General features: G+C 36.8%; 58 protein-coding genes and 3 pseudogenes (2 of these 61 only partly in view). 14 read left to right on the forward strand and 47 right to left on the reverse strand.

Translation table 11 applies throughout. The features are described 5' to 3' along the window. A protein-coding gene (locus tag BkAM31D_RS12810) for a bile acid:sodium symporter family protein (protein ID WP_066149862.1) crosses the window boundary here: on the forward strand, positions 1 to 208 show its final stretch. The gene continues 761 nt to the left of window position 1, outside the view; 208 of the gene's 969 nt are visible here — the last part of the coding sequence; its start codon lies off the left edge, out of view; the stop codon is at positions 206 to 208. A 116-nt stretch (positions 209 to 324) separates the two neighbouring features. On the opposite strand, the gene BkAM31D_RS12815 is transcribed toward BkAM31D_RS12810, so the two are convergent. The 12 genes from BkAM31D_RS12815 to BkAM31D_RS12865 all read right to left on the reverse strand — a co-directional run bounded on the left by BkAM31D_RS12815 (position 325) and on the right by BkAM31D_RS12865 (position 10,812). Then, on the reverse strand, positions 325 to 888 hold the full coding sequence (locus BkAM31D_RS12815; protein ID WP_066149865.1) for a peptidoglycan-binding domain-containing protein: 564 nt from the start codon (positions 886 to 888) through the stop codon (positions 325 to 327). A 146-nt stretch (positions 889 to 1,034) separates the two neighbouring features. Then, positions 1,035 to 2,078, reverse strand: a complete 1,044-nt coding sequence (locus BkAM31D_RS12820) for an aldose epimerase family protein (RefSeq protein WP_066149868.1) — start codon at positions 2,076 to 2,078, stop codon at positions 1,035 to 1,037. A gap of 265 nt (positions 2,079 to 2,343) precedes the next feature. Continuing rightward, a complete protein-coding gene (locus BkAM31D_RS24720) occupies positions 2,344 to 2,754 on the reverse strand; it encodes a hypothetical protein (protein ID WP_306807392.1) in 411 nt (136 codons plus the stop codon). A 211-nt stretch (positions 2,755 to 2,965) separates the two neighbouring features. Next, the gene (locus BkAM31D_RS12830) at positions 2,966 to 3,469 is read right to left on the reverse strand and encodes an MATE family efflux transporter (RefSeq protein WP_257391568.1); all 504 of its coding nucleotides are present in this window, start codon (positions 3,467 to 3,469) and stop codon (positions 2,966 to 2,968) included. 479 nt (positions 3,470 to 3,948) lie between these two features. Beyond that, positions 3,949 to 4,719 carry an ABC transporter ATP-binding protein gene (locus BkAM31D_RS12835; protein WP_066149871.1) on the reverse strand — a complete coding sequence of 257 codons (771 nt, stop codon included), beginning with the start codon at positions 4,717 to 4,719 and terminating at the stop codon, positions 3,949 to 3,951. Further along, a complete protein-coding gene (locus BkAM31D_RS12840) occupies positions 4,716 to 5,534 on the reverse strand; it encodes an ABC transporter ATP-binding protein (protein WP_066149874.1) in 819 nt (272 codons plus the stop codon). The genes BkAM31D_RS12835 and BkAM31D_RS12840 overlap by 4 nt, the downstream gene beginning before the upstream one ends. Positions 5,535 to 5,545: 11 nt before the next feature. Continuing rightward, on the reverse strand, positions 5,546 to 6,379 hold the full coding sequence (nikC, locus tag BkAM31D_RS12845) for a nickel transporter permease (RefSeq protein WP_066149877.1): 834 nt from the start codon (positions 6,377 to 6,379) through the stop codon (positions 5,546 to 5,548). Beyond that, complete coding sequence (gene nikB / locus BkAM31D_RS12850; RefSeq protein ID WP_066149880.1) at positions 6,379 to 7,329, reverse strand: nickel ABC transporter permease; 951 nt, start codon at positions 7,327 to 7,329, stop codon at positions 6,379 to 6,381. The genes nikC and nikB overlap by 1 nt, the downstream gene beginning before the upstream one ends. Positions 7,330 to 7,452: 123 nt before the next feature. Further along, positions 7,453 to 7,635: a hypothetical protein gene (locus tag BkAM31D_RS24395; protein ID WP_257391569.1), complete on the reverse strand. Its 183-nt coding sequence runs from the start codon at positions 7,633 to 7,635 to the stop codon at positions 7,453 to 7,455. 95 nt (positions 7,636 to 7,730) lie between these two features. Then, a complete protein-coding gene (locus BkAM31D_RS12855) occupies positions 7,731 to 9,002 on the reverse strand; it encodes an ABC transporter substrate-binding protein (protein WP_257391570.1) in 1,272 nt (423 codons plus the stop codon). Positions 9,003 to 9,589: 587 nt separating this feature from the next. Continuing rightward, positions 9,590 to 9,934: a YhjD family protein gene (locus BkAM31D_RS12860; protein ID WP_066149886.1), complete on the reverse strand. Its 345-nt coding sequence runs from the start codon at positions 9,932 to 9,934 to the stop codon at positions 9,590 to 9,592. A 254-nt stretch (positions 9,935 to 10,188) separates the two neighbouring features. Then, entirely contained in the window at positions 10,189 to 10,812 is a 624-nt protein-coding gene (locus BkAM31D_RS12865) for a TetR/AcrR family transcriptional regulator (RefSeq protein ID WP_066149889.1), read from the reverse strand. A gap of 165 nt (positions 10,813 to 10,977) precedes the next feature. On the opposite strand from BkAM31D_RS12865, the gene BkAM31D_RS12870 reads away from it, so the two are divergent. The 3 genes from BkAM31D_RS12870 (at position 10,978) to BkAM31D_RS12880 (ending at position 13,897) form a co-directional block, all read left to right on the forward strand. Further along, positions 10,978 to 12,438: an MDR family MFS transporter gene (locus BkAM31D_RS12870; protein WP_066149892.1), complete on the forward strand. Its 1,461-nt coding sequence runs from the start codon at positions 10,978 to 10,980 to the stop codon at positions 12,436 to 12,438. A 248-nt stretch (positions 12,439 to 12,686) separates the two neighbouring features. Then, the gene (locus tag BkAM31D_RS12875; RefSeq protein WP_085449798.1) at positions 12,687 to 13,121 is read left to right on the forward strand and encodes a S8 family serine peptidase; all 435 of its coding nucleotides are present in this window, start codon (positions 12,687 to 12,689) and stop codon (positions 13,119 to 13,121) included. Positions 13,122 to 13,183: 62 nt separating this feature from the next. Further along, on the forward strand, positions 13,184 to 13,897 hold the full coding sequence (locus BkAM31D_RS12880) for a S8 family serine peptidase (protein ID WP_180319877.1): 714 nt from the start codon (positions 13,184 to 13,186) through the stop codon (positions 13,895 to 13,897). A 335-nt stretch (positions 13,898 to 14,232) separates the two neighbouring features. Here BkAM31D_RS12880 and BkAM31D_RS12885 read toward each other — a convergent pair whose 3' ends face one another. From BkAM31D_RS12885 to BkAM31D_RS12895, 3 genes are all read right to left on the reverse strand, one after another. Beyond that, positions 14,233 to 14,901, reverse strand: a complete 669-nt coding sequence (locus BkAM31D_RS12885) for a CAP domain-containing protein (RefSeq protein WP_066149897.1) — start codon at positions 14,899 to 14,901, stop codon at positions 14,233 to 14,235. Between the two features lie 330 nt (positions 14,902 to 15,231). After that, positions 15,232 to 15,798, reverse strand: a complete 567-nt coding sequence (locus tag BkAM31D_RS12890; RefSeq protein ID WP_306807393.1) for a peroxiredoxin family protein — start codon at positions 15,796 to 15,798, stop codon at positions 15,232 to 15,234. Positions 15,799 to 15,848: 50 nt separating this feature from the next. Continuing rightward, complete coding sequence (locus BkAM31D_RS12895) at positions 15,849 to 16,502, reverse strand: prolipoprotein diacylglyceryl transferase (protein WP_066149900.1); 654 nt, start codon at positions 16,500 to 16,502, stop codon at positions 15,849 to 15,851. 466 nt (positions 16,503 to 16,968) lie between these two features. Here BkAM31D_RS12895 and BkAM31D_RS12900 point away from each other — a divergent pair, with 466 nt between their 5' ends. Both BkAM31D_RS12900 and BkAM31D_RS12905 read left to right on the forward strand, forming a co-directional pair. Further along, positions 16,969 to 17,883 (forward strand): 3'-5' exonuclease, encoded by a 915-nt coding sequence (locus BkAM31D_RS12900; RefSeq protein ID WP_066149904.1) that lies wholly within the window; start codon positions 16,969 to 16,971, stop codon positions 17,881 to 17,883. Between the two features lie 420 nt (positions 17,884 to 18,303). Further along, positions 18,304 to 18,726: a hypothetical protein gene (locus tag BkAM31D_RS12905; RefSeq protein ID WP_066149907.1), complete on the forward strand. Its 423-nt coding sequence runs from the start codon at positions 18,304 to 18,306 to the stop codon at positions 18,724 to 18,726. Positions 18,727 to 18,745: 19 nt separating this feature from the next. On the opposite strand, the gene megL is transcribed toward BkAM31D_RS12905, so the two are convergent. Next, a complete protein-coding gene (gene megL, locus BkAM31D_RS12910; RefSeq protein ID WP_066149910.1) occupies positions 18,746 to 19,936 on the reverse strand; it encodes a methionine gamma-lyase in 1,191 nt (396 codons plus the stop codon). A gap of 361 nt (positions 19,937 to 20,297) precedes the next feature. On the opposite strand from megL, the gene BkAM31D_RS12915 reads away from it, so the two are divergent. After that, on the forward strand, positions 20,298 to 20,663 hold the full coding sequence (locus BkAM31D_RS12915; protein ID WP_066149913.1) for a hypothetical protein: 366 nt from the start codon (positions 20,298 to 20,300) through the stop codon (positions 20,661 to 20,663). 135 nt (positions 20,664 to 20,798) lie between these two features. After that, positions 20,799 to 21,017: a hypothetical protein gene (locus BkAM31D_RS12920; protein ID WP_066149915.1), complete on the forward strand. Its 219-nt coding sequence runs from the start codon at positions 20,799 to 20,801 to the stop codon at positions 21,015 to 21,017. Between the two features lie 90 nt (positions 21,018 to 21,107). On the opposite strand, the gene BkAM31D_RS12925 is transcribed toward BkAM31D_RS12920, so the two are convergent. The 3 genes from BkAM31D_RS12925 to BkAM31D_RS12935 all read right to left on the reverse strand — a co-directional run bounded on the left by BkAM31D_RS12925 (position 21,108) and on the right by BkAM31D_RS12935 (position 23,262). Further along, on the reverse strand, positions 21,108 to 21,314 hold the full coding sequence (locus BkAM31D_RS12925; protein WP_066149918.1) for a CDGSH iron-sulfur domain-containing protein: 207 nt from the start codon (positions 21,312 to 21,314) through the stop codon (positions 21,108 to 21,110). 20 nt (positions 21,315 to 21,334) lie between these two features. Then, complete coding sequence (locus BkAM31D_RS12930; RefSeq protein ID WP_066149921.1) at positions 21,335 to 22,279, reverse strand: alpha/beta hydrolase; 945 nt, start codon at positions 22,277 to 22,279, stop codon at positions 21,335 to 21,337. A 77-nt stretch (positions 22,280 to 22,356) separates the two neighbouring features. Continuing rightward, positions 22,357 to 23,262, reverse strand: a complete 906-nt coding sequence (locus tag BkAM31D_RS12935) for a phosphatase PAP2 family protein (RefSeq protein ID WP_066149924.1) — start codon at positions 23,260 to 23,262, stop codon at positions 22,357 to 22,359. A gap of 178 nt (positions 23,263 to 23,440) precedes the next feature. Between BkAM31D_RS12935 and BkAM31D_RS12940 the strand changes: the two genes are divergently transcribed. Continuing rightward, a complete protein-coding gene (locus BkAM31D_RS12940) occupies positions 23,441 to 23,530 on the forward strand; it encodes a YjcZ family sporulation protein (protein WP_066149926.1) in 90 nt (29 codons plus the stop codon). Positions 23,531 to 23,686: 156 nt separating this feature from the next. Here the strand turns inward: BkAM31D_RS12940 and ykzS are convergent, their stop codons facing one another. Then, entirely contained in the window at positions 23,687 to 23,881 is a 195-nt protein-coding gene (gene ykzS / locus BkAM31D_RS12945) for a protein YkzS (RefSeq protein WP_066149930.1), read from the reverse strand. Between the two features lie 106 nt (positions 23,882 to 23,987). On the opposite strand from ykzS, the gene BkAM31D_RS12950 reads away from it, so the two are divergent. Beyond that, on the forward strand, positions 23,988 to 24,383 hold the full coding sequence (locus tag BkAM31D_RS12950; protein ID WP_066149933.1) for a GNAT family N-acetyltransferase: 396 nt from the start codon (positions 23,988 to 23,990) through the stop codon (positions 24,381 to 24,383). A 78-nt stretch (positions 24,384 to 24,461) separates the two neighbouring features. On the opposite strand, the pseudogene ald reads toward BkAM31D_RS12950, so the two are convergent. Continuing rightward, positions 24,462 to 25,582 (reverse strand): annotated as a pseudogene (gene ald / locus BkAM31D_RS12955) (alanine dehydrogenase). Positions 25,583 to 25,726: 144 nt separating this feature from the next. Beyond that, a complete protein-coding gene (locus tag BkAM31D_RS12960) occupies positions 25,727 to 26,146 on the reverse strand; it encodes a hypothetical protein (protein WP_066149939.1) in 420 nt (139 codons plus the stop codon). A 123-nt stretch (positions 26,147 to 26,269) separates the two neighbouring features. On the opposite strand from BkAM31D_RS12960, the gene BkAM31D_RS12965 reads away from it, so the two are divergent. Further along, complete coding sequence (locus BkAM31D_RS12965) at positions 26,270 to 26,701, forward strand: DUF2621 family protein (RefSeq protein WP_371807160.1); 432 nt, start codon at positions 26,270 to 26,272, stop codon at positions 26,699 to 26,701. Positions 26,702 to 26,781: 80 nt separating this feature from the next. Here BkAM31D_RS12965 and BkAM31D_RS12970 read toward each other — a convergent pair whose 3' ends face one another. The 9 genes from BkAM31D_RS12970 to BkAM31D_RS13010 all read right to left on the reverse strand — a co-directional run bounded on the left by BkAM31D_RS12970 (position 26,782) and on the right by BkAM31D_RS13010 (position 35,791). Beyond that, positions 26,782 to 27,288 (reverse strand): CcdC family protein, encoded by a 507-nt coding sequence (locus BkAM31D_RS12970; RefSeq protein WP_084371978.1) that lies wholly within the window; start codon positions 27,286 to 27,288, stop codon positions 26,782 to 26,784. A 304-nt stretch (positions 27,289 to 27,592) separates the two neighbouring features. After that, positions 27,593 to 29,383 carry an ABC transporter ATP-binding protein gene (locus BkAM31D_RS12975; protein ID WP_066149941.1) on the reverse strand — a complete coding sequence of 597 codons (1,791 nt, stop codon included), beginning with the start codon at positions 29,381 to 29,383 and terminating at the stop codon, positions 27,593 to 27,595. Beyond that, a complete protein-coding gene (locus BkAM31D_RS12980) occupies positions 29,373 to 31,136 on the reverse strand; it encodes an ABC transporter transmembrane domain-containing protein (protein WP_066151088.1) in 1,764 nt (587 codons plus the stop codon). Before BkAM31D_RS12980 ends, BkAM31D_RS12975 begins: the two co-directional genes overlap by 11 nt. 355 nt (positions 31,137 to 31,491) lie before the next feature. Next, positions 31,492 to 31,707 (reverse strand): YneF family protein, encoded by a 216-nt coding sequence (locus tag BkAM31D_RS12985; protein ID WP_066149944.1) that lies wholly within the window; start codon positions 31,705 to 31,707, stop codon positions 31,492 to 31,494. A 123-nt stretch (positions 31,708 to 31,830) separates the two neighbouring features. Beyond that, positions 31,831 to 32,286 carry a sporulation inhibitor of replication protein SirA gene (gene sirA, locus BkAM31D_RS12990; protein ID WP_066149947.1) on the reverse strand — a complete coding sequence of 152 codons (456 nt, stop codon included), beginning with the start codon at positions 32,284 to 32,286 and terminating at the stop codon, positions 31,831 to 31,833. 176 nt (positions 32,287 to 32,462) lie between these two features. Then, positions 32,463 to 34,460 (reverse strand): transketolase, encoded by a 1,998-nt coding sequence (gene tkt / locus BkAM31D_RS12995; protein WP_066149950.1) that lies wholly within the window; start codon positions 34,458 to 34,460, stop codon positions 32,463 to 32,465. Between the two features lie 162 nt (positions 34,461 to 34,622). After that, positions 34,623 to 34,862 carry a DUF896 domain-containing protein gene (locus tag BkAM31D_RS13000; RefSeq protein WP_066149954.1) on the reverse strand — a complete coding sequence of 80 codons (240 nt, stop codon included), beginning with the start codon at positions 34,860 to 34,862 and terminating at the stop codon, positions 34,623 to 34,625. Between the two features lie 67 nt (positions 34,863 to 34,929). Continuing rightward, on the reverse strand, positions 34,930 to 35,583 hold the full coding sequence (locus BkAM31D_RS13005) for a YneB family resolvase-like protein (protein WP_066149957.1): 654 nt from the start codon (positions 35,581 to 35,583) through the stop codon (positions 34,930 to 34,932). After that, complete coding sequence (locus tag BkAM31D_RS13010) at positions 35,576 to 35,791, reverse strand: hypothetical protein (protein ID WP_066149960.1); 216 nt, start codon at positions 35,789 to 35,791, stop codon at positions 35,576 to 35,578. Before BkAM31D_RS13010 ends, BkAM31D_RS13005 begins: the two co-directional genes overlap by 8 nt. Before the next feature lie 152 nt (positions 35,792 to 35,943). Here BkAM31D_RS13010 and lexA point away from each other — a divergent pair, with 152 nt between their 5' ends. After that, on the forward strand, positions 35,944 to 36,567 hold the full coding sequence (gene lexA / locus BkAM31D_RS13015) for a transcriptional repressor LexA (RefSeq protein WP_066149963.1): 624 nt from the start codon (positions 35,944 to 35,946) through the stop codon (positions 36,565 to 36,567). Between the two features lie 414 nt (positions 36,568 to 36,981). Here lexA and BkAM31D_RS13020 read toward each other — a convergent pair whose 3' ends face one another. Then, positions 36,982 to 37,209 (reverse strand): phage holin, encoded by a 228-nt coding sequence (locus BkAM31D_RS13020; protein ID WP_066149965.1) that lies wholly within the window; start codon positions 37,207 to 37,209, stop codon positions 36,982 to 36,984. A gap of 768 nt (positions 37,210 to 37,977) precedes the next feature. Here BkAM31D_RS13020 and BkAM31D_RS13025 point away from each other — a divergent pair. Then, positions 37,978 to 38,466: an Ltp family lipoprotein gene (locus BkAM31D_RS13025; protein ID WP_066149968.1), complete on the forward strand. Its 489-nt coding sequence runs from the start codon at positions 37,978 to 37,980 to the stop codon at positions 38,464 to 38,466. A gap of 433 nt (positions 38,467 to 38,899) precedes the next feature. Here the strand turns inward: BkAM31D_RS13025 and glnA are convergent, their stop codons facing one another. The 5 genes and pseudogenes from glnA to BkAM31D_RS13050 all read right to left on the reverse strand — a co-directional run bounded on the left by glnA (position 38,900) and on the right by BkAM31D_RS13050 (position 44,661). Beyond that, on the reverse strand, positions 38,900 to 40,249 hold the full coding sequence (glnA, locus tag BkAM31D_RS13030; protein ID WP_066149971.1) for a type I glutamate--ammonia ligase: 1,350 nt from the start codon (positions 40,247 to 40,249) through the stop codon (positions 38,900 to 38,902). A 265-nt stretch (positions 40,250 to 40,514) separates the two neighbouring features. Further along, positions 40,515 to 41,768, reverse strand: a complete 1,254-nt coding sequence (locus tag BkAM31D_RS13035; RefSeq protein ID WP_066149976.1) for a methionine gamma-lyase family protein — start codon at positions 41,766 to 41,768, stop codon at positions 40,515 to 40,517. 10 nt (positions 41,769 to 41,778) lie between these two features. Further along, positions 41,779 to 43,053 carry a GTPase HflX gene (hflX, locus tag BkAM31D_RS13040; RefSeq protein ID WP_066149979.1) on the reverse strand — a complete coding sequence of 425 codons (1,275 nt, stop codon included), beginning with the start codon at positions 43,051 to 43,053 and terminating at the stop codon, positions 41,779 to 41,781. A 126-nt stretch (positions 43,054 to 43,179) separates the two neighbouring features. Then, positions 43,180 to 44,132, reverse strand: a pseudogene (gene spoVK, locus BkAM31D_RS13045) (stage V sporulation protein K). 301 nt (positions 44,133 to 44,433) lie between these two features. Then, a complete protein-coding gene (locus BkAM31D_RS13050; protein WP_066149986.1) occupies positions 44,434 to 44,661 on the reverse strand; it encodes a hypothetical protein in 228 nt (75 codons plus the stop codon). Positions 44,662 to 44,917: 256 nt separating this feature from the next. On the opposite strand from BkAM31D_RS13050, the gene BkAM31D_RS13055 reads away from it, so the two are divergent. Then, positions 44,918 to 45,946 (forward strand): tyrosine-type recombinase/integrase, encoded by a 1,029-nt coding sequence (locus tag BkAM31D_RS13055; protein WP_066149989.1) that lies wholly within the window; start codon positions 44,918 to 44,920, stop codon positions 45,944 to 45,946. Between the two features lie 14 nt (positions 45,947 to 45,960). Here BkAM31D_RS13055 and hfq read toward each other — a convergent pair whose 3' ends face one another. The 10 genes and pseudogenes from hfq to BkAM31D_RS13105 all read right to left on the reverse strand — a co-directional run. Then, complete coding sequence (gene hfq, locus BkAM31D_RS13060) at positions 45,961 to 46,194, reverse strand: RNA chaperone Hfq (protein ID WP_066149992.1); 234 nt, start codon at positions 46,192 to 46,194, stop codon at positions 45,961 to 45,963. A 30-nt stretch (positions 46,195 to 46,224) separates the two neighbouring features. Beyond that, positions 46,225 to 47,166, reverse strand: coding sequence for a tRNA (adenosine(37)-N6)-dimethylallyltransferase MiaA (gene miaA / locus BkAM31D_RS13065; RefSeq protein ID WP_066149995.1), 942 nt, complete (start codon positions 47,164 to 47,166; stop codon positions 46,225 to 46,227). Between the two features lie 36 nt (positions 47,167 to 47,202). Further along, positions 47,203 to 47,982: a class I SAM-dependent methyltransferase gene (locus tag BkAM31D_RS13070; RefSeq protein ID WP_066149998.1), complete on the reverse strand. Its 780-nt coding sequence runs from the start codon at positions 47,980 to 47,982 to the stop codon at positions 47,203 to 47,205. 28 nt (positions 47,983 to 48,010) lie between these two features. Further along, a complete protein-coding gene (gene mutL / locus BkAM31D_RS13075) occupies positions 48,011 to 49,939 on the reverse strand; it encodes a DNA mismatch repair endonuclease MutL (RefSeq protein WP_066150001.1) in 1,929 nt (642 codons plus the stop codon). 24 nt (positions 49,940 to 49,963) lie between these two features. Beyond that, positions 49,964 to 52,576 carry a DNA mismatch repair protein MutS gene (gene mutS / locus BkAM31D_RS13080; RefSeq protein ID WP_066150004.1) on the reverse strand — a complete coding sequence of 871 codons (2,613 nt, stop codon included), beginning with the start codon at positions 52,574 to 52,576 and terminating at the stop codon, positions 49,964 to 49,966. A 169-nt stretch (positions 52,577 to 52,745) separates the two neighbouring features. Continuing rightward, the gene (locus tag BkAM31D_RS13085) at positions 52,746 to 53,309 is read right to left on the reverse strand and encodes an outer spore coat protein CotE (RefSeq protein ID WP_066150007.1); all 564 of its coding nucleotides are present in this window, start codon (positions 53,307 to 53,309) and stop codon (positions 52,746 to 52,748) included. 424 nt (positions 53,310 to 53,733) lie between these two features. Beyond that, positions 53,734 to 54,159, reverse strand: a complete 426-nt coding sequence (locus BkAM31D_RS13090) for a YlbF/YmcA family competence regulator (protein ID WP_066150009.1) — start codon at positions 54,157 to 54,159, stop codon at positions 53,734 to 53,736. After that, the gene (gene miaB / locus BkAM31D_RS13095) at positions 54,156 to 55,781 is read right to left on the reverse strand and encodes a tRNA (N6-isopentenyl adenosine(37)-C2)-methylthiotransferase MiaB (protein ID WP_066150011.1); all 1,626 of its coding nucleotides are present in this window, start codon (positions 55,779 to 55,781) and stop codon (positions 54,156 to 54,158) included. Before miaB ends, BkAM31D_RS13090 begins: the two co-directional genes overlap by 4 nt. 211 nt (positions 55,782 to 55,992) lie before the next feature. Then, positions 55,993 to 56,859, reverse strand: a complete 867-nt coding sequence (locus BkAM31D_RS13100; protein WP_066150014.1) for a 2-oxoacid:ferredoxin oxidoreductase subunit beta — start codon at positions 56,857 to 56,859, stop codon at positions 55,993 to 55,995. Then, positions 56,860 to 57,671: pseudogene (locus BkAM31D_RS13105) on the reverse strand (2-oxoacid:acceptor oxidoreductase subunit alpha) (it continues 947 nt past the right edge of the window).

The raw sequence follows: 57,671 nt of genomic DNA on the forward strand, positions 1-57,671 counted from the left end.
AAGAGCAATCTCTATTGAAGTTGGTATGCAAAACTCTGGATTAGGTGCATCACTTGCTACCGTTCATTTTTCACCGTTAGCTGCTTTGCCAAGTGCATTATTCTCTGTATGGCACAACATTTCTGGACCGCTTCTTGTAACCCTTTGGGGCTGGATTGACAGTAAAAAAGGTAAGGTAGATGTCGATACGAAGACAACTTCTCTCTAGGAAAAAAATGTAAAAACCCAACAAAGCTGTCATTTGATATGCTCTGTTGGGTTTTATCATTCAAAGTATTTCAAACTAGAAAATGAGATAAATCATTCAATAATGATCACAAATACTTAATCATTCAATACTTTATCCATCACCGATTTCGTTTTTGGTCCGAAAATTCCATCATTCGCTAAATCAGGAAAGCGTTGTTGAAACTTAATTACTGCCGCTCTCGTTTGCGGTCCATAAACACCATCAACAGAAAGATTATAGCTCATATCGCTTAAGCCTTTTTGTAGTGCTTTAACCGCCTCCCCGCGACTCCCCATTTTTAAAGTACCTTCTGCAAATCCAAATGAATTAACCTCTTTCGAAAGTGCGGCATGAGTTTTAGAACCATATACTCCGTCATTTGCTAGCTCACTTTTTGATTTCTGAAAGGCGAGAACGGCTGTTTTTGTATTAGGTCCAAAGATTCCATCCTCTGTTAGCTCCGCCCCCATTGCTTTATTTAAAGCACGTTGCATAATTTTTACATTTTCTCCCTTTGCCCCTTCTTTAAGAACGACTGAGGTCGAAAGGTCAAAAATTGAATAATTTATACTTTCTTGCGCTCCTACTCCTGCAGGTATACCGACTAATAAAACTGACGCCGTAAGAACTGTTGCCGTTAACATTTTCCATTTATTCATTTTATCCATCTCCCTAGTTTTTATAATTCGATAATAAAACGAGAGATTGGTTTTGATCGTTACAAATAAATAAAATATTTTCTTCAACCTAAAGAAATTGAATTAGCGAGCAAGGAAAGTCCCTTCTCACTACTTTCCATCATTTCTCAAGACAGAAACATATAGCTTGTCGTTCGACGATAGCCTTCACCTTTAGGAAGAATGCAAGATGTGAAATGAGGATGATGAATAGAATCAGGTGGCTCTTGCGTTTCTAAACAGAGCCCTAAATACTTTTGTGCGGGAACTCCTCTTATTTCAAAATCAGTCGCCATTTGATTACTCGAATATAATACAACACACTCATTATCTGTCTTCACTGTTAGTATACGACCACTAATCTCATCCTTTAATTCAATTTCCTTTTGTTTATCTCCTTTTAAAAGGAAGGGATGATCGTATCCATTTCCTACCAATTGAATTTGCTCATGAGAAGAACCAATTCCACTTTCTATCAATCGTCCATCGCGAAAATCAAACGGAGTGTTTTCAACAGACAACACTTCACCAGTTGGCAACAAATCTTCTCCAAGTTCTAAAAATTCTTCACTTTTTAACGTTAAATGATGATTTAAAATATTCCTTTTTAAATTTCCACTTAAATTAAAGTAAGTATGATTTGTTAAATTTACTAATGTTGTTTGGTCGCTTTCAGCAAAATAACTAATTGTTAATTCATTGGTATTAGTTAGTGTGTACTTCACTTTCACGTCTAAATTTCCTGGATACCCTCCCTCTCCGTCTATACTTCGATATGAAAACTCAACTCCTACTTCATGTTCTGTTTCAAAAGGAGTGGATGACCAAATTTGATGGCTAAACCCATCTCCTCCTCCATGAAGATGGTTATCTCCCTCATTTTTTTCTAAATCAAAGCTTCTTCCCTCTAATTCAAAATGACCACCTTTAATTCGGCCAGCAACTCTTCCGACAACTGTTCCAAAATAAGGAGAATGATTCTCATAATCTTCAATCGTATCGAAACCTAAAACAATATTTTCTAACACTCCGTTTTGATCAGGAGTTATTATTTTTGTGATGATACATCCATAATTAATACAAGAGACTTCCAATCCATTTTCGCCTTTCATTGTATAAGACGTGATGGTATTTCCATGTAGTTCACCAAATTTTTCTTGAGTAATTTTCATCATACAGCTCCTTTTATGTAGTAAATAATCCTATAAAGATGGTAGCATGTTCATTGTAATATACATAAGTAGAAAATGGTAAATACCATTAGATTATTTTATTAATAAACCTTATTAAACTCTCTTTACTACAAAACTTTTTGAACCTACCAGTTTTTAAAAAGACCATCAGAATATTAAAAACACCTTAATCTCTATTGACAATGAGATTAAGGCTTTATACTTCGCTTTTAAGAGCATGTAAACGATTCGATTTGACGTAAGCTCACACCGAAATATACCCATCTAAAACCATTCCATCTAAAACCCGAGATAGATCTACGTCCAACAAATGTTGGATAGTACCAAAATTGCTGACGATTTCGTAGCCAAACATAAGTAAATCGGAACAAACATCTTCTAATACTCCCTGGATCAATTGCGAAAGCTTGAGCTTGTTGTGACTGCGCCGGAACAAAAGCTGGTGGTGGTGCACTTGGCGGACCTGCTCCTGGACCTTGACCTGGCGGTGAACCTTGAGGGGGCCTGGTGGCTGAATACCTGCTCCTGCTCCTGGTGGCGGGAACATCGGACCAAACTGTCTTTCATAATAAGGTAAGTAACTATCGTTCTCTTCTTGGAATGGAATAGAGTAAAAGTTACCGAATTGACTAGAATTATCATAATTTGAATACATACAAACACTCCTTTTCATTTTTATATACCACCATATTCACAACCCTTGGGCACATCAACTTGTACATGTAAATTAGACATTTTTAGAATGCAAAAAAACAATCGTCTTAAGTAACGATTGCTCCGTTGTAGGAAATTGAAATAAAAGCTAAATAAAAAAAGATAAAAATAAGGCTGTGTTTTCTTAAGTCAATTGCCAAACTTTCTCTTCGTTAACTTCGGCACATACATAAATTAAAAAACGATCTCGCTAAACTAAATAATACAAAAGATAGCCAAACTCCATGGTTTTGACAAACATTCAAAGTGCTAGTACAGACACAACAAGCGCTAACACAACGGAGTCCCTGATCGGACCAGCCTCTGTTGCACCTGAGAGAATGCCTTCTAAATTGAAGCGCCCAAAAACCAAAGAAAGGAAATATCATCATCCAGAAAATAAAGGCTAAAGCTGTTACCTTTACTTCTGAAATGTTTGTAAAGAAAGAAACAATTATCTCTCCAAAAAGTACCATGCATAATAACAATACTATAGCTGAAACAAATCCCCATTGTGCTGATAAAATAAATGACCGTTTATATAAAGATAATTGGTTTCCACCCACAGCTCTCCCAACAAGAATACTTGGTGCATTGGCAAAGCCACCTAACAAGTAGGCCATGATATAGTGAATCTGCAATAATATCGTAGTTACTGCAAGCGTAACTTCTCCCATACTGTCACCCGTTGCAGTGAACATAACAGTCATTGTAAGTAAACAAATAGTCCGCAAGAATAAGTCTCGGTTAACTTTCCACATTTTTTAGTGACACAGGATCAATCAACACCTGTACGCTTAAGATCTTTATAATAATTACTCTTAGTACGAAAAATAACCCATCCACCGAAAATTACAGCCGAAAGGCATAAGCTACTCCACTTACCCAAACCCAAAACCTATAACAATAACGATATCTAACACGTAGGAAGCCTAGCAACCAGTACAGCGTATTAAATATCACCGTACCTATCGCTACTCCACCAATTGTTGCAGGATCAGGCATCCTTCCGACAACAGCCGTATCAACTGCATCTAAAATGGGGGTGGAAACGCCCGAAATATGAGCGGAATAGCTAGTAATAAATATTTTCGATGGCTATCTTTTGTATCTTGATCGATGCTGCCTCTGCCTTCATAACTTTTCCCTTCTCAACTTATTCAGTTTGAGCTGCTTGAATTAATGCCTTTGTATAAGGGTGGCGCTCCTTTTGGTAAAGGTCTTTTATGTTGAATTGATCAACCATTACACCTTTTTTTAAGACAATCACTCTTTGACATATAAACGTGACCGCTCTTAAATCATGCGAAATAAACAATATCGCCATATTCGATCGTTTCTGAAGGTCTTTCAGCAAATGTAAAATCTGAACTTGAAGCATAACATCTAAACTTGCAGTAGGCTCATCACAAATTAACAGTTCTGGTTCAATACTGATAGCTCTAGCAATATTGACTCTCTGCTTTTGTCCACCACTTAAGCTTCCTGGATTCCGATAGGCCAGCTGCTTTTCTAACCCAACGCTTTGTAGTAACTTTTCTGCAACGTTTTTTTTTGAAAGTCCTTTTAATTGGATGAAAGAAGGTGTAACTTCCTTATAATTATCTAGAGGTTCTGTTACGCTTTTCCAAATCGGGAGTTTAGGATTTAAAGTATTTGAAGAATCTTGGAAAATCATCTGAACCTTCTTTCTAAATTGACGTAATTGAGTCGGTTTCTTTGGAGGGATTACGTTACCATTGAAAGTAATCAGACCTTGTTGATAAGGCTCTAAGCCAAGCAAGACTCTCGCTAATGTACTTTTGCCACTGCCACTTTCTCCGACAATTCCTACACACTCTCCTTTCTCCAATTGAAAAGAGAGGTCTTTTAATACTTTCATGTTCTTAAAAAATTGTTTAGATACATTTTGTACGAGTAAAGTCATATCGTAACCAACCTCTCCTTTTTAATTGATGGATCTTCAGGCAAAGCAAGTAAACAAGAACAAAGCTTTTTTGTATAAGGATGCTTATGATGACAACGAATTTCTTCTGGTAAACCTTCTTCTACGATCTCACCCTGCTGCATGACATACATACGATCAGTCCATTTATACGCCTTGGTCAAATCATGTGTAATCATTAGCACAGAACAGCCAGTTTCATTTCGAAGTTGATCAAGATAATGTAACACTTTTTCACCATTAAGTACGTCCAATGCCGTCGTTATTTCGTCACAAATGAGTAAAGCTGGTTTTAATGCTAACGCCATTGCAATAGCAGCACGTTGAACCTGTCCACCACTAAGTTGGAATGAATAACTTTGATAAACCCGTTTTGAATCTAATCCCATTATATGAAGAGACTGTATAGCTAGATCTTGTGCCTCTTTTTTTCTGATTTTTTGATGCGCACATATTGTTTCTACAATTTGCTTCCCGATTTTTATATAAGGAGTAAAGCTACTTCGATAGTCTTGAAAGATATAACCAATTTCATTTCCAAGTTTCTTTCGATGTGTCCTTGAAGTCCATTTTGATATATCTTCATTTTTGAATAAGATTTGACCTTTTGCCTTCAAATCTTGTGAGAGAAGCCTCATTATCGCTTTCGCTGTCAAACTTTTGCCACTGCCACTTTCTCCAATTAGCCCGACGATTTCTCCTTTCTTTATTTCTAAATGAACCTTTTTCAAAAGGTGGCTTTCTTCTGAACGATTTATAATCTTTAAATCTTGAATTGATAGTAATAGTTCATTCACAGACCTTCCTCCTAATTACGGATGTCAAAGTAGCTCTTCAACCCATCGCCAAGCAGGTTACAACATAGAACTGTAATCATAATTGCCAACCCTGGGTAAATCATTAAAGTAGGTTCAACTTGAAAATAGGTACGACCATCATTTAGCATTGCTCCCCATTCTGGAAGGGGTGGCTGCGCACCTAGACCAATATAAGATAATGCAGAAATAAGCAGAATAACTTTACCAACATCAATTGTAGCCATGACAATTATATCTGGTATTATTTGCGGCACTATGTGCATTCGAATGGTTTTAAGTGAGCTCGAATAGGAAATCTTTGATACTTGTACATACTCTTTTTCTTTTTCAGCAAGAACTAACCCGCGGACAACACGTGCATAAACGATCCACCTTACCAAAACAATTGCAATGACAATATTCGTTAAGCTTGGCCCCAAGATGCCAGCTATGGCAATCGCCAAAATAAAATCTGGAAAAGCAAGAACACCATCAATCACCCGCATAAAAAAAGCATCTATTCTACCGCCTAAATAACCTGAAAAAAGACCTATTGGAATACCTATCATAACGGCCATTACTATCGCAACTATCCCCAGTCCTATCGTGAGCTTTGCACCGTAAACGATTCGAGAAAAGACATCCCGTCCTAATTGATCGGTACCGAGCCAATGAATCAATGATGCACCTTGGAGCCGATTATTCATATCGATTTGGAAGGGATCATGACGTATAAGCGATTCACCAAAGAACATTATGCATACAAGTACGATTGCCAATATGAGTCCTATACTCATGTTTGGATTAGTAATGAAACGCCTACTTTTTATTATCGTTGTATCCATTAGCTTACTTCCTTTCCTTGATGAATTTGGGGATTTATAATGCTATATAGTAAATCCACAATAAGATTACAAGTAATTACTAATAGACCAACAACCATAATGTACCCTTGGATAACGGGATAATCTCGCTGCATAACTGCATCTACAATCAACTCTCCCATGCCTGGCCATGAAAACAGAATCTCAATAACAGTAACCCCACCTAGCAAACTACTAATACTCAACCCAAACATCGTTACGAATGGTATAAGACTTCCTCTTAGGGCATGAAAAACAAGAATTCTTCCAGGCCTTAACCCCCTTGCTTTTGCCGCTTCTATGTAAGAACTTTGTAATGTTGCGACTAAGCGTTCACGAAGTAACTTAATATACATAGGAGCCATTGCAACACCAAGTGTAATGGAAGGCAATACAAAATGGGCCCATGTTCCTTTTCCCATAACCGGTAGCCAATTGAATTTTAATGAAAAAACATAAATCAACAACAATCCAAGCCAAAAACTAGGAATGGAGGCCCCTAACATCGCCACCCATCTGCTTAAATAGTCTGGCCATCGCCCTTCAAAAACAGCTCCCAGTATTCCAAGTGGAACGGAAATGATTAATAGAACGACTAAACCTCCTACCGCTAAGGAAATGGTTGCTGGCAATCTGTTCATAATCATTTCGAACACGGGTTTTTTCGCAACGATGGATTCCCCGAGATCCATTTGAACAGCCCTCAATAACCAATCTTTATATTGGGAGATGATCGGTTGATCAAAGCCATATTCCCCAAGCAACCTTTCTTCTTCCGTAGTTGTCGAAATAATATCGTCTACTTTTAAAATTGATCTTATTGGGTCACCAGGAGTCACCTTCATTAACAAAAAGGTTAGAAAAGAAAGAACCAAAATCATGATTATTAATTGAATCATTCTCGACCCTATAATAGACAAAATACTTCTCATGTTTGTTTGATCACCTGCCCCCTTAAAAAAATCACAAGAAAATGAAAGTATCAAAGACACTTTCATCTCTTTATATTTGAATTTGAAATTCAATCTATCTATTTATTCATTCACCTAGTTCAATCAATTGTCTGCACTCACATCCATCTCATTAGTAATGAGATAATATTCTTCAGGTCCTGGACTCCAGTTTTTTACACGTTCATTCACTCCTACAATAATGTGAGGGTATAAAATAAATGATTGAGGTAACTCCTTTTGAATAATAGATACTGCTTGTTTTTGTAAAGCAATTCTCTCCTTCATGTCTGATGTAACATTTAACTGTCCTGTTATTTCATTTAATTCGGGTATATTAATTCCCCCTGGATTTAATGAACCGTCAGGTAAATATGCAACATTTAGAAAATACCCGCCGTCTCCCTAGGGGCTGTTAAGTTTGAGTATGTGACTATATCCCATTGATCTTGTTGATCCCACAAATAACTATCAATATTTTCAACTGTCACAATATTGATCGTAACCCCTATTGCGGCAGCTTCTGCTTGTAAGTATTGTGCCATTAACGGTAGTTCTGGACGCCCTTGAAAAGTCGCTAACGTTAACTCGAGAATCTTTCCGTCTTTTTCAAGCTTGCCATTTTCGTTTTGTTTATAGCCAGCTTCATGTAACAATTGCTCTGCTTGAGCTGGATCATAAAGTTGCGGCTCTTCATTACTTGAAAATTCAAAATTCAAATTGAATGGTCCATTCGCGGCAGTTGCATGACCATTCATGATTTCACTCACTGCAACAGGACGATTCACTAGTAAATCAATTGCTTTACGAACATTTTTATCCTGTAGAGTAGGTTTTAGAGCATTATAAAGAATAAAGTGAACACGTAAACTAGGAACTGATTCAACTCGTAGTTGATCGCTTTCTTCAATAGGTGCTAACGTTTCTGGAGGTAAATGATAAGCAATATCCGCTTCACCTGATTGCAAGGCTAGAGCTCGAACATTTCCATCAGAGTTGAATTTCACTGTTACTTCATCAATATTGGCAACACCATCCCAATAATCATCATAGCTTTCAAGCTGTATTTCAGCTTCTGTTTTAAAGTCCACAACTTTAAATGGACCAGTTGCAATAGGTCTTTCACTACTATTTTCTGTATCAGCTTTAATAATAGACGTATTTGTATGTACAAGTTCAGATAGAAAAGAGGGATACTCTTCTGTTGTAACAAATGTAATCTCTTGCCCTTCGGCTTCCATCGATTCAATTTTTAAATTTGACGAAATGGCATTGTTAACTTTGATCAGTCGTTCGAACGAAGCTTTTACAGCTTTCCCATCAACCTTTGTTCCATCGTGAAAAGTAACTCCTTCCCTTATCGTAAACGTCCAGGTTTTCTCATCTATTTGCTTCCACGATTCTGCGACCCATGGCTTGATCGCTAAATCCTCATCCACCTTTACGAGCGTTTCTGCAATCCCTGCTCGTACTCCCATCCAATCTTGATGAGGATCAATGGTTGCAGATGCAAAACTAAACAATAGAGTGATAGACTTAACGTCCGAAGAAGTAGATTCAGGATGTGAGACTGTTTCATTTTTATTATTGCAACCTACCATCATCATTAGAATAGTCGCAACAAGTAAATATAAAATTACATGCTTATTGAACATCCATTTAGCTCCTTTTTTATAATGAGTAAGCCTTTTGTAATGTATGGCCAATGGCTTATCATTAGAAAAGTCTTACAAGTACAAAAGTCGTAATAATTACGATTTACAAACGCTACCTACCTCCTTGCCTATAAATATCGTACGACGCCAATTTCGTAATGATTACTATTTGCATTCATTTAATATAATAGATGTTTTATTGTCCGTCAATACACTTTTGTTGCCTTTCTGGAAAATTGACATTTAATAAAAGTCAACACAAACTTTGTCATCTCTTATATTACACGCTTTCCCTTTCATATTGATTATTTCTTTCGCTCTATACAAATATTTACTAACCTCTCAAAAGCAAGTAAGGCTTAAACACCTTCTTCTCGGGATGTTAATATTGTTAAAATGCACCCCTATTCATCAATAGAGGTGCATGAAGACATAGTAACCGTAATTAACCTATCTTCACTCCTCTTTCTATGACCTGTAGGTTTTAATTAGAGGTAGATATCTTCTGACTTAGGTTCATTACTTCATTTACTTTTTTTCATCGTTTCTTTATCAATCAATTGAAGTTATCATTTTCCCGCTCTTTCTTACTTATTAAGATAACTCATCACATACTTCTGCACATCGTTTTTCATTAGGTGGGGAAACAAGTGAATTTCTCTCTCATATCCACGACAGTATAAAAGGTAAAGGCATGTATTATTTTGCTTTCCTTTATCTATGACTTTCATTCCTTTCCTATGCATTTCTAACTTCAATCGTCCAATATCCATTCCTACTTTATTAATAGCCCCTTCAACCAACAATAAATATGGTTCTTTAAATTTCAAACCTGCGTTACTAATTCGTCTTAAATCACTTTCTAGAACTTTGCGGGCTAAAGGCAAGTAGATAAAGCGAAATGCTAAGGCAGTATCTTCATTCGTAATCAATTGGATCACCTTCTGTATATTTTCTTACATTATATAGGAACATTTGTTCTGTTTTCAAGTTTATAACACATTTTTATGTAAGAAAGAAGTAAGAAAGCAGTCACACTATCTTTTTTATTTACCTTCATTGTTTGACTCGATTGATTCTGCGGTTTATTTAGAATTGCCCTTGACCATCCATCAAGCTTTTTCAAAAAAAAAGAAGTCTTACCCTATTTTATTTAAGGGCTAGACTCCTCTTTTTCATCACTGTTTTACTTAATTACTGTTTCAAGCATAGGTAACATTAATTTATCAATAATTTGTTCGATATATTCTTTATTAAACGGTTTATGAACACCAAAAGAACGATAAATGAACAAAGCAGGTCCTAAATCGGAAAGCAATTCTAAATCTTTCGTATTAAGATGGTGGCCTTCTTTTAAAAAAGGTGAAATGATCGTTTTAATCGCTTTTTGATGACGACGGTTTATATCAATATGCAGCTTCTCCTCCAACTCTTTGTTATGAGCCATCGCTGCTCCAATAGCTGAAAGCGCATGCTGATGAACCTTTTGTTCATGTTGAAAACTAATACAAATCAGTTGAATCAATTGTTCTCGTAGACCTTGGCTTCTATCTACTCTTTCTAACAATGTTTCATTTGGATTGATTAACGATGCAGCATCAATAACTAGATCTACTTTCGAAGACCATCTACGATAGATCGTAGCTTTTCCTACTTTCGCATAGTTAGCTACCGCTTCAATCGTCAAAGCGTCATAGCCTGTTTGTGCTAGCAAATCCAAAGTGGCTTCTAAGATTACTTTGTTGCGTGACAAGTCTAGAGGCCTACCACGTTTTGATTGATCTTTCTTTACAGATTTCTCTACCTGCACATAAATCCCTCCATACTTACTTCCGTTCACGTCTACACTTTAATAATAACATAACATTCTAATTTTTTCTTTTTAAATACGATACCGTTGCGTTTCGTTAATGCAAGTGATAATATAAATTGCACGACATCGTACCGAAATTATTTAGAACAAGGGGGAAGTTAAATGGCTCTTACAGCAATAGAACAGCCAACTAATTCCAATCACAAATCAGATATAAAAGTACTGCCACTACTTGCAGTCCTATTATCTGGTGCTTTTGTCGCTATATTAAGCGAAACTATATTAAACGTTGCCTTGAATGCGATAATGGTAGATTATGCGGTTGCTTCAAGTACTGCCCAATGGCTTGTCACTGGATATATGCTTGTCATAGGGACACTGATTCCAATCTCCGCTTATTTTATGCAACGATTTACAACACGCCAACTGTTTATAACTGCTATGTCGTTATTCACAATTGGAACAATCATTTCTGGAGTTAGCCCAGTATTTTCTATCCTACTTGTTGGTAGATTAACGCAAGCGGTCGGAACAGCGATCATGATTCCACTTTTAACAAACATCATCCTAACAGTGATTCCAATTGAGCGACGTGGTGCGGCAATGGGCATGTTAGGATTAGTAATTATGTTTGCGCCAGCGATTGGTCCTACTGTATCTGGATTGATTGTAGAAAACCTAACATGGCGTTGGTTATTCTATTTAATTACACCAATCTCTTTATTATCATTATTATTTGGCATAAAAGTCTTACAAAATGTGTCTGAAACAACTCGACCGAAACTCGATCTTTTATCTTTTCTCTTCTCTACAGTCGGTTTTGGAGGAATCGTCTTTGGCTTTAGTGCTGCCGGAAAGGGAGATGCATCTTTTTCTGATCCACTAGTTGCTTCAGCATTAATCATCGGTTTTAGCTCTCTACTTCTTTTCAGTTGGCGCCAATTGAAGCTTGAGACACCATTACTTGATATCCGCGTATTCCGTTATCCGATGTTCTTAATCGGACTGCTAATGGTGATGCTAGTAATGATGACGATGTTCGCAATGATGCTCGTCATGCCAATCTATATGCAAGGGGCCTTATTATTTAGTGCTGTTACAGCTGGCCTTATTATGCTTCCAGGAGGTCTTTTAAATGGTGCAATGTCTCCTTTTATGGGACGTCTGTTTGACAAACTAGGCCCTCGTCCTTTATTAATTCCTGGAACGATCATCCTTGCAATCATTGTCTTCACCTATCGATTCACCACTCCAGGGATCGCCGTTGAATTTGTCGTTATACAGCAAATGATTCTAATGGCAGCTGTTGCGATGATTATGATGCCTGCACAAACGAATGGATTAAATCAACTACCTGTTCAGCTCTATCCACATGGAACAGCGATTATGAATACACTCATGCAGGTCTCAGGTGCTATCGGAGCGGCACTATTCATTTCCGTAATGGAAAATGGACAACAGAAATATCTCTCCAATTTAGGAATTGACAATCCGACAGCCGAACAAGCAATTGAAGCGTTAACTTATGGCTCTCAACAGTCATTTTCCACTGGCTTCATCCTTGCCTGTGTTGCCATTGTTCTTTCTCTATTTGTATATCGAAGTACTCAAGTTGCGAAGTAATATGATTGAAAAAGCAAAGCTAAATAAAGTGAATCCTTTGTAAGTACACTTTATAAAACGATGCCATTTTTCAGTTGCATTTATTCCTTTCATATATGAATGTAATTCGTTAGAAAAACTTTTTTGTACAAGCTACTAACATTCAATATATATAACTCATTTTTAAGGTTTCTAGTACAGCTACCGCACCGATCATCTCCTCACTTGAATAGATTAATATAAACTTATTAATAAAGGAGATGAGCTTCATGGCTACAATGAAGCAACTAATCGTTGGCTTTAAGCCCAGGACAAGAAGGTCTGATTGTTTGAAGTTACACAAGAAGATGAAGACTAGACTTATTAATGAAATTAAAGAAATGGGGATACATGTTGTCACAGTACCAAATAACGAGTTGAGATCGTGCCTTTCCAATTATGCCTCCTCTCGAGATGTCCTATTTGTAGAGGAAGATCACCTGATCCAAGTTGAACCGGTTACGAATACGACAGCATTATCTTCATTGGAAAAAGTAAGAAGCACTGTTGCTACGAACGATCCATTATTAGAAAGCCAATGGGGATTAGCAATTGTTAACGCACAAGGAGCATGGGAGTTGGCACGTGTTTCTCCTATCTCAGCTAGGATTGCTATTCTTGATACAGGTGTTAATCATGATCATCCAGACTTGAGGGAAAGATAGTTCATGAAGCTAACTTCTCAAACTCGCAAACAGCGCGAGATGTTTATGGACATGGCACTCATGTGGCAGGCATTGCTGCAACCGTAACGAACAACGAAAACGGAATCGCAGGGATGAGTTATAATTCGGCTGCTATTATGAATATAAAAGTTTTAGGAGACTCAGGAGGCGGGACGCTCAGTAATGTCGCCGAGGGAATCATTTACGCCACAAATCAAGGAGCTCATGTCATCAACCTGAGTCTAGGTTCACAGACTAGTAACGAAACGCTTAGAAGTGCGATTAATTATGCATATAATAATGGAGTATTACTTGTAGGGGCAGCAGGCAATAACGGTGCAGACACCCCACATTTTCCAGCAGCATTTGAACAAGTACTCGCGGTAGCCGCCGTAAACCAAAGCAATGAAATTGCACCATTCTCTAACTATGGGCCCTGGGTGGAAGTGGCTGCACCAGGGAATGAGATTCTATCAACCTTTCCTCAACAGACAGGAGAACCTATGACGGGCTATAGAGTGGCATCAGGTACGTCACAAGCCGCTCCTTTTATTAGTGGGCTAGCAGGTTTAATTAAAGCGACGAACCCCGTCTTAACGAATGGGCAAATCAGATCGATCATTCAGCGCTCTGCAATTAGAACCATTTCAGGAGGAACAATTCGTTTTGGAAGAATCGATGCTATGAGAGCCATTCAGCTCACTCGAGATGCTATAAGTCAACGGCAAATACACAACTTTCCACCTGTATGGTTGAATACTAAAAACGCTAACTGAAGAAACAATCTTAAACAATTAGGAGATTTCCATATAAATGGAAGTCTTCTGTTTTAAATGGAACCATCGAACGTCAACTCCTAACACTCGAATAAAAAATGGTATATGTTAACGGATGAACAGATTTTTTTCACTTCACACTCGTTACAACAATTCTCCTTATTCGACGGTTTAGGATCCGAGCATTTTTAGGAAAGAGCACAATGCTCTAGAGACTTTCTTTTAAGATTAAAAAGATACTTAAAAAAAGGCCATTACGTTGACGTAAGGCCTTAAGAAATAAACGACTTCTTTAGTTTAAAGTTTTTTCTATAAGTAATCTTTCAACACTTTAATTAATCTTTAAATAGCTGGACAAACATTTTTCCGTATGGTCCACCTTCAACGATACCGATCCCTACTTCACCAAACTCCGAACTGAGAATATTCGCTCTATGGCCATCAGAATTCATTAATGCTTGATGTGCTGCTTCCACTGTCTGATTTCCTGCTAGATTTTCTCCAGCTGTGCGATAGCTTACATTAAATTGAGTTAACATATCAAAAGGTGATCCGTATGTTGGCGATTGATGGGAAAAGTATTGATTATCAATCATATCTTGTGCTTTCACTCTAGCAACTTCCGTTAATTGTTCATTAACTTCTAAAGGAGATAAGCCCTGCTCAACTCTTTCTTGATTAACTAGATCAATCATTTGCTGTTCTTCTTGTGTTACATCTGTTTGCTGCTCTTCATCTGTTACAGGCTTCTCTATCTGGCTCGTAGAACCAGCTTCAGATTCAGCTTCCTCAACAACAACCTCACCTTGTTTGTTTTTCAGTTCATTAAATTGGTTTACATATGATTGAAATAATTCGTTATACCATTTTTCTACTTTCTCTTGATCAAAATCACTCACATGAAATGTTTTAACTTGAATTTTTTCACTTGCTTCAACTTGTCCACTGAAATTTACAGCAACTAAAGAAGAAACAAGAAAAGCTGTTACGACTAATTTTTTCATTTTTTTCCCTCCTAAGGAATGTTTTGTTGATGACACTTCTCTTAAAATGTAACATGTATGCATCATCATCTCATTGGAAAAAAATTCATTAAGAGGAAATAAAGAAACTGTTCCTTTTCACTATTTATCTTGTCCGAAACTGCTATTAGTACTGGAATAACTACCTTATAAACCATTCACTTCTACTAGTTTATCATTTCCAATTTTGATAAATAGTCGTTAATCTTATAGATTTATTGACAGTTCGTAATAATCTTGTAAAAAGAGGTCGTAAGCACTGGTATAATCAAGAAAACTCAATTGATTCTATTTAGTTACATAACAAGTTCTTCAATTCATATCATTAATCATTGATTCAATCATTTCGTATGACATAGGTCCAATCATTTTATTTTGAATGATTCCTTGAGTATCAATCATGTAAGTTGTTGGAATTGAATAAGCTTGATACATTGCTCCAATGTCACCATCTACATCTAAAAATACTGGAAAGGTTAACTTAAACTCATCATATACAAATGGTGTAACGTCTTTCGAATTTCTCTCTTGAGTTGTTAGATTTACAGCTAATATTGTCACTCCCTCATCTTTATAGCGCTCATAAAAATCTTGCATGTGCGGCATTTCTGCACGACAAGGCGGGCACCACGTTGCCCACAAGTTTAGAATGACCTTCTCTCCTTTGAAGTCAGAAAGTTTTAATGATTGACCCTCTATCGTCTCTAATTCAAAGTCCGGGGCCAGATTACCTTGCTTAATTCCTACTTCTAGGCCTTCTATCGTTATTTCGGTAATAAAATCTTTTGAAGGTTCTCGTCTTTGATCTATAATTCCCCATCCAATTAAGCCAATTAGAAATAAGATCACAATAAAATTCTTCTTATTTTTCAACTTCAATCGCCCTTCCTTTTAAAATAAAATAAAAAACCTTGCTCCAATAACAGAAATTAATGCTTCTCATTAATTTTGAATTGCAAAACCAATAGAAAAAGTGCCACTAAGATAAAGAAAATTTGAATAGAATTAAAGCCGAAATAAATAGCTGTAGAATGAGCAAAAAACTGTAAAAAGAGTTGTCCTAAACTGTAAATGAACATGACTGTTAAGATCTTCTCTGATTGAAACTCCTTGCTCTTAAGCAAGAGAACGATCAATAGAGTCGACAAAAAAACTTGTCCAGAATAATAGAAGACATTATCTGCCAATAAAGGAATAACATAAACGTTCACAGTCGCTAGCCATCCAATCAGCAAGAGCTCGGCATAGTATTGAAATTTAACGTTTTGCTTAGAGGATTGAACGTAAATATAGATTAGTCCAATAACAATTCCAAGCAAGATTCCCCTAAAACCACCATCAAAATAGATAATTCCAACTGGATAAGAAAGGGCATATGATGGATAAAACAGAACATAACTTATCTTCCAAACAATAAATCCGTAAAATACTCCATTAAAAATCACTTCTAACAATAATTTTCTATGAAAATTTGTTTTCCTCAAACGAACACTTATTAATACATATGCAGCTAAAAGTGATAATCCAATAACAATCCACCTTATCGGGATACGAAAAGGTCCTAACATAACAAAATCTTCCATACCTATCCCCCTTCTAAAAATTTTGAACACCACAAAAATAAAAGACGAAAACCGGTAATTTTCGTCTCATGATTCTCATCTTACTAAAAGTCATGTACGATAACTCACATTTAGAAAATTGAAAGGACAACACCCGTTATCGTATAAAGAATAAAAATAGCTCCTACCAGGAACCAAAGGTATACAGCAGGTCATATAGGCGAACTTGTTTTTCCTATTTTACCTTCTGTATCTTCCTTGACACTTCACTGGTTATTTGTACAGTTTTTTTCATTTTCATTAATCATTTAAATAACCTCCTTTCTTCTATACTCTATTAGGTATATTTTATACATATAAGGGTATATAGTCAATCGACACTCATTTCGTAATCATAATGTTCAAACTTATAATTGGAATCCATTACCTCTTTTCAATACGTTTTGTTTGTCTTATAATTGCCTGTTGAAAGGAGGAAAAAAATACAATGACTAGACAAGTCAAACAATATATTTTTTTCGATTTTGAGATGCTCTGTTCAAAAGATGGAATGAGTTTTGAATCAATGGAAGCAATTCGCTTAGGAGCAGTGAAATACGATTTAGCCACAGAAGAAATTACTACTTTTGACCGATATATTAAACCAGTTTCAACTAAGCCTTTAAGTAATTTCTGTAAAGAGCTAACTGGAATTCGTGACGAGGATTTAGTTACAGAAGCTTCTTTCGATATAGTTTTCCAAGAATTTCTCACTTGGATAGGTGGTGTAAAAAAATCCCGCTTTTTTTCTTGGTCACCAAGTGATTTATCTCGTTTAAAGATAGATGCAAAAGCACACAACATTTCATGTAAAACGATAAAGAAAATTGAAATGAGATATGTTGATTTTCAAGAAATCTTTACGAAACGCGTATCAAAAACGAATGCATCTGTTGAATCTGCCTTGCAATTATACGGTTTACATTTCATCGGAGCAAAGCATAATCCGATGTACGATGCCTTCAATACATTGCGAATCTATTTAACTTTCTTACATCAACCTCTAGCAACCGATTTAATTATGCTTAGAACTTTCATTTTTGAAGATGGTGATTTGTTAATAGAACGAATCAATACAGAGCTTCATCAAAAGCTTAGCGAAGACCTTTCTTCTCTTTTTTCACAAGGTGATGTTTACAAAATGAAAGACGCTACTAAACTAGTTAAAAAGGCAAGAAATCTTGTAAAGAAATACAATAATATCTTAATTAACCGTTCAAAATTATTTAATAAAGAAAACTTAACATTAGTCGAACATTTAATCGAATTCTATCAAGAACTCGTACATGTTTATGAAGAGCACAGAAAATACTCTTCTAAAATTATCATTCTTGATCAATCATTTTCACATTCAATAAGTTAAAAAACTCGAAGCGAGGATGAAAATCTTCCTTCATACATAAAAAAAGTAAATAAAAAAACACCGCTTCAATACGGCGTCTTAATGAACTAGTAAGTGACGATATTCTATACAACATTGGGCGCAACCATTCCATGAATATACCTCTATTTGTTTTTCCAGGCATTTGGAACATATTGTACTTTCACAGTAAGGACATTCTTTTTGAACACTTCCTTCTTTACAACTTCCACAGTCAGCACAACGATTCACCGCCATACAATCCCTCCCTATCTAATGAAATATATGGGAAAGTGCAACATAAAAGACCTAAGCGCTAGTCGAAATATTTTAATTGATCCATCTCTATTTCTCTTTTTAATCTTATGTTTAGTTAATTATTCACCTGTCAAAGCTACTAAGAAAAAGGTTTAAGGAGGTTATATGTTTTCTTTAAGAGGAGATGCACATAAATTTTACTTAAAACTGAAAAAAGAAGCTGAACGCGGTATTGATATAAGCAAAAAGAAAGAAATACAAGAATTAGACCAGATTCGCCGTTTTTATAAAGGCATTGATACAACACTATTAATAAATATTAACTATTGGATTAGGAAAGAGAAAAGTGGATCAGGATTAATCCCTATTCTTATTACAGCTATACCTTGGATTCTCTTTATATTTAGTAAACAAGTTCAGGCTATCTTTCATCATGATGATCATTACTTATGGTTAGTTGTTGTCCTCCTATACATTTTTGCCGTCACTCTTAGTGTCGTTATTCATTTTAAAGAGCGTGCATGGGCAACTCTACACGCTCAAATCATTGAAGATATATTGACAATCAGAAAGCAACTAGAAAAGTGAAAGTCCAACTCTAAAGCATTCATGTAATATCATTTAATGCTTGCTCTAAATCAGCCCATATATCTTCCCATGCCTCTAAGCCAACAGATAAGCGGAGCAATTGATCAGAGATGTCCATTTCTTCTCGAACACTCTTAGGAACAACCGCATGTGTCATAGATGCCGGGTGTTGAATTAAGCTTTCAGGATCACCTAAACTAACAGCAATTTTGATTAACTGCAAACGATTAACCACTTTTACAGTGTCTTCAAACGTTCCTTTGACTTCAAAAGAAATTAGGCCTCCTCCTTTTTTCATTTGTCTTTGCATAATCGCATAATCGCTTTGTTGCTTTTGCCCAGGATAATATACGGCTTTGATTTTGGGATGAAACCTTAATTTATCGGCAAGTTGCTCTGCGGAATCACAATGGCGGTCCATTCGTATAGCTAATGTTTTTAATCCTCGTATTAAAAGCCACGCATCAAAAGGAGAAAGAATTCCACCTAAATCCTTTTGAGTCGATTTCCTAATTTCATTAACAGTCTCTTCTTTTCCTACAATGACTCCAGCGACTACATCACCATGCCCCCCAATATACTTCGTAGCACTATGAACAACCAAATCACAGCCAATTGATAGAGGTTGTTGCAAATAAGGTGTAGAGAAAGTGTTGTCGACAATGACAGTTATACCTTTTTCTTTTGCAATGCTCGTAACTAATTGCAAATCGATTAATTTCATCGTCGGATTGATTGGTGTTTCGATATAAATGCATGTTGTTTCATCTTGGATATTAGCTATAATTTCTTCTTTTGTTTGCAGCGTAGAAAACGTGTAATTAATACTATATTTTTCCTTTAACATATCAAGCAGACCGAATGTACAGCCATATACTCCTTTTGAACACAATATATGATCATTTGCTTTTGTCGTACTCATAATAGAGGCTGATACAGCTGCCATACCAGAAGAAAAGGCCAAAGCTCTTTCACCCTCTTCTAGATTTGCCATTTTTTCCTCCAATATCGAAACAGTAGGATTAGCCAGTCTAGAATAGATATAACCATCTTCTTGACCAGCAAATCGACCGGCTCCTTGTTCAATTGAAGAAAACGTAAATGTTGATGTTTGGTAAATGGGTGGACTTAAACTATCAAAATGTTGCTTAGGATTATAGCCAGAGTGAATAACCTTCGTTTCAAAACGTGTTTTATGATCCATTTTCATCCTTCACTCCCTTCAGGTAAGCGCTTTCTATATTGTTTCCATTTTAACTGCAATAAAGAAGACTTCCAATCAAATTGCTTCAAGAATTAAGATAATGATTGCAGCAATTGCAGAGCCAATGACACCTGCTGTTAATAAAGGCTTCAACAAATTGAATCTAGTCATATTTGCCCTTCCCCCTTATGCTCCATATATTGCTTCCTATTAATTTATATGTACAACTCTCATGTATTAAAACAACTATTGAATGATTTCGGAAAAGTCGATCCGACCGTATCTCCTATTACCAATTTTTAAAATTGATTGAGGTTCTTTTAATCTGTTAAAATAGATAGATATTTCTAGTTAAGGAGGACTCTTATTGTTTAAAGGGAAAGCGTTTTGCGAAGCGCATATACAATTATTTTCTAAAAAAGGTGATCCGGAAGATCGCTTGTTGCAGCGAGTTAAGGCAATTTCTACTTACATGAGCCCAACGGTGAGAGTAACACACGTAACAACTCTGCAATCGAAACTAGATGAATATGGTAATCCAATGAAATCATTATCGGTTCGAGCAGAAGTGCTTGTTAAGTATGATCCATATATTACTCATTTAAATGATTATAGAGTAAAAGCATGCACAATTTTACGTGATCAACTTCCACGAGCAGGTGCAATTATGGCTCATTCCATTGATACATATAGCCCTTTAAGAGAACATGGATTCACTAGTGGAAGCCGTTAATATTATATAACGGTTCTTTTAAGAATTGAGTGCCTATTATCTCTTTATTCTTTTCATATATTTCCTTGGCACTGCGCACTCATACTCCGCATTCGCATAAGATATAGCATCTTTACATGAACGGAGAGATGAGTTATGGCGAAAAAAACAAACAAGAAAAAAGCAACTCCTAAAATTTCAGCGAATGAAAAGTATCAATTTACAATGAGAATGGTTACTTCTGACACATGCTTCTCTTGTAAGAGCCAATGCGCCAGAGGACTCGATTATTTAGAAAAAATGAGCACACCTGGTGCAATCGGAAAAGGAGTACCGTGTATTCTAACAAAGGGGCGGGCAGTCGGAAAAAGATAAGCTTCAACATACAGGCGTTGCATACAGCAACGCCTGTTTCTGTTTCAGTTTCTTGCTGCTCTCTCCATCAAAGGATCCTTTATTCTTCATCTAGGCTCTTGGTGCGCTTTCAAATCCAATTGCTTTATGTGTGCCATCACAGAATGGCTTATTTTTTGATGCACCACATCGACACAAAGAGAAAGTAGGTTTTGTTGTAAATACATTTCCTTCTCCATCAACAAGCTCAATATCTCCTTTAACTCGAAACGAACCATTGTCATTAACTTTAATAACGACTTTTTGCTTTTCATTCATTTAGGTCACCCCTATATATATTATTCATTTTTTGCCACTTTATATAACTGTTTATTAATCCATTCACAAAGATGTTTGATTACCTCATGATTGTTCATTTCATTTAGCATTTCGTGTCGTCCCTTATGATAAAATCGGTAATCAACGTGATTAAGATGATGCCTTTTCAATTGATCTATTACCTTTTTTATTCCTTTTGTATGTTCTCCAACAGGATCATCTGCTCCACTAAAAAAGTAAAATGGCAATGTTTTATTTATTTTTTCTACTTCAGAATCTAGATGAATTAAATCAAGCCCTTTTAATACATCATAAAACAAGCCAATTGTCGGGATAAAGCCGCATTTAGGATCATCGATGTATTTTCTAACTTCATTTTGATTAGTTGACAACCAATCAAAATCGGTCATTTTAGGTGAGATTTTTTTATTGTAATTCTGAAAGATTAAACGATTGATTAAGTGTCCCTCTGACTTTTTACTTCGTTTTTTCATTTGCTTTTCAGCGATTTTCACTAACGTTTTCCCTTTATAACCAGGATGTCCACCTGTCCCTGATAACAAAACTCCATCAACACACCCATCATATCGTTGGACAAAACGCCGGACAAAAAAGGATCCCATGCTGTGACCTAATAAAAATACAGGGAGGTCCGGATGGTTAAGGTGAATAAATTCATTAATTTCTTTTAAATCTGTAACAGCTCTTTCAAACCCGTTTTCATCTGACAAATGACCAAGTAGTCCGTTTCTCTCCACTGTTCTTCCATGACCGCGGTGATCATGTGCGTACACAATCATTTTGCAAGCTGCTAATTGCTCAGCAGTGCGTTGATAACGTTCACTATGCTCTGCCATCCCATGCGCTAGCTGGATAATTGCTTTTGGTGCAATCGTTTCATCTTGCCAACTCCAAAGATACACTTCATGCCCATCTGATAGCGGAATCCAACTTTCTCGTTTCATAACATGCCCCCTTTCGAAGAAAAAGAGATCACTTATTAAGTGATCTCTTTGATGTCTCATTCTATTCATATCTTCACTTACACAGAAACATTCCCTTTCATCAACTGAATATCTTTATTGGTTTCATATATTCCTAACTTTACAAACATATAAGGCGCACCGAGCAGCCCCCACAAACCTATACAACTATAGCGAATAAAGTCAAAAACAATGTGTTCAGGGAATATAAATTTCAATCCAATCTGAAGTGCAAATAAACCAATGATTCCAATAGCGTAAGCACTTATTTTCTTTACTGTCCGATTACTAATTAGCATATTGACCTTCTGCCCTTCAATCAAATAACCAATTCCTGCCCCTAATAAAAAGCCTGCATATTTTGCTCCTTCCTCTTCTGGGAAAAAGGCTACAAAGAATAAAGGTATAAGTATAGCTAATGACCATTGTGCTTTTGCAGGGATAGTGGAAAGAAAATGCTGAATGCGAATAGCCACTATTAAAATAAAAACAGCTATCATGATTCCTGCGATAACATCCGTTGGCCAGTGTAGGCCCGTATATATCCTCGAAAACGAGATGAGAAGAATTAAACAGACGGCAAAGACCCAAAAAGTTGGACGCGATATTAAATAAGCCAAATATCCCCACAAAGTGGTTGAGCCTTGTGCGTGTCCGCTTGGAAAGGAATCATTCGGGTAATGACTCCCTACTTCAGCAGAGGAAATAAAAAGCGAATGAACACCTTCGACTCCAATCGGACGCTGAATCGCATATGTAATTTTTAAGAAAGCATTAATTGTTACAGAAACTAAAAAGATATAAAATAGTCGAAAACCAGCTTGCTTTTGTACACACCAGTAGATAATGGGAACAATTAAAAAATAAAATTCCTCATTGCCCAAAAAGGTTAAGATTGCTGCAATGCTGTCTAACATAGGGTGTTGATTCTCGGTAAGCGTTCTTAGAAACTCTGCTTGATTCATATAAATCCTCCAAAAAAAATAAAATAAGATCCATTATTAGTTCTATATAAAAAAGAAGAACCCTTCCTCCCTACAAAATTGGTCGAATTTTGTATCATAACTAATTAAATTAACAATCACCATTTCTTTCTTCAAGCATACGTATAAGGTGTAGCAATTTAGCAGAGGAGGAATTTCAATGTCTCACTTTACAGGAGCTAATAGCTTTATTCTGATTGTCGTGTTATTCATTTTGCTAGTAATTGTAGGGTCTGCCTATATTGCATAGAGGTTCAAAACGCCCACTCCTAAAAATCACAATAGGAGCGGGCGTTTCCCCTTATTACATTTCATTAAAAAACAAGTACCCATTTACCAAGAACAGGTACTTGCCTTAAAAAATATATACCCTATCTGTATGAACAAACCTTCATTATTATCACTATTATTTTGTCCATCCTGGCTCATATGTATAAATTGTTTGTCCTCCATGCTGTGCATTCCCTCGAAAGTCGATGGCATCTTCCTGTTGTAAAAGTATGACACGAAATGTATGGAAGTCTGCTTTTGATACGAGATATGATTCAATTTCTTTATTCCGTAGCTGTTGCAAGAGTAGAGATACTTCTTCTTTTTCCATTTTTTTCTTCCTTTCAATAAAATAAGTAGAGATGATTGATCATTAAGACAACTCATAGTACGATCAATGTATTAATTTATTTTAACAAAGAGTTGGAGGGCTTCCTATGGTTACATACAAAGTAAATGAACGAATTACAGCAGAACAAATGGCTGATCTGTTCAAGGACTCTGGAATAAAGCGGCCTATAGATGACTTACCAAGGCTAGAAAAGATGATAGACCAAGCAGATTTATTAATCACAGCATGGGAAAATGATGAATTAATAGGTCTTGCTCGCTCTCTCACAGATTTTTCTTATTGCTGTTATTTGTCTGATCTTGCTGTTCGCTTTAACTATCAAAAGCAAGGAGTCGGAAAGACACTTTTTGAACAAACTCACATTGCTATTGGCGAACAATGTAATCTTGTTCTCCTCTCAGCACCAGATGCGATCGATTATTACCCTAAAATAGGGATGGATCAAGCAAATAACGCCTTTTTAATTAAAAGGAGCCAATAATGAAGTGAAAAGAAACAGCCAAGAAAAAGGGGTGTGAAATCTCCTCACCCCCGATCATTAAGCACGTTTATAGCACTGTTACATCTGTTCCAATACATTTTTCGCTGGTACATATGGATAACTAAGATCAGTAGCGACTGCTTCATATGTGACTAAGCCAGCTCCTGTATTTAAACCAAGTTGTAAAGATTGATTTTCTAAAAGTGCCTGCTTCAACCCTTTATTAGCTATTTGCAAAGCATAAGGGATTGTAACATTCGTTAGAGCAATCGTTGAAGTCCGTGGAACAGCTCCAGGCATGTTTGCGACAGCATAGTGAAAAACATCGTGCTTTCTGTATGTTGGCTCATCATGGGTTGTAATCCTGTCAACTGTTTCAAAAATACCACCTTGATCAATCGCAACATCGACTACAACAGAACCTGGTTTCATTGATTGGATCATTTCCTCTGTAACAAGTTTTGGTGCTTTGGCACCCGGGATCAATACAGCCCCAATGACTAAATCAGATTCTGCAACTGCATCTGCAATATTGAGGGGTTAGACATTAATGTTTGAATATCTGTTCCATAAAGATCATCTAATTGGCGCAAACGATCCGGACTCAAGTCAATAATTGTCACATCTGCTCCAAGCCCCATGGCAACTTTAGCAGCATTCGTCCCAACTACCCCACCACCAATTACCGTTACTTTTCCACGCTTAACACCCGGAACCCCTGATAAGAGAATCCCCTTACCACCTTTTGTCTTTTCTAGGAATTGTGCACCAATTTGTGCTGCCATTCTACCCGCAACTTCACTCATCGGTGTCAGCAATGGAAGTGTTCTTCCAACTTGAACAGTTTCATAAGCAATTGCGTTCACTTTTTTATCTACTAACGCTTTAGTTAACTCAGGTTCTGCCGCTAAATGCAAATAGGTGAATAAGATTAACCCTTCACGGAAATGCCGATATTCAGATGGAAGTGGCTCCTTTACTTTCATAACCATATCAGCTTTTTGCCATATAACAGAAGGATCAACTTCTATTTCTGCTCCCGCTTGAATATAGGCAATATCATCGAATCCGCTACCTAATCCGGCATCTTGTTCCATTATTACTTGGTGTCCAGCTTGCACTAATGTCATGACACTAGCAGGAGTCATTGCGACACGATTCTCATTGTTTTTAATTTCTTTTGGTACTCCAATTAACATGTCAAATCCTCCTTATTTATCCATCCTATTATTAATAGTATAGACACTTTATCTTCACTTGACATTGTTAACAAAACAAAACCTCATTAAAAACATTTGTGTATTTTCACAATAGCACCTGATTTTTTTCAACTATAAGCTGCGTTATATGTACATGACGATCTTCATTAAAAACATTGATAAAATAGAAATCATTAATAGGAAGCTATACAGACGTAATTTTGCTATTTCATCCTTTGCATCTTGATTTCCACCTAATCTCTCTAAAATAACTCGAACCATCTTAGCAGTCATTCCTAAAAATGCACTTAAAGCAAGCCAAATGAGGACAACAATCATAAACCAGATCGTAAACCATTGCGTTGTCATAAGAAAACCTGAGACAATCGCAATCACTACACCACCATGAGCAGCCCATATGACCTTTTTATAGATTTTCAATAAAAGTTGAAATCTACCAGGCTCGTCCAATAAACTCCCTTTGATTAAGAACGGAAAAGGAATTAATAAAAAGAATAAGACAGAGACAAGCATATGAAACGCATAACTAATTAAATAACTCATTTTTTATTCACCTCAACTATTAATCATACCATTCTATGACTTTTAATGGAATCTAGTTGTTCTGTTAGCGAGTTGAATACTTTTATGGTAGGATAATAAGGAAGAAAAGCAGAGGTGAGGATTATGCCTACTTGGTTTATGTGGTTCATTGTCTTATGGACTATTTTTTTAATAACGGTGATGTTCATTGGTGGCTATTTTATGTTTAGAAAGTTTCTAAAGCGGCTCCCTAAAGAAGACGGCAAATCAATTCTTGATTGGCAAGACTATTATATTGAAAAGACACTACACCTTTGGAAAGATGAACAGCGCGAATTATTAAATGATCTCGTAGAACCCGTTCCTGAACTATTTCGTGATGTAGCAAAAGGGAAAATAGCAGGCAAAATAGGTGAACTAGCTTATAATGACAAAATTGAGGAATTAACACTTGATTATATTATCCGCGGCTATATATTAGCTACGCCCAAGCGTGACCATAAATTCCTTAAGAAAAAGCTGAAAGAAAAAAACATTGACATGAGCCCGTATCAAGATTTACTAGAAACATCATAGGCAATACAAAGAAAAGAGGTTGTAAAAAAGGGTTAATAAGGCCTTTTCTACAACCTCTTTTCTGCTAAATCCTTCTATACTTAAGGATTTAGCGTTACAGCATTGGATTTCACCTTTGTTTGAAGTTCTTTTTCTATTTTTTTGAAACTGACATACATAGATATCCGCCATGGAATAATCATGCCATATGCAAGTAAAAAGAACATACCCGCTAGCTCTTCAATGTTAATAGCATCTCCAATGATTAATTTAAATAAAATTCTCGCAAGCAGTAAGCCAACTAATATAAAGGCAAATGCTTTTGATCTTTTTAAATATATTTGCTGCTCTTTAATTTCAAATTTGGATGTTTTAATTAATAGAACAGAAAATATGATTCCGACCGCAACAGCTTCGATTACTTGTATGAACGCCGGTCTTGCTGGCTCGTATAAAAACATTAAAAACCCAGTAGACATCGCGATTGGTGGAATAATAATCTTTCGTACAGAAGCTGGTTTCTTTGTTGCCCTTAATCGAAGGATAAGCGCAAAGGTTGCCATCACAACAGCTCCAATTGACGTGATCCAGACATAGATGTCGTTCAAGCTGTTCACCCCTTTCTCTTTTACGCGGTGAAGGTGTTTTCTCTATTAAAGATACAGGAAAGCTTATCCTCTTTCAATTAAATTACATTATAACTGTTTTATTTGAAATTCGAATCATGACATCTTAGTGGAGGAACTATATGTAGATCATGCTAGATCAAAAGACAAGGGTAAGGCTCCACAGTGCATTAGCACGAGGAGCCTCACCAGCTGTTCGCGGAAAGCGAATTGTATTCCGAAAGCGATACTAACACCTATTACGTTCAGTTTCTTTAATAAAAAAACTCATTTGTCCCAGCTTCTTTTACAGTTGAGCCTGTTCTAACTCAGCCCCTTTTTGAAGCAAATACATCTTATGATACAAACCTTTAAGTTGAAGGAGTTCCATATGAGTTCCCTTTTCCATAATCTCTCCTTTATGAAGCACTATAATTTGATCGGCATCTTTGATCGTTGATAAACGATGAGCAATCGCAATCGTCGTACGACCATTAGCCATCCTTTTTAATGTATCTTGTATCGCTTCTTCCGTCTCTGTATCGACATTCGCTGTTGCTTCATCTAGAATTAATACTTTGGGATTTGAAACAATCGTTCGAGCAAATGAAAGTAGTTGTCTTTGACCACTAGAAAAAGTCGATCCTCTTTCTGTCACCTCAGCTTGATAGGTATTAGGTAATTTTTCAATAAACTCATTCGCCCTGACAAATTGTGCCGCATCTTTTAACTGTTGATCCGTTAAATGATCTCGGTTTAATCGAATATTACTAGAAATAGTACCGGTATAAAGAAAGGGATCTTGCAAAACGAGACCGATGTTCTCTCTTAATTCCTTATTAGAAAATGTTTCAAGTGGCTGACCATCGATCGTAATCTGTCCACGGTCGAGCTCGTAAAACCTCATTAATACATTAATAATTGAACTTTTTCCACTACCAGTGTGACCAACTAACGCAACAGTCTCACCGTTTTTCACCGTGAATGAGATATTTCTCAAGACATCGCTCTTACCATCATAAGAAAAAGAAACATCCTTAAATTCAATCTCGCCGTTATGAATAGAAGGTGAGTACTCACCCTGCTGCAAAGGAGCATATTCTTTATAATCCATTAGTTTGAATACACGTCCTCCTGAAACAATCGCCTGCTGAAACAATGACAAACGCATCATCATTTGATTGACCGGTTCAAAGAAACGATCTATATAATTGACAAAAGCATATAATACACCGATTTCAACTGGACCAATAAAAGATGTGATCCCAAAAAAGCTTAAAATTAAAATGAGTGCCATAATTGAGATTAAATCAACTGCTGGTCTTAAAAGCAAACCATCGAGCTTCATCGTTTTCATACCAGCTTGTAAATGCTCTTCGTTTACCTCACTAAATTCTTTACGTAACCTACGCTCCTGACGAAACATTTGTACAATGGACATTCCTTGAATTGTTTCATTCATCTTTGAATTTAACACACTTAATTTCTCACTCATATCCGCATACAAGCGCGAGCTAATTTTTCGATACCATTGCATCAGCCCAAAGATTAGCGGTAATAACACAATACAGAAAAGAGCCAGCGTTGGGTTCAAATAAAACATTGCAATAAAAATCCCAATTAAAAACAAGATATTTTGAACAAAATTCGCTAGTACTGTAAGGTAGAATTCCTTAATGGACTCTGTATCATTGGTGATTCTAGAAATTAATGCTCCAGCTGGTGTTTGATCAAAGAATTTTAATCCTTGACGTTCCACATTAGTAAACACATCCACCCGTAATTCTTGAACAAGTTTCAAGGAGATTTTTTGAAACATATAGGCTTGAAAGTAATTAATGACGACAGAGCTCAAATGCAAACCAATGTAAAAGATCGCTAACCATAATAACGGTTCGAATGGAAATTGACGTGGCGTTAAATAATCATCAATAAAGATCTTAATTAAAATTGGACCTACCAGTTCAGCTGCTGTTGCAACAATTAGGAGAAAAAAGGCAACGAGTAATGATTTAATATGATTTTTTGTATAACTAAGCAAACGTTTAAGTATCGTACGCTGCTCCTTATTCGTTAAAACTTGATCCTTATGTTGCATTACGCCGCCCTCCTTGTTCCACTAACTCTTCTAACTGTTGATGTTCATACATTCTTTGATACCATCCTTCATTTTCCATTAAATCAGAATGTGTACCACGCTCAACAATTTTACCTTGATCAAGTACGAGAATAAGATCTGCATGCTTTATTGCACTTAAACGATGAGCTGTAATAATTGTCGTTTTGCCTGATCTATTTTGACGGAGAGCATCTAATATCGTCTCCTCAGTTTTCGCATCAACAGCCGAGAGAGAATCATCCAAAATTAAAATATTCGGATTAGGCAGAAGCGCTCGTGCAATCGAAATTCTTTGCTTTTGACCGCCTGATAAAGTAACTCCACGTTCTCCTACAATCGTTGCATAACCTTCTGGAAAGCCAATAATATCATCATGGATGGAAGCTAGTTTACAACTATCAATAACTTCATTCATGGACGCTTCCGGTTTTGCAAATGCTACATTATCGGCTATTGTAGCTGAAAACAAAAAGTGGTCTTGCGGCACATGTCCAAATGTCTTTTTTAAATCATCGAGTCGATACTCATGCACCTGTTTAGCTCCTATTTTGATAACGCCATTAGAAAGGTCATATTCACGTTGAAGTATTCGAATTAAGGTTGATTTCCCACTTCCGGTTTTCCCAACAATTCCAAGCGTCTTTCCTTGTTCTAATTTAAAAGCAATATCGGTAAGTGTAGCTTTTTCACTGCCTGGATACGTAAAATGATCAATTTCCACTGTTACATCACCGGTTACGTTCTCGTTTGTTGCTACCTCATGATCTGTTATGTCCTGCTTTTCAGATAATAAAGCAGATATACGATCATTTGAAGCCCTCCCCCGTTCGACAATATTAAATAACCACCCAAAGGCCAACATAGGCCAAATTAACAATCCTAAATAGATGGTAAAGCTAGTCAGCTGACCAATCGTTAATTCACCACCAATGACAAACCTTGCGCCAAATACGATCGCTAAAAAGTATGAAACTCCAACAATTAAGGAAATCGTAGGATCAAACAGTGCATCAATCTTCGCGACTGCTACATTCTTATCTACAACTTCTTGAGATTTTGCTTTAAATCGTTTGATCTCATCCTGTTCCTGTCCGAATGTTTTGGCTACTCTAACCCCTGTTATACTTTCCTGCACATTATCATTCAATTGAGAAAACGCTGACTGTGCATGATGAAAACGCTTGTGTAATAAAGTTCCATAATAACTAGTTAAATACGCCATAAATGGCATGGGAATTAAACAAATAAGAGTCAGTTTCCAACTAATTGTCGTTGCCATCGTAATAATCACAAAGCTCCCCATTGTTAAAGAATCAACTAATGTCAAAACACCTTGACCAGCTGTCATTTGGACGGCCCGAATATCATTCGTCGCATGAGCCATTAAGTCTCCTGTACGGTGACGCTGATAAAAACGTTGAGACATCTTAGTAAAGTGCACATATAAACGATTACGTAACAGCCTTGCTAACCTAATGGAAGCACCAAAAATCATTATCCTCCATACATAGCGGAGAACATACGTTAGTAACCCAACTACTAACAACACAACGATCCACATTAACAATATACTTCCTGTTAGAGTTTCAAGTACAATGTGATCGACAATGACACCTACAATTAATGGTGGGACAAGAGTAAAAAGAGAAACAAATGCTAAAATAACGATTCCAATTCCATATGCCTTTTTTTCCTGAGAAAAGAACCACCAAAGATCTTTAAATACACTCACAAACTCTTCACCTTTCTTAAGCTCGCAACCAACCATTGTAACCTCTGCCCAGCAATGAAAATGAACTTTTAGTACTACTGGGTTATTTCAATTGATTCTAGTACAGTTGCACTTAATTTATATTTTTACCATGATTAAATAAATGGGACCAACTACTTATCAAATAGCTTTTTATCTAGAGTTATACACTTTCTAAATCTATGCACACACCACACCGTTCGACAACAGTTAATGGCCATACGGTAATTCGGCATTTCCCTTTGTAAACCCTTTAATCTCCTGAAAAAATTTCGATTCCCGGAACATAAGCCACAGAAAAAACACCTCAACTGACTGAGGTGCTTATCCGTCTAAATTATTTAGATTGTTGCTTTTGCATAGCTTTCATCATTTGATTAATTTTCTTTTGAGATGGGTTTTGTCCCATTTGCATCATCATGACGCGTAGCATTTGTTCATTAAACGGTGGGTTCTTCTTCAAATAAGACATCATCGTCTTACGTGCTATAAAGAAGCCAATTGCGACACCGGCTAAAACAGCTATTGTATACCCAAGAATATGAATCCACATAAGTCCAACGTCCTCCTTCGTGCTAACTAAACCTGACCCGTATAATCCGAATCAACCTTATCTATTATATCTTAATGACAAGCGATTTAAAAGCACTTAAGAAAAATATCATTTTATTTGGAATTAGACTTGATTGGTTTTAAGGATATCTTCTTGTTTTAGCGGTTTTAACCAACCAAAACGATGATCTTCTAATGAACAAGCAAAAAAGGAAGGTTCGCACTTTCTTAAAATTTCAAAAAAGATTGTTTCTACATCAAAAGAACCCTCCGCCGTTACATAAAGCGCATCAGAACTAATTACAAGCTCTGCTTTGGAATCTCTTTCTTGTATTTCAATAACATGTGTATTTTTCTTTCTTCGATATCCATCATTCTTGGTCAAATCTTGCTTTACTTTTTGTTGTAAGAGCAGAGTTGGAATAGGCTTAGTGATGTATTCAATTTGTTTTCGGATGATTTGCTTCTGTGGTCCCTTCGCCTTCTCATGTTCAAGAAATAAATAAAACAGCTTTGATTCCTGTCCGTAATATTGACGAGCAACATCTTCTTCAATAATATAGATTTCATAATGCCTCATCAAGGACACCCTCTCATACTTTATATTTTCTCTATTATACGAAAAGTCTATTAAAATGATTGTCTTAAAAAGGAGCAGATTCCCACTAGTTTTGTCGAACAACAAAATTGATAGACGAAACGAATAAAAAATGACTCAATCCAACACTTGTGGTAGTTGGATTGAGTCATTTGAATTTATTTTTGTAATAGTACTTTTACTTTGGCAACAATGTTGTCAACTGTAAATCCGTACTCTTCCATAATTTTTTCACCAGGTGCAGAAGCTCCGAATTGATCGATTGCTACTACGTCCCCGTGATCTCCTACATATTTCGCCCATCCTAAAGAAGAACCCATTTCAATACCTAGACGAACTTTGACATTAGGCGAGATCACTTCGTCTTTATAAGATTGTGGTTGTTTCTCAAAAAGATCCCAGCTTGGCATACTGATAACATTTGTATGAATGCCCTCTTTCTCTAATACAGCTTGTGCTTCAACTGCTAGAGGGACCTCTGAACCAGAAGCAAGTAATAATGCATCTACTTCTCCACTTGATTTCGAAGCAATATAAGCACCATTCTTCACGCCTTCATATGCTAATTCTTTTGTTTGCTCTAATGTTTTTAAGTTTTGACGAGTTAAAACAAGAGCTGTTGGTGTATCCTTGCTTTCAATTGCTACTTTCCAAGCAGCTGCTGTCTCGTTACTATCTCCAGGACGAATAACAGATAATCCTGGCATTGCTCGCAATGCAGCCAGTTGCTCGACAGGTTCATGAGTAGGTCCATCTTCTCCAACAGCAATACTATCATGAGTGAAAACATAAATGACAGGTAATTTCATTAATGCCGCTAGACGAATAGCTGGGCGTAAGTAATCAGAGAAAACAAAGAATGTTGCTCCAAAGACTTTTAAGCCTCCATGAAGAGCCATTCCATTAATAGCAGCTCCCATAGCGAACTCACGAACACCAAACCAAATGTTACGTCCTTCATAATGGTCACGTGAAAAATCTCCAAGTCCTTTCATGTACGTTTTATTTGAGCCAGCTAAATCAGCTGAACCACCAAATACTTCTGGTACTGAATTAGCAAGAGCATTCAACACTTCACCAGAAGAAGAGCGAGTCGCAACACTTGAACCTGCTTCATAAACAGGAACTTCTGAGTCCCAACCTTCAGGTAACTCACCAGCAGTCGCTCTTTCAAATTGCGCTGCAAGCTCTGGATACTCTTCTTTATATTGTGCAAATAATTGATTCCATTCTTGTTCTTTTTTCTCGCCCTCTGCTTTTACTGCAGCGAAAAACTCACGTACCTCAGCCGGAATATGGAAATCTTCTTCATGAGCCCATTCATAAGCTGATTTAGTTAGCTTTACTTCATCTTTGCCAAGTGGAGCACCGTGAGATGCAGACTTTCCAGATTTATTTGGAGAACCAAAGCCAATAACCGTTTTCACTTCAATTAACGTTGGACGTTCGTCCTGCTTTGCTGCTGCAATTGCTTGTCCTATTTCTTCAAGGTTATTACCATCTTCTACACGAATAACCTGCCAACCATAAGCTTTATAACGCTCTTCTACATTCTCAGAGAACGAAAGATGCAAATCACCATCAAGAGAAATATCGTTTGAATCATATAAAACAATTAGGCGACCTAGTTTCAGATGCGCTGCTAATGAAGCGGCCTCTGCGGATACACCTTCCATTAAGTCACCGTCTCCACAAATAGAATATGTATAATGATCTACTACTTCATAATTTTCTTTATTATATGTAGACGCTAAATGACGTTCTGCCATAGCCATCCCAACAGCCATCGCTACACCTTGACCAAGCGGGCCAGTAGTTGCTTCTACACCTGGTGTATGGCCGTACTCTGGGTGTCCTGGTGTTTTGCTTCCCCATTGACGGAATGATTGTAAGTCATTAATTGATAAATCGTATCCTGTTAAATGTAGCAAACTATATAGAAGCATTGAGCCATGACCTGCTGATAAAACAAAACGATCACGGTTAGCCCAATCAGGGTTGGATGGATTATGATTCATAAATTTAGTCCATAAGCTGAGGGCCATAGGAGCAGCACCCATTGGCATACCCGGATGTCCAGAATTTGCTTTTTCAATACTATCAATTGATAGTGTTCTTATCGTGTTTACAGCTAACTGTTCTACTTGATTCGTCATACTTTCTTCTACCTACCTTCCAAATTAGCTTAATCTAAATGCTATGTTTATATCTTATACTTTATCCTTTTTTCTTACAAGCATTCAGAAAGAACTTGAAGAAAAAATGGCTCAAGTTGATGTACACTTGAGCCATTAATGATTATTCTATAAACGTATTGTCTAATGCATATGCTTATTTTTGTTTTTCTTGCTTTCCTTAAGTGCATCTGGCGTAACATCGTTTCCATTTTCATCAACGACTGTAACATTATGGAGCTGATTTTTGAAAGAATTTCGAAAAGTGTCCAAATACTCTTTTCTTAATGTCTGTTGCTCTTTCTCTTCTTGCTTCGTTAGTCCAGTTGATTTGGCACGCTTAGATAACTCATTAATTCTATTTATTTTCTCTTTTGATAGCATACATTGCACCTACTTTCAACAACATTCATTTTCCTACTTTACAGCAATGATCTATCGTTTTCAACTATTATGTCTCACGTTCCATTCGTTTTCTATGATCTAAATAACGCCTATGCACTGTTGCTTTTGAAACTTCATAACCAAAACCTCTTAAAGTGGCAGCAATATCGTGAAATGTTAATTCCATTTTTCTAAGTCTTACGATTTCTTCAATTGGTACTTCCTTCTTTGTCCGTCCTGCCCCTGCCTTGTTCGATAAGTTTTTCTCAGGGCGAAAACCGTTTTGAACAGCCGTTTTCATGCCTCTTTTTATTTTACTATTATGTATTTTACGCTGAAACTCTTCTACGATTGAAACAATATTAAGGACCATCTCATCTGCCTCTGAAAGAGTCAATTCACCACCATCTTGCACCGTTAAAACCTTTGTACCATTTTTCCTTAACTGGTGTAGCAATGCAGTCTTTGCATGTCCTCTTCCTAGTCTTGTATCATCTTGAACTAACAAAAAATCAACATCTTCTTTGGATGATATTGTTAAAATCTCAAGCATTCCTTCTCGATCAACGTCATACCCACTTGCTTTTTCCTCTATAATATCGACAATATTAATTTCAAATTGTTCCGCTAATGCAGTTAATTCAGTTGCCTGCCTTTTAAGAGAGGATTCTTGGTCGCTTTTTTCTGTACTAACTCGACAATAAATTATGCCTTTATTCATGTTCATCCTCCACTGTCTCTACTACAGCATAAAAGGGTTCTGTTATTTCTTCTTGCTCAGCAACTACGTCTTGTATAATTGGTTCTTCTATATTATCAATCACTTCCTGCATAGGAGCAGAAATGATAATCGTTACGTACATAAACATTAACACACAAAGAGCAGAAAAAATAATAAAAATTTCTTGACCTGTAAATCGTCTAATCACTGTAATTCACCTCGACAGAATGTTTGTTCGTTTTTTTATTTTAATGCGAACACTCGTTTGTGTCAACACTAATTTTAGAACTAACGTTTGCGTTACATATGTTCGCATGATACAATTTAAATAATTAGAAAAGTAAAAGTGAGGTGAGGGAAGTGTCAAAACTATCAAAGCGTCAGCTCGAAATACTAGATTTTATAAAAATTGAAGTAAAGAAGAAAGGGTACCCGCCCTCTGTACGAGAAATTGGAGAGGCAGTTGGACTTGCTTCAAGTTCAACCGTTCATGGACACCTCTCACGTTTAGAGAAAAAAGGCTACATACGTAGAGATCCTACAAAACCAAGAGCAATTGAAGTGTTAGATTTAGAGGAGGACACAATTGTTCAGCCTGATCGAAAGACTACATACGTTCCTGTTCTAGGTAAAGTAACAGCAGGTTTGCCGATTACAGCCATTGAAAACATTGAAGATTATTTACCTTTACCAGAGCATCTTGTTTCAGACGATAAAGCTTACGTCTTAATCATCCAAGGTGACAGTATGATTGAAGCTGGTATTTTTGATGGAGATATGGTTATTGTTCGTCAACAGCAAACGGCCAACAATGGTGACATTATCGTGGCAATGACAGAAGAAAACGAAGCTACTGTTAAGCGCTTTTTCCGTGAAAAGGATTACATTCGATTGCAACCAGAAAATGCAACAATGGATCCAATTTTACTAAAAGAAGTTACTGTTCTAGGTAAAGTAATTGGTGTGTTCCGTACACTTCATTAATATTGAAATTTCTTAAATAAATGTAAAAACATGCTAGTAGTACAAACAAAGATCATGGTTTGTACTACTATTTTTTTATACTAGTACTCACCAGCCGCCCGCAGAAAGCAAAGTATATTTTCGTAATGGATGCTTTGCATCAATCGTTGTTACGGTCCGATTTTTCGTTAGAAAAACTCTATTATCCGGCCTCTTTTTTCAAAAAATGGATTGAAATGTACGATTTTTCAATAAAAGTAATAGAATTTGATTATTTTGGTTATTCTACACCTAACATGGTATGTACTTATCACCCCACGAGAAAACACCTACACCATGTTAAAGGGTGACTTAAAAGCATCATTACAAATAAGCGAACAAAATAAACTACGATTATCGCTTCATTATTTTTGGGCTTTTGGTCATCCCTTTTGACTAATGTAACTTATGCTTCTTTAACACCTCTTTTTGCTTTATACCCTTCTTGCTAAGATAATTATTTTTCCAACCAGCCCATATAAAATAAACTCCCGACAAGATTGCTACTACGTCATTGACAAACTGCTCTGAGATTGTTTGATATCCCAATAAATTTAAGACTGCATTCACGACTGCTAGAATTAAAAAAGCAAACCGTGACATTGACGCTACATCTCGTTCCATTTTTTCCCCTCCCACTACTGTTCTTTCCCTCTCCTTAATGCTAGTCTATGATTGTCCTTGTTAAACATGACGAATAACCCTCAACATCAATAGTGTCAAGGGTTCTTTCTTCTTATAGTTCTGCATGTACTGGTCACGTCGCCACGGATGTACTTGCAATCTAAACATGTTTCTTCCTATTATATAGTGTCACATGTTAATAAAAACCTGCTAAAAACAATATGAATGAAATGAGTTCTTCATATCGTATCAAGGTTTCTATTTGTGTGGGTTTATTCGAACGTCTCTCTACGGAGAGGAGTTTAATATTTCCATACATTCTAATACTTCTTAGCTGTGTACTCTTTCCGCTACCGGTTGTTCCACTTATGAACAATGAGGATTCTTTATTAAATCAAATGTGATATATACATTATTTAAGTTTTTTCCACAAATAATAGAAATGTATAACCTTTCACGAGCAGTTTAATCTCTTCATATTTCCAAGGGAGTTTGCAGGGAGAAGATCGATATAAATAATTAAAGTAAATTGTTTGTTGTTCAACTCAAGCATCTTCCCAAATTGTTACTGGAACAACCATTGTTTATTAGTTACTTCTTTTAGATCTAATCCAATCGGAAAGAGTTTATCATACGATTGGTTCTTAGAAGGAGTTTCATTTATAATATCAACCAAAAAAGTAAAACTTTTCCAATCCTTTTTTCAGAAGTTTAATTACTATATCATAGTAATGTTGAAATTGATTTGAAATAAAGGGGGCAATTATATTGAAAAAAGTATTTAAGTTTGGTTGTTTAGGAATTGTAGTTTTGTTTGTATTACTTATTATCGGTATCCTTGCAAGTGGCGATGACACAACAACAGATACTGAAACAAATCCTGTAACAGAGGAAGCTGAAGTAAGTGAAGAAGCAACTGAACCTACGGAAGAGCCTGCTGAAGAAGATGATGTTCCGAGGGAATATAGATCCGCTTTAACAAAAGCAGAACAATACGCTAAGACTATGCATATGTCAAAGGCAGGTATTTACGATCAATTAGTATCAGAATATGGGGAAAACTTTTCTGAAGATGCTGCCCAATACGCTATTGATAATATTGATTTTGATTGGAAAGAAAACGCACTGAAAAAAGCAAAAAGTTATGCCGAGACTATGTCCATGTCGGATGCAGCAATTTATGACCAATTAATTTCGGAATACGGAGAGAAATTCACTCCAGAAGAAGCACAATACGCTATTGACAATCTAGAATAATTTTAAAAAGAGTAAAGCCCTCAAAGGAGTCCTTTACTCTTTTTAAAATTATTCACTTCAAGCTTCCTACCTGTTTAATTGCATTTAATACTTAAGGCCTTGCTATTTCAATAATCATAAGGTTATGCTGCTACATCCTCTGGCTAACATTTCTTAAAACACGTTGGGAAGACGTTTGAACCCCTTTTACAACTGGATTAACTACTTTTTTTTATGACTTCTTCTTTCACTTCTACTTTATTCCCTTTAAGTGATGCTCTCACTTTGTTCATATCAATTCCAGGGTACGCTAGTTGAAGATTATATGGCTAAGCTAAACCAATCATTTTTTATGGTGTTTCGTGGGTGGTCACAAACAAGCAACACATTAATTACTCTAATCACCCACATTAGAAAAACCCTCAACACCAGTAGTGTCAAGGGTTCTCTTTTCTTAATAATTTTGCATGTACTGGTCGCGTTCCCACGGATGTACTTGCGTTCTAAACATATCCCACTCAATCTCTTTTGCTTCAACGAAATTCTCTACCGCGTGCTCTCCAAGAGCTTTGACCATAACGTCATCTTGAACAAGTTTATCAACTGCTTCTTTTAAAGTAGCTGGAAGATCGTTAATTCCTTCTTCAATACGCTCTTCTTTGCTCATGACATAAATATTACGATCTGTAGCTGGCGGTGGTGTTAATTTCTTTTTGATTCCATCTAATCCAGCAGCTAGCATAACAGCCATAGCTAAATATGGGTTAGCAGCAGGGTCAGGACTACGAACTTCAACACGCGTACTTACGCCTCTAGATGAAGGAATACGAATCAACGGACTGCGGTTACGCATCGACCAAGCAACATAAACTGGTGCTTCATAACCTGGTACAAGACGCTTATAAGAGTTAACAATCGGATTGGTAATTGCCGTGAAAGCTTCAGCATGCTTTAAAATTCCCGCTAAAAACTCCATAGCTGTTTCACTTAATTGAGAGTCAGTACCTTCATCATAAAAAGCATTTCCCTCTTTTGTAAATAAGGACATATTACAATGCATACCTGATCCGTTCACACCGAATAGCGGTTTTGGCATAAATGTTGCGTGCAAGCCGTGCTTACGTGCAATTGTTTTTACAACAAGCTTAAACGTTTGAATATTGTCACATGCCGTAATAGCATCTGCATATTTGAAATCGATTTCGTGCTGACCAGGAGCTACTTCATGGTGAGAAGCTTCGATATCAAAGCCCATATCTTCTAACTCAAGTACAATATCACGACGGCAGTTTTCCCCTAAATCTGTAGGAGCTAGATCAAAATAACCACCTTTATCGTTAAGCTCTAATGTTGGCTCTCCATTCTCATCATTCTTAAATAAGAAGAATTCAGGTTCTGGTCCAATATTGAAAGAAGTATAACCCATTTTTTCAGCTTCCTTTAAAACTCGTTTCAATATTCCACGAGGATCACCTGCAAATGGTGTTGGCTCTTCTCCTGGCTTTCCAGGCAGATAAACATCACAAATCAAGCGAGCTACTTTGCCTTTTTCCGGAGTCCAAGGGAAAATAACCCATGTATTTAAATCTGGATATAAGTACATATCAGATTCTTCAATTCGAACGAATCCTTCAATTGATGACCCATCAAACATCATTTTGTTATCTAAAGCTTTCGTCAATTGGTCAACTGGTATTTCAACATTTTTAATTGTTCCTAACAAATCAGAAAACTGTAGACGTATGAAACGAACATTAGCTTCTTTTGCATTATTAAGAATATCTTCCCTAGTAAATTTTGCCATACTATGTATTCCCCTTTCTAAATTGAAAGAATATTAGAAAAACAAGTGATTGCTTGTTCACTTCTTTACATTACCTTTTTCACTAATAATTAAACGATAATCTAGTAAGCTTTTATGTATTCAAAATGAGTGAGTTCAAAGCTTTCAGAAAATGAACTATCTTCATGTTACTAGAAGCAAAGTACCGTGTCAACCGCTGTCAAATTACCTCACAAACAGCAGAAGAAAACAGACTAATTCATTATTTTACTCGTTAAAAAATCTATCAATTTACTTGATAAATTGAATCAAGTGCTTGAATAACAGCAATTTTCACATGCTCATATGTTAGTCCACCTTGAACATATGCAACATATGGAGGTCGAATCGGACCGTCCGCAGTTAATTCAATGCTAGCTCCTTGAATAAAAGTACCTGCCGCCATAATAACAGGGTCTTCGTACCCAGGCATTGGGCTTGGTTGTGGGGAGACATGAGCATTAACTGGTGATGCAGCTTGAATCGCCTGACAAAATGCAATCATTTTTTCTGCTGTCGGAAAATGGACAGATTGAATGAGGTCCGTTCTTCGTTCGCTCCAGGTAGGTTTTGTCTTCATTCCAGCTTTCTCAAGCATAGCAGCTGTAAACACAGCTCCTTTTAGAGCTTGTGAGACTACATGAGGCGCCAAGAAAAAACCTTGATACATTTCAAGCAAACTATATAAGCTTGCGCCACCTTCCGCTCCAATCCCCGGAGCCGCTAAACGATAAGAAGCGAGTTCAATTAAGTCTCTTCTTCCAACTAAATAACCACCCGTTTTCACAATGCCGCCACCAGGGTTCTTAATCAGTGAACCTGCCATTAAGTCAGCACCTACTTCACACGGTTCTCTCTTTTCAACAAATTCACCGTAGCAATTATCTACAAATACAATAACATCTTTTTTAATCGAACGAACAAACTCTATCATTTCCTCAATTTGTCCAACAGTAAAAGAAGGGCGATCACCATACCCTTTTGAACGTTGTATTCCAATCACTTTTGTACGGTCATTTATTTTATTTCCGATAGTCTCCTGATCAATCCAGCCACTCTCTAATAACGGTACCGCTTCATACCCAATTTGAAATTCCTTTAAAGAGCCGTTTCCATTTCCACGAATCCCTACAATCTCCTCCAATGTATCATAAGGCTTGCCTGTAATGTATAATAGTTCATCTCCAGGCCTTAACACTCCAAATAATGCAGTTGCAATCGCATGAGTTCCTGATATAATCTGAGGGCGAACAAGTGAAGCCTCTCCCCCAAACACTTCAGCATAAATGATTTCAAGTGTATCTCGGCCAATATCGTCATAACCATAGCCTGTAGAAGGGGTGAAGTGAAAGTCGGATACTTGGTGTTTGCGAAAAGCTTCCATTACTTTTGCTTGATTGAAAAAGGCAGTCTCCTCAATTTCCTGATGATGTTCTCTAATTTGTATTTCCGTTTCACTTAGTAAGTTTAGTAATTCATTTTTATTCTTTAGTTTCAACATTTTCTTCCCTCTACTTTCGTTCTACAATCGAGCGGATTCGTAATTCATGTCCTAATGCTGTATTAGACAATACAAATCCTTTTATATCATAGTGTTCTATTTCTTCATCCCACTCTTGTTTTTTTATAACCGTCATTTCTCGACATTTTGACAGAAGACGCCCTTCATCGGCTCTTAAACGCACATGATATTCTGTCATTTGCTCCATTAACTTTTCCTCGATTGCTTCTTTTAAGCTAAGTAAATCTTCTTGATCAAAGGCACTTATTTCAATTGAATCTTCTTGGTGATTTGGAAAGAAGTCCGGATCCTTCTGCTCAATCTTATTGTACACGATTAATTGAGGTATGCTTTCAGCGTCTAATTCGCTAATTAATTTCTTCACGGTTTTTTCATGTTGAATGTAGTCAGGGTTTGAGCTATCAACTACATGTAAAAGCATATTTGCCCCTTGTAGCTCCTCTAACGTCGATCGGAATGCAGCAACAAGAGTTGTTGGTAGATCTTGAATGAAACCTACTGTATCCGAGAGGAGAACTTTCATTCCACTTGGCAAATTAAATTGTCTAGTAGTTGGATCAAGTGTCGCGAATAATTGATTTTCTTCCAATGTTTCCACTTCCGCTAACCGATTTAGGATCGTTGACTTACCAGCATTTGTGTACCCAACAATCGCGACTTGAAATGTTTCATTTTGTTTACGACGTTCCCGGTAACGCTCACGATGGCCGACAACTGCTTCAAGCTGATGCTTGATTTCATCCATTCTTCGACGAATATGGCGACGGTCTGACTCAAGTTGCGTTTCTCCAGGACCCTTCGAACCAATTCCCCCTCCTTGTCTAGAAAGTGCCAATCCTTGCCCAGCAAGACGAGGTAGTAAATATGACAGCTGTGCAAGTTCAACTTGAAGCTTCCCTTCTCTTGATCTCGCCCTTTGAGCAAAAATATCAAGAATTAGTTGCGTTCGATCGACAACGGTTGTTTTGGTTCTTGTATGGACATTCCGAATTTGACTAGGTGAAAGTTCATCATTAAAAACAATTGTATCGACATGTTTTTCGTCGAGCATAACTAACAACTCTTCTATTTTTCCTCTGCCGATATATGTAGAAGGTTCAACTTTCTGCCGTTTTTGAGTTAATGTACCTACAACTACTCCTTTTGCTGTTTCAACAAGGCTTTTTAATTCATCCATTGATCGTTCAAAGGAAAGGTCATCTTGCTCAAGTTGACAACCAATTAAAACAACATTTTCTGTTTCACGATGATTTATTTCTTGCAAAAACCATCACGTCCTTTCATGAATTCTTATCTTTACTATTTGTTCTAGCTAACATTTCAATACGCATCATACCACGAACAAGGCAAAAAAAGAAAAGCTGAACGTAAGCGATCAGCTTTTCTATAGTTAATTTAACTTAACATGAGAAGAATTAAAATTAAAATCTTCTCTTTTGATCATTAAAAGTGATGCCTTATCAAATTGATTCTCTTTTAATAAGCGTACAGCCTGCATGCGTATTGCTTCTTCTATGATGTTTCTTATATATCGACCATTACTGAACGTTCTTTCTTGTTCTTGTCTAATACGTTTTAAATGTTCTTTTATATGATATTCTCCTTCTTTCGTAAGTTCATATTCCCTTTCATTTAACATTCGCCGAACCATTTCCATTAATTGATCTGTTGTATAATTTGGGAAGTCAATTGCAATCGGAAAACGCGAAGGTAAGCCAGGATTTAATGATAAGAAATATTCCATTTCTTTTGAGTATCCAGCTAATATTAGTACGAAATCATGTTGATTATCTTCCATCGCTTTCACTAACGTATCAATTGCTTCCTTACCAAAATCTTTTTCTCCTCCTCTAGCTAGTGAATACGCTTCATCTATAAATAATACCCCCCGTTAGCTTTTTTTAACACTTCTCTCGTCTTTTGAGCAGTATGACCAATGTATTCCCCAACTAGGTCCGCGCGTTCCACTTCCATAAAATGACCTTTCGAAAGCACTCCCATCTCATGTAAAAAGCCTGCAATGATTCGTGCAACTGTTGTTTTTCCGGTCCCTGGGTTTCCTTTAAAGATCATATGCAGTACTTGTTTGCTAGCTTTTAACCCTTGCTGTTGCCGCTCCTGATTCACATACAACCATGCATATATTTCATTTACGAGCCGTTTAACTTCTTCAAGGCCAACGTATTCTTCTAATTTCCGTTCAAACTTCGCAAGAACTTCATGCTCTTCCTTCTCTTGTTCTGTTGTAAACAATGAATTATTGTGACTGTGGCTTGTAATCGGCTTGTGATTTAAAACGACATTAATTCGTCCTCTTTTTTTGGAATTAACCGGGTTACTCATGATGTACACCCCTTTGCTGTCCCATTTAACACGATATGAATTCCTTTTTATTACTATACGCAAAATGGGCGAACATGTGACAAACACCCATTCTAAAGATAACGTTTTTTGATTATATGTACCATCTTACGCTTGATAAAAAGAATTCATGCTTCCTTATAGACGAAGTCAACATCTTATCATGATATATTGATTCGGGCCTGTTGCTATCACTTTAATAGCCTTGAGAGAATTATTTATCTCTCAAGGCTATTTGCTGATGTTATTATATTTTCCCCCGAACTATAAGACAACACCATCCTCAATGATCTTCTGATAAATATTGAAAAATGTACATTAGAAAAGATTTGAGAAAGAAACAAAGTGAAAGCTGCAGTTTACTCATTTTAACTAACCACGCATATTCAAATCGTTTAAGAATATCTAAAAATCCATAAACAAAAACGCTATTTGGAATGCTTGTGTCAAAAAACCTCCACCAATTGCGTTTTTCAGCTAAGATTCCTTCAGCAAATAAAAATAAACTCATAAATAAGACACCTGGCCAATATCGTTTCACTGTTCTCTTCCCAACAAAAGGGAATGTCAACCACGGTACAATCATGATCTCTGGAATAAAAATCCATTTATTCTACAAAATCAAATCAGCCCTTTTTTTTCTTACATTCCCCCTGTTGGAAGAAAAGTAATCTATAGGAATCCAATTAGAAATGATTAAATTACCATATTCAAAGCAGGAATTCACACATTAAAGTCAAATAAAGTAGGAACAAGGAGGGCTTAAGATGAACAACTTGTTTCCTTCATTTATTGAATATTACATTGCGGAGCTAAGACAAAGAGGCAGAAAACCCTCAACAATTAAACGATATTTATATGACCTTAATGATTTTTCATTTTGGTTACACAAAAAAAGAGCAACAACTGATTCCATCGACTGGAAAACGATTACAAAAGAAGAACTAGAACTTTTTTTTAGTGAGTTAGTAGAAAAAAGAAACTATCATATTCGGACAGTGAGGCGTATTCATAGTGTGCTAAGACAATTGCATCGTTATCAAAAATCACATCACCAAACGGAACTAGCGCCAATTGAGCTGATTGATCCTCCAGAATTAGTAGCCGAAACGTTAGAACCATCAGATTGGATTACCAAAAAGGAAGAACAACAATTATTAAAAACAATGCGGTCGACTGACAGTTTATCGGATCAACAAATAGAAACATTCCCATTTTACAAAGAAAGAAACGAATTTATCGTTCGATTGTTCCTACACTATGGCCTTAGTCTTCATGAAGTCCACGAACTTTCAATGAATAACCTTAAATTTGAACGAAATGAACTTCTGATTTTTGATACCATAGAAACTCGCACCATAAAGCTTAAGGAAGAAGATAAGCAACTTGCTTATACTTATTTCAAGACAATTCCTGAACCTGTACGTCCACGCTATTATAGCAATGATCCTTTTATTGTAGCATTTGATTTTAAACGCAAAACATTTCATTGGTCTTATGACAATGACGAACCAAAAAGAATGTCAATGATCGCAATTCAAAAAATGGTACGAACCGAAGTAAAACGTGCAAGCTTACGAAAAGGAATTAGTGCTCAAACTCTTAGAAACACTTTTATTCTCTCCACACTTATTCGCAAAAATCAAATAGAAAATTTAATTGCAACAATTGGTTACACTACTCCCCTTTCACTTAATCGTTACTTACAAACGGTCGAATCTTTTTCGCAAGAGCAAATCAATGAACTCATTCTAGCGAGAGAACAGTTAACTTACAAAAAAGAAAAAGCGCTCTAATAGAGCGCTTATCTTTATTCACTGTCATCAGATTTTAACTGAACGTTGCGTTGAGGTGCGAAAGTTGAAATAGCGTGCTTATAAACAAGTTGTTGTTTTCCTTCCGTCTCCAAAATGACCGTAAAATTATCAAACCCTTTAATCAAACCACGAATTTGAAAACCATTTGTTAGAAACACCGTTACTGAGATGTTATCTTTACGTAATTGATTTAAAAACTGATCTTGAATATTAATAGGTTGTTTCATCGGGGTGTCCTCCTCTAATTGACTCTCTCTTTATTTCGAGATAAATGGGAATTTTCCTTCTATAAATAAACAAATTTCCTGAAAACTTTCTTCTCTTAGTCCATTAGTAACATCAAACCAAGTTGCGTTTGTCTTGTTACGAAACCATGTTAACTGCCTTTTAGCATATCTTCTTGAATTTTTCTTTAACGTTTCAATTGCATCCTCAAGAGAGTATCGTCCTTCAAAATAGTCGTAGATTTCCTTATAACCAATTGCTTGAACAGACTGACAATCTCGAATTCCTTTGTCATATATAGACCTAACTTCTTCGATCAGTCCTTGTTCCACCATTAAATCCACTCTCATGTTTATTCGTTCATAAAGTTTTGTTCTATCCATCGTTAAGCCAATTATCGCAACATCATATTTGGATTCTCCCTGTTCTTCTATTTGCTGAGATGAAAAGGGCTTTCCAGTTGCTCTCGTCACTTCTAGCGCACGAATAACTCGACGAACATTATTAGGATGGATCAACTGAGCAGCTTTGGGATCTTCTCTTTCTAACATCTTATGTAATTCATCTTTACCAATAGTAAAAGCTAGCTGTTCAAGCTCTTGCCTATAATCTTCGTCTGTAGGCTTAGAGTCAAATTCATAACCTTTAATGATTGAATTCACATACAGCCCTGTTCCACCAACAATAAGCGGAAGCTTCTCTTTTTGATTAATCGCTGTAATTAAAGGCGTACAACGTTCCTTAAAATCAGCAACTGAGAAGGCCTCATTTGGTTCCAAAATGTCAATTAAATGATGTACGACTCCATTCATCTCATCCGGCGTGACCTTAGCTGTTCCTATATCCATTCCTTTATACACTTGCATCGAGTCACCACTAATGACCTCACCTTGATACTTTTTAGCAAGCTTAACACCTAATGCCGTTTTCCCTACCGCCGTTGGACCTGCAATTACAATTAACTTCTCTTTCATCATCTTCTCCCTATTTCCATAAATTCAAACATTTATTCAGGTCTTTTTATCAAGCCATCCATAATGAAAAGAAGCATGTTGCCTCTTAATCACTTCAAAGCCGAACCGTTTAAAACGTTTACTCAAGTAATGATCTTTTAACACGATGCGCTCTTTAGCAACTCGAAGAGCTTCCTTTATTACATGTTCATCAAGATCATCATGACAGGCGAATTGCTTCAAACCTTGAATGCCGCTCGAATCTGAAATATGTGTGTCAAACATCGGATCGAAATAGACTATATCAAAGCTATTACTAGGTTGAGATGCTAAATATGAAAAATGATCTTCATGGATCACTTCAATTCGTTTCATAGCATCTAACATCTCTTTCTGACCTTCTTGCCATGTTTGAAGACCGTGACGGACAAGATTAGCAAGGGCTTGATTGGCTTCAATTCCACGAACAAGCCCTTGTTCTCCCACAGCTAATTGTGCAACGAGACTGTCTGACCCTAGCCCTAGTGTACAGTCTAGAAACGACATCCCTCGTTGCAATTGAGCTGTTTGAACTAATGGATCATAACCTGTCTTTAGAAATTGTTTTACTCGAAACATTGCTGAATTAGGATGGTAAAAGAACGGTTCGCCACCATTAACAGAATGTAAGGTAACCTTATCCCTTCCAACTACTAAAACATCTTCATTATATTCATTTATTAAATCTTGAACAGAGCGATCGTTACGATTAACTAATTGGCCACTTAATACTCGGTTCCAATCCTTAGCTTTCTCCACTAAGACATCTGCATTTTTTCTAACGGTTGTCACAATCATATTCTTCTACCTCAATCATTATAATGCCTTACATAATTCGTTTAAACATTTTCTCAAGTGCATAGGTTGAAAAATGAACAAGGATCGGTCGCCCATGTGGGCAAGTAAATGGATCACTGCTCTTGCGCAATGATTCCAACAAAGCAAACATCTCATCTTGTCGTAAATGACGGTTTGCTTTTATTGCTGCTTTACAAGACATAAGAATGGCTGCTTCTTCTCGCAATTTTGCTATATCAACATTGCGGTATTCCAGCAAGTACTCAATGATCTCTCGAATGGTTTCTTCTTCATGGCCTTTTGGCAGCCACGTGGGATGAGCTCTAACAATATACGCTTGCGTGCCAAAAAGCTCTAGGAACACACCAACGTCATTTAATTTGTCAATATGCTCATTGATAATGGCCACTTCTTGAGAAGTAAACTCAAACGTAATCGGTAATAGAAGTTCTTGAACCTTTGGATCAACTTCAGCTACTTTATCACGAAAATATTCATACTTAATACGTTCCTGAGCCGCATGCTGATCGATTAAATACATTCCTGTCTCATTTTGAGCAATTATATACGTACCATGCATTTGACCAACAGGGTACAATGCTGGAATTCGCTCTACTTCTGATTCAACTTTTATTCCTTGATTGGAACTTACTTCTTGATCAAGTTCAACCTGTTTTTCTACTTGAGGTTGAGCTTCACTTTCGAACTGTGGAAAGCTCGATTGCGTTGTTGAGTGACTTTGTTCCGATTGTTGCTTTTTACCGTTATTGACTTCATCTTTATATACATACTCGATGTTTAGCTCTTTTTCAAAAGGTTGACGTTCCATTTGGTCAATTGATTCTTCCTTTACTTGACCCTCACTCGTATCGGTCGCCCTTTCATTCATATGGTCAAAATCCAATGAAACTTGCTCACTTTTATACCCTTGAAACTCCGTTCTCTTATTCGTATCGGCAGATGGAATTAGGGTTTGTTTTGCAAAAACTTCTTTAATAGATTTTGTTATTAATTGACCAAGTTCTTCTTCCTTACTAAGTCTTACCTCTAATTTCGAAGGGTGTACATTGACATCTATCAGTTTCGGATCCATTTTGATAGATAGAACTGCTAGTGGGTACCGTCCAATTGGCAACAGCGTGTGATAGCCATCTTGGATTGCTCTTGCCAATGCATAATTTCGAATATACCGTCCGTTAACGAATATCGACATGTATTGCCTTGAAGCCCTAGTTAACTCAGGTATAGCCACATATCCACTAATCTCATAATCAAGCGATTTCCCTGAGATTGAGACCGTTTTTTTTGCTGCATTTCTCCCATAAATAGAGGCAATCACTTGCCTGATATCGCCATTACCAGATGTGCGTAACACTTCTTTTCCATGATGATATAATTCAAACGCGACTTCAGGATACGCCATCGCAAGTCGATTAATCATATCACTTACATTCCCCGCTTCGGTATGAACCGTTTTTAAATACTTTAATCTCGCAGGTGTATTGTAAAATAAGTTTGTAACAATGACCTCTGTTCCTTTTCTAGCAGTAGCAGCTTTCTTGCTTATAATTAGGCCGCCTTCTATTTCAATTTCAGTCCCAGGACCGTTTCCAGTACTAGTTTTTAATTTAACATTTGAAACTGAGGCAATACTCGGTAATGCCTCGCCACGAAATCCAAGCGTTGCAATTTGAAAAAGATCTCGATCAGTTCGGATTTTACTTGTTGCATGACGAAAAAAAGCCGTTTCTACATCCTCTTCTGCTATTCCATCTCCATTGTCAACAATCCGAATCGAAGACAATCCACCTTCTTCCATTTCAATTACGATGTGCGTACTATTTGCATCTAATGAATTTTCTACTAGTTCTTTTACAATAGAAGCAGGACGTTCGACGACTTCTCCTGCTGCGATTTTATTAGATAACGCATCATCCAATTTAATAATTTTTGCCATCGAATCCCTCCTTCGTTACAGCGATCATTCCTTTAGTGAACGCTGTAATTCATTAATAAATTGTAGTGCTTCAATCGGCGTCATATTTAATACATCTTTTTTTATCAGTTTCTTGATGACTTTTTCTTCTTGTTTTGCAATAGTTGTATGAACAGTAGATTCCTTGACCGTTGCCGTTGGCTCATGCTCTTCGAAAAAAAGCGAAAGTTGCTGAGGCTTTACGTCTTCTGTCACACTTGATGAGATCGTGACAGCCGTCGGCGTACTCTGTTCAAATTCTGTTAATAACTCCTCTGCTCTTTTCGTTACCTCTGTTGGGAGCTCAGCAAGTTCAGCAACATAAATACCGTAACTTCTGTCGGCTTGTCCATCAACAACTTTATGCAAAAAAACAACACTGCCATTTTCTTCGACTGCAGAAACATGAACATTCTTTAAATCTACTAGGGTTTCATCTAGTTGAGTTAGTTCATGATAATGGGTTGAAAATAAGGTCTTTGCACGTACAGTATCATGAATATATTCGATAATCGCTTGAGCCAATGCCATCCCGTCATAGGTTGATGTTCCGCGCCCAATTTCATCAAGCAAAATTAAGCTTTTCTCAGTTGCTTTCGTTAGGGCATAACGCGTTTCAAGCATTTCAACCATAAATGTACTTTGTCCACTAGCTAGATCATCTGCGGCGCCGATTCTCGTAAACACTTGATCAAAGATTGGTAGTTTTGCAACTGTAGCAGGTACATAACAACCTATTTGAGCCATTACAGCTAATAAAGCAAGTTGACGCATATACGTACTTTTACCAGCCATATTTGGACCTGTTATCAACAACATCTCTCTACCAGTATGCATATGAACATCATTAGCAACATATTGTCCTTTCTCAATTACCGTTTCGACAACAGGATGTCGCCCATCAACAATCTCAATCTTTCGATCATCTGAAAATAGAGGTCTAACATAGTGTCTTTTCTCACTCACTGTTGCAAAACCAGCTAAAACGTCTATCTCACTTATCGCATGTGCTAATGTTTGAATATGTTCCAAATATTGTTTTGCTTCCTCTCGTACAATCACAAATAAATCATACTCGAGGCTCTCCATCTTTTCTTCAGCATTTAAAATTAACGCTTCTTTCTCTTTTAATTCAGGAGTTATGAAGCGTTCTGCATTCGATAACGTTTGTTTACGTTCGTAACGTCCTTCAGGTAGTAGGTGAAGATTCGCTCTTGTCACTTCAATATAGTAGCCAAAGACTTTATTAAAACCAACTTTTAGCGATTTAACTCCCGTTTCCAACTTTTCTCTTTGTTCCAATTCAGCAATCCATTTTTTCCCATTCAAACTTGCATCACGATAGGAATCAAGTTCTTCATGATAACCAGGACGAATCATTCCTCCATCCGTTACCGAAATAGGTGGGTCATCAACTAAACTTTGCTCTAATAAATCAATTAATTGTTCTATTTGATCCTCATTTTTAAACCAACGCTCGACATACTGTGGAGCGATTTTCTCTATAAAGGATTTTAATAGTGGTACTTTTTGTAATGAACGCTTTAATTGAACAAGCTCTCTTGCATTTACACTTCCATACGCAATTCTACCTGCTAACCGTTCTACATCATATACTTGTCTTAATTCATCTCTTAATTCTTCTCTTTCAAAATATGAATCAAGAAACGCAGTGACAAGCACTAAACGCTCTTCAATTGTTTTCTTATTAATTAACGGTCGTTCAATCCAATTCTTTACAAGCCTTCCACCCATAGCAGTAACTGTTTGATCGACAATCGAGAGTAACGAGCCTGCTTTTTTCTTATCTCTTAGTGATTCGGTCAACTCTAAGTTCCGCTTCGTATGAGTATCCATTTTCATAAACGAATCATTTTGATAGAACGTAACTTGCTGTAAGTGTCCTAATGAACGTTTCTGTGTTCGGATTAGATATTGTAGTAGTCTTGAAAAGCTTGTGATCAACTTCTCAGATTGTAAGTCAGCAACTAAATGTTCATACTCTTTAACAAGCTCTGATTCTTCCTCATAAGAAAGAGTGACAGAGCATTTTTTCTCAATTTGTTTTATAAGAGGCTCTTTTATAGAGGAAGAGACAACCAGTTCCTTCGCACCTGAACTCGCAATATCCTGAATCACTTCTTCAATATCATCGATAATAAGTGTTACAGCACATTCTCCTGTTGTTAAGTCAGTTCGTGCCAATCCATAACAATCGTCTTCAAATACCGTTAAAGCAACTAAGTAGTTGTTTTCTTTTTCTTTAATGATGTTTCCATTCATCATCGTTCCAGGGGTTAGCAATTTTACAACTTCTCGCTTCACTACACCCTTTGCGTGCTTCGGATCTTCAACTTGTTCACAAAGAGCAATTTTATAGCCTTTTTCGATTAACCTTGTCATATACTGCTCAGCGGAATGATAGGGAACTCCGCACATTGGAATACGGTCTTCACCTTGACCACGTCCAGTTAATGTAATTTCTAATTCTTGAGCTGCTTTTACAGCATCGTCAAAAAACATCTCATAAAAGTCGCCGAGGCGAAAAAATAAAAAGGCATCCTGATGTTGGGCCTTTATTTCTAAGTATTGTTTCATCATTGGGGTATTCTGTGCCATTGTGATCCTCCACCGTACATATTCAATCAACTCTTATTATATCATAGCTTGTTTAATGATCGCATTAGGGATAAACTCCCTCCTATCGTTTAAGCTTTTCTCCTTAAGCTCACTGCCCTTGATCCAGTAAACAAAAAATAAGCAAGCCTCGAGTGGCTTGCTCATTCGCCTATTTATCAAATTCACTGTGCAAGAAATTTGGATCAAGACGTTCGTACTCTTCATCACTGACATCGTCCGAGTAATCTGACGCAGGAAAATCCTCTAACAATCCATCTGGATTACAAGCTACTGCCACTTTTGTTTCGCCAATGCATTCAACAAGAAATTCACGTTCTACTTGCACATCCACATTTGCTCCATTTTCAGAGATTGTTGCCTCAAGTGTGTTAGGCTGTTGAATTGCTCTTGCAATGACATCCATTTCATCTGAAAGAATGTTTGTGTCTTGCATGGAGAGTGGAATAGCATCTGAATAAGTAACGGTTTGCGTAGCTACGTCTGTTTTCGTATTTTTATTATACGAGAACCAGCAGTTAATGTCATAACTTCCTTGCACTACAACCGTGTCACCCTTCTTTTCGGCGCTGTACTTATGATTAATAATCCAGCAGCCTAGAATGCTTGACGGTCTGTGTGAAGGGCTAATCGTATGTGTTGCTTCAGAAAACTTACGACCTTTTCCACATACCGCTTTTGTAATAATTTCACGATAATTAAAGTTTTGAGACATGAAACAAAACCCTCCTCTTTCTCATATCATATCGAGTTGTCGGTCGCTCGTGTCGGCTTCTCGTGCCTAATTCGCTCCGCCAAATGCTTCACTGTCATCATATGCAGGGCGAATAACCAATGTGCGAAAAAAAGATAGAAGATGATAGCAAAGCGTTATCTGTAACACAATATGATGCAAACTCTTAGTTTAGTACATGAATCATAAAACTTCTGATAAAAGCGTCTATTTTTTTATTCAAGATACACTTGGTACTCTTCAGTACAGCAACGACCAGTACCTTTATACATAGTATGTTTGTCTGTCATGAAAATTCCTTAATCTCAAATCTTTCTAATTATCAAAGTTACTAGATCAAAAAAAGATCTGTTGTAGGAGCTGAAAATCTTTCAGCAAACAACAGATCTTTTCTATGTTTAAACTTTTAACAACCACCATCAAAATATGGATTCTTTGTCGTAGTTCCTTTTAATACATCTCCGCCCATAGAAGTAATAATTTCTTCTGTAACCGTTTTGGAGATTGTATTGGATACCATTTGCAAGAGCTCGTTTACTTCAATTTGGCTTGACTTAAACTCTTGAACAAGTGGAATCGAATCAACTTCATCATGAAGAGCATTGATTTTCGCTTCTACTTCTTTTAAAGCCTCACTTTTCCCATAATGCTGAAGATTGACCGCTTCTTTTTGCAGTTTTTTAATTTGTGCAATCAACTCTTGAACTTTTAAATGCTCATTGATTTGCTTTTCCGCTCTTTTAAAGAAATCGACTTCTTCTGTATCAGCTAACATTTTCGCTAATTCTTTTGCTTTTAATCGAATGTCATCTCTTGTATAAGTTACTGTCATAATCCTTTTACCTCCGCCATCTCTACCATTTCTCCAGTTAGTGACCACGTTTTTGCTTCTGTCACTTTTACGTACACAATCTCACCAATTACCGATTTAGGTGCTTTGAAGTTAACAAGACGATTTGTTCTTGTACGTCCAGCTAACACCTCTGGGTTTTTCTTACTCTCTCCTTCAACTAATACCTCAACCGTTCGATCTTGATAGTCAAGATTCTTCTTTGCTGAAATTTCATTTACAAGAGCATTTAAGCGTGCTAAACGTTCACGCTTTACTTCCATAGGAACATTGTCTTTCATTTTTGCTGCAGGTGTACCTTCACGTGGAGAATAAATATACGTAAACGCACTATCAAACTCAATCTCTCGAACAAGTGATAGCATTTCTTCAAATTGCTCTTCTGTTTCATTTGGGAACCCAACAATTAAATCCGTTGTAAAGGAAGCATTTGGAATCGCCATTTTGATTTTATGAGCAAGCTCTAAATAGGACTCACGTGTATATTTTCTTGCCATTAATTTAAGAATGTCATTGTTTCCATGTTGAACTGGTAAATGAATATGTTCAACTAGATTTCCGCCCTTTGAAAGCACGGAAATGAGATGATCATCGAAGTCTCTTGGGTGACTCGTCGTGAAACGTACGCGTGGAATATCAATCTTGTGGATTTCATCCATAAGGTCTCCAAGACCGTAGTTAAGATCTGTTAAATCTTTTCCATAAGCATTTACATTTTGACCGAGTAGCGTAATTTCTTTATACCCTTGTCTTGCTAAATCACGAACCTCAGCAATAATATCCTCAGGACGACGGCTACGTTCTTTACCGCGTGTGTAAGGCACGATACAGTACGTACAGAACTTATCACATCCGTACATAATATTTACCCATGCCTGCGTTTTTCCTTGACGTGCACGCGGCATATTTTCTACGATATCGCCTTCTTTAGACCAAACTTCTACAACCATCTCTTTACCAAATAATGCATTGCGAAGAAGTTCAGGCAAGCGATGGATATTATGAGTTCCAAAAATCAAATCTATATGCTGATGTTTTTGCATAATGCGGTTTACTACATTTTCTTCTTGGGACATACAGCCACATACACCTATGATAAGTTCAGGACGTTCTAGTTTTAAAGGTTTAAGATGACCAATTTCACCAAATACTTTATTCTCCGCATTTTCACGGATCGCACAAGTATTCAATAAGATTACATCGGCATCATTTGTTTCTTCTGTTGCTTCAAATCCCATCTCAAGTAGCAACCCTGCCATATTTTCCGAGTCATGTGTGTTCATCTGGCAACCATACGTTCTAATTAAGAACTTCTTGCCTGTCCCAATCCCTTTCATTTCTTCAGGAATTAAACTGTCCGGACGTAAAACTTGAATCTCTTCTTTTCCACGACGTTTCCCTTGTTTATAATCGGGTTGTTCATGAATGGCTATTTCACGGCCTTCGATCCGAATTACTTTTTTATTATCTTCTTCTGATATAACTTTTGCATTTGAAAAATCAAAGTACTTGCTATAATCTTTCTTTGATTTTTCTTCCTTTTGATTCTCAAGCTGAGAATCTGATGTATTCCCTAAACGTCCAAGACGTTGATCTTCATTCATCTTTAAAACTCCTTCCATCCAAATCATTCAACCAAAATATAATAAGCTCTATTTCTTCCGAGCGAATTTCAGTGAAGTTTCCTTCATACATTATACGTGGATCTTACAATAAACTCAATGAAACTTGTTTGTCGATCTTAGTAAGTTACACCAAAGCTGTTTGACACACATAAAAAATCGACGCTCTAGTAATGAGCATCGATTTTTTGTTTTACATAAATTCAGCCATAAGTTCATCAAACTTTGCTTCATCTATTTTCAAGTCATGGTGAGCAAGTGGTTTGTCAGAATAATTTTCAATTAACTGTTGATAAGAAGGCTGCTCTGTATTTTGATAAATTAACCCAGTGACAAGACCGTTATGCTCCATTAAAGTTTGCATAGCTTTCATTCGATTGTTAGGATCGTATTCTTCTACATCCTCTAGTTTCGTTATATTTTCTTTAAACCAATCGTACGTGTTCACTTTATTGAAAGTGACACATGGACTATACACATTAATAAGAGAGAATCCTTTATGATTTATTCCTTGCTCAATTAATGACGTTAGCTCCTTTAAGTCTTTAGAGAAGCTTTGCGCAACAAATGTAGCTCCAGCAGTAAGTGCCATTTCCATTACATTTAATGCAGATTCAATTGAACCACCTGGTGTACTTTTAGTTTTAAAGCCCATTTCAGAACGAGGTGATGTTTGTCCTTTTGTTAACCCGTAGATCTGGTTATCCATAACAATGTACGTGACATCAATGTTACGACGGATCGCATGAACTGTATGTCCCATACCAATCGCAAAACCATCACCGTCTCCACCAGATGCAATAACGGTTAAGTCACGATTTGCCATTTTTACCCCTTGAGCAATCGGCAATGCACGACCATGAACACCGTGAAGACCGTAAGAATTAATATAACCGGAAATCCGTCCTGAACAACCAATACCCGAGATCACAGCAAGATCATCCGGCTCAATGCCAACATTTGCTGCTGCACGCTGTATTGCAGCTTGAACAGAGAAATCACCGCAACCAGGACACCAGTTAGGTTTTACTTTATTACGAAAGTCTTTAAATGTTGCCATTTACACCAACTCCTTACTAGCTTCTACTTTTTTCTTGCAAATCTGATGCAACTCACCAGGTAAGAACGGATTTCCATCATATTTTAATACATGTTCAATTTGAACATCGCCTACATTCATCTTAATTATATTAGCTAATTGTGCAGTCGCATTATTTTCAACAACAATTACTTTTTTCGCTTTAGCAATTTGTTGCTTTAATGCATCTGCTGGGAAAGGATGCAATAAACGAATTTGAGCATGATTAACCTTAATACCATCAGCTTCTAGTCTTGGCATTGCCTCTTCAATTGTACCGCGCGTTGAGTTCACTCCAACAACCAAAATATCTGCTTCTTGGTGTTCTGCATGAACATGTAACGGATTCTTAAATGTATTAGGCAAATCAGCTAATTTCCGCAAACGCTTATCCATTTGAGCAATACGGTTTTCTGGACTCTCTGACGGTTTTCCAGTTTCATCATGCTCTACTCCAGTCACATGGTGAATGCCATTTTTCATTCCTGGAATTACACGGTTTGAAACACCAGAATCCGTTACTTCATAACGCTTATAATAAGTACCATCAATTCTCTCTGGCAATTCTTCACCAAGTTTAAGAGCGCCACGACGAATTTCAACTCGATTATAGTCTAACGGTTCTACTGTTTGCTTTCCTAACGATAGAGCTAAATCAGTTACTAGTATAACTGGACATTGGTACTCCTCAGCTAGATTAAAAGCCTCAACTGTATCATAAAAAGCTTCTTCAACCGTACTTGGTGTCATGACAATTTTTGGGATATCGCCATGCGTGCTATAGATCATAGCCA

The sequence above is a fragment of the Halalkalibacter krulwichiae genome, assembly GCF_002109385.1.
Classification (GTDB): Bacteria; Bacillota; Bacilli; order Bacillales; family Bacillaceae_D; genus Halalkalibacter; species Halalkalibacter krulwichiae.

Bases quoted from the DNA above. Each gene is read 5' to 3' on its own strand.
- BkAM31D_RS12815 (WP_066149865.1), bottom strand. From the start codon at position 888: ATGAATAAATGGAAAATGTTAACGGCAACAGTTCTTACGGCGTCAGTT.
- BkAM31D_RS12820 (WP_066149868.1), bottom strand. From the start codon at position 2,078: ATGAAAATTACTCAAGAAAAATTTGGTGAACTACATGGAAATACCATC.
- BkAM31D_RS24720 (WP_306807392.1), bottom strand. From the start codon at position 2,754: ATGTATTCAAATTATGATAATTCTAGTCAATTCGGTAACTTTTACTCT.
- BkAM31D_RS12830 (WP_257391568.1), bottom strand. From the start codon at position 3,469: ATGGGAGAAGTTACGCTTGCAGTAACTACGATATTATTGCAGATTCAC.
- BkAM31D_RS12835 (WP_066149871.1), bottom strand. From the start codon at position 4,719: ATGACTTTACTCGTACAAAATGTATCTAAACAATTTTTTAAGAACATG.
- nikC (WP_066149877.1), bottom strand. From the start codon at position 6,379: ATGGATACAACGATAATAAAAAGTAGGCGTTTCATTACTAATCCAAAC.
- nikB (WP_066149880.1), bottom strand. From the start codon at position 7,329: ATGAGAAGTATTTTGTCTATTATAGGGTCGAGAATGATTCAATTAATA.
- BkAM31D_RS24395 (WP_257391569.1), bottom strand. From the start codon at position 7,635: ATGAAGGAGAGAATTGCTTTACAAAAACAAGCAGTATCTATTATTCAA.
- BkAM31D_RS12855 (WP_257391570.1), bottom strand. From the start codon at position 9,002: ATGTTCAATAAGCATGTAATTTTATATTTACTTGTTGCGACTATTCTA.
- BkAM31D_RS12870 (WP_066149892.1), top strand. From the start codon at position 10,978: ATGGCTCTTACAGCAATAGAACAGCCAACTAATTCCAATCACAAATCA.
- BkAM31D_RS12875 (WP_085449798.1), top strand. From the start codon at position 12,687: ATGGCTACAATGAAGCAACTAATCGTTGGCTTTAAGCCCAGGACAAGA.
- BkAM31D_RS12885 (WP_066149897.1), bottom strand. From the start codon at position 14,901: ATGAAAAAATTAGTCGTAACAGCTTTTCTTGTTTCTTCTTTAGTTGCT.
- BkAM31D_RS12895 (WP_066149900.1), bottom strand. From the start codon at position 16,502: ATGGAAGATTTTGTTATGTTAGGACCTTTTCGTATCCCGATAAGGTGG.
- BkAM31D_RS12900 (WP_066149904.1), top strand. From the start codon at position 16,969: ATGACTAGACAAGTCAAACAATATATTTTTTTCGATTTTGAGATGCTC.
- BkAM31D_RS12905 (WP_066149907.1), top strand. From the start codon at position 18,304: ATGTTTTCTTTAAGAGGAGATGCACATAAATTTTACTTAAAACTGAAA.
- megL (WP_066149910.1), bottom strand. From the start codon at position 19,936: ATGAAAATGGATCATAAAACACGTTTTGAAACGAAGGTTATTCACTCT.
- BkAM31D_RS12920 (WP_066149915.1), top strand. From the start codon at position 20,799: ATGGCGAAAAAAACAAACAAGAAAAAAGCAACTCCTAAAATTTCAGCG.
- BkAM31D_RS12925 (WP_066149918.1), bottom strand. From the start codon at position 21,314: ATGAATGAAAAGCAAAAAGTCGTTATTAAAGTTAATGACAATGGTTCG.
- BkAM31D_RS12930 (WP_066149921.1), bottom strand. From the start codon at position 22,279: ATGAAACGAGAAAGTTGGATTCCGCTATCAGATGGGCATGAAGTGTAT.
- BkAM31D_RS12935 (WP_066149924.1), bottom strand. From the start codon at position 23,262: ATGAATCAAGCAGAGTTTCTAAGAACGCTTACCGAGAATCAACACCCT.
- BkAM31D_RS12940 (WP_066149926.1), top strand. From the start codon at position 23,441: ATGTCTCACTTTACAGGAGCTAATAGCTTTATTCTGATTGTCGTGTTA.
- ykzS (WP_066149930.1), bottom strand. From the start codon at position 23,881: ATGGAAAAAGAAGAAGTATCTCTACTCTTGCAACAGCTACGGAATAAA.
- BkAM31D_RS12950 (WP_066149933.1), top strand. From the start codon at position 23,988: ATGGTTACATACAAAGTAAATGAACGAATTACAGCAGAACAAATGGCT.
- BkAM31D_RS12960 (WP_066149939.1), bottom strand. From the start codon at position 26,146: ATGAGTTATTTAATTAGTTATGCGTTTCATATGCTTGTCTCTGTCTTA.
- BkAM31D_RS12965 (WP_371807160.1), top strand. From the start codon at position 26,270: ATGCCTACTTGGTTTATGTGGTTCATTGTCTTATGGACTATTTTTTTA.
- BkAM31D_RS12975 (WP_066149941.1), bottom strand. From the start codon at position 29,383: ATGCAACATAAGGATCAAGTTTTAACGAATAAGGAGCAGCGTACGATA.
- BkAM31D_RS12985 (WP_066149944.1), bottom strand. From the start codon at position 31,707: ATGTGGATTCATATTCTTGGGTATACAATAGCTGTTTTAGCCGGTGTC.
- sirA (WP_066149947.1), bottom strand. From the start codon at position 32,286: ATGAGGCATTATGAAATCTATATTATTGAAGAAGATGTTGCTCGTCAA.
- tkt (WP_066149950.1), bottom strand. From the start codon at position 34,460: ATGACGAATCAAGTAGAACAGTTAGCTGTAAACACGATAAGAACACTA.
- BkAM31D_RS13000 (WP_066149954.1), bottom strand. From the start codon at position 34,862: ATGCTATCAAAAGAGAAAATAAATAGAATTAATGAGTTATCTAAGCGT.
- BkAM31D_RS13005 (WP_066149957.1), bottom strand. From the start codon at position 35,583: ATGAATAAAGGCATAATTTATTGTCGAGTTAGTACAGAAAAAAGCGAC.
- BkAM31D_RS13020 (WP_066149965.1), bottom strand. From the start codon at position 37,209: ATGGAACGAGATGTAGCGTCAATGTCACGGTTTGCTTTTTTAATTCTA.
- glnA (WP_066149971.1), bottom strand. From the start codon at position 40,249: ATGGCAAAATTTACTAGGGAAGATATTCTTAATAATGCAAAAGAAGCT.
- BkAM31D_RS13035 (WP_066149976.1), bottom strand. From the start codon at position 41,768: ATGTTGAAACTAAAGAATAAAAATGAATTACTAAACTTACTAAGTGAA.
- BkAM31D_RS13050 (WP_066149986.1), bottom strand. From the start codon at position 44,661: ATGAGTTTATTTTTATTTGCTGAAGGAATCTTAGCTGAAAAACGCAAT.
- BkAM31D_RS13055 (WP_066149989.1), top strand. From the start codon at position 44,918: ATGAACAACTTGTTTCCTTCATTTATTGAATATTACATTGCGGAGCTA.
- hfq (WP_066149992.1), bottom strand. From the start codon at position 46,194: ATGAAACAACCTATTAATATTCAAGATCAGTTTTTAAATCAATTACGT.
- miaA (WP_066149995.1), bottom strand. From the start codon at position 47,166: ATGAAAGAGAAGTTAATTGTAATTGCAGGTCCAACGGCGGTAGGGAAA.
- BkAM31D_RS13070 (WP_066149998.1), bottom strand. From the start codon at position 47,982: ATGATTGTGACAACCGTTAGAAAAAATGCAGATGTCTTAGTGGAGAAA.
- mutL (WP_066150001.1), bottom strand. From the start codon at position 49,939: ATGGCAAAAATTATTAAATTGGATGATGCGTTATCTAATAAAATCGCA.
- mutS (WP_066150004.1), bottom strand. From the start codon at position 52,576: ATGGCACAGAATACCCCAATGATGAAACAATACTTAGAAATAAAGGCC.
- BkAM31D_RS13085 (WP_066150007.1), bottom strand. From the start codon at position 53,309: ATGTCTCAAAACTTTAATTATCGTGAAATTATTACAAAAGCGGTATGT.
- BkAM31D_RS13090 (WP_066150009.1), bottom strand. From the start codon at position 54,159: ATGACAGTAACTTATACAAGAGATGACATTCGATTAAAAGCAAAAGAA.
- miaB (WP_066150011.1), bottom strand. From the start codon at position 55,781: ATGAATGAAGATCAACGTCTTGGACGTTTAGGGAATACATCAGATTCT.
- BkAM31D_RS13100 (WP_066150014.1), bottom strand. From the start codon at position 56,859: ATGGCAACATTTAAAGACTTTCGTAATAAAGTAAAACCTAACTGGTGT.